Source organism: Pseudofulvimonas gallinarii (genome assembly GCF_004343305.1).
Lineage (GTDB): Bacteria > Pseudomonadota > Gammaproteobacteria > Xanthomonadales > UBA2363 > Pseudofulvimonas > Pseudofulvimonas gallinarii.
The window spans coordinates 1-57,671 of sequence record NZ_SMAF01000014.1; the positions used below are offsets into that span (position 1 = coordinate 1).

Below are 57,671 nucleotides of genomic sequence, written 5' to 3' on the forward strand. Positions count from 1 at the left end.
CGAAGGTCGAGGCACTGTTCCAGCTTGGGATGGCGGCGAGCAATCTCGTCCGTCTACGCAAGTTGATCACCGCGGGGGCCGCCTGATGGCGACCCGTGCGGGAGACGCGCGCCCGGAAGTCAGGAATTGGCCTGCTTCAAGGCTGGAAAAGCGATTGATCGGCGGCTGATTGCCACGAAAACACCAGAACCGCAGAACTCGCGGGCTTCGTCTGACCGAATTTCAACAGGCTGCTAGTGGTCAGCTCGGGCACGCCACCGGGCGGACAGCAGCCTCCACGACGAAAGGACCGTCACTGATGCGCGCCCTACGCGCGTTACCGGCGACCGGCAGCACATCTTCATCCATCAGCGCCGACCCGGCGCTGATGGATGCCGGTTAACCGCAGTGAGCGCCATCCGTGGCGACGGCAGAAGCCCTGACCGCCACGCCATGGCGGGTCTCCGCGTGTCCATCCGCCTGCAGCCAGGCCGCCGTGAATCCATCACGGTTGCCATGCCTGGCAGGCCGGCCCGTCCGCACGATGCGACGAGACCGGATCTGGCGCGGGGCCGTCTGCTGCCGACCTGACGCCAGCCGATGCCGGGTTGAGGCATGCAGGCAGCCACAAACCTTCCTGTCGGCGTGGCGACGGCAGTGGCCAGGACCGGGCGCAGTGCGTCCGATGGACACGAACGTGGACGTGGCGCTGCCGACAGCGGCTGGACCCCAGGACAGGTCCGGGCCCACTCGCCAGCAGCGCCGCCCGACATCTCGCAGCCGCCGTGGTGTCAGCTGCCCTTGAGCACGGCCAGCGGCTGGATGCGCATGGCCTTGCGCGCCGGAAGGATCGTCGCCACCAGTGCGCAGGCCAGCAGGATCGAAGCGGTGCCGAGGGCCAGCAGCGGACCGATATCCGCGCGGCCCTGAATGGCGCCGGCCAGGACGCCATCCAGCATCCAGGCCAGCAACGTGCCGACGACGGCCGCGGGCACGGCGATGACCAGGCTGCCGCGCAGCACCTGCGCCAGCAGCCGGCGCGGCGACGCGCCCAATGCGGCGCGCACGGCCATCCCGTGCTGCTGCCGTGCGACGACCAGTTCGGCGACGCAGGCAATGCCCATCGACGCCAGCAGCAGGCCCAGCAGCGCGAAGCCTGCGAACAGGCGCGAGGCCAGGGTGACACCGGCGATGCTGCGCTCCGCGCGCGTCGTCATCGTCGTCACCTCGCCCACGGCGATCCAGGGATCGACGGCGGCAACCGCGGCCTGCACGCGGCTCCCGTCCATGGCCGGCTCCACGCCCGCAGCGGCCGCCCGCCAGCGGACGACGAGCACGACCTGGCCGCCACCGCCGGCCATGCTCGCCGCGTCCTGCACGTAAGGCACGAACAGCGTCGGGCGGATCGTCGACAACGGGCTTTCATGCAGGATGTCGTCGACGACGCCGATGATCCGGCGACGGACCGCTTCGCCGCCGGCGGCCGCGGCGACGATGCTTTGACCGACCGCGCTGCCTTCGGCTGCCAGGCGTTCGGCCAGCGCACGGGTGATGACGGCGACCGGCTCGGCGCGGTCCTGGTCGATGGCCGCATCGATCATCCGGCCCTCGCGGATGCGCAGGCCCAGGGCGTCGCCGAAGCGGCCGTGCACGGCGTGGAAATCGATCGGCACGTCATCATCCAGTTCCGCGCCCGAGGCGTCGCTGATGATCCCGCTGCGCGAGTAGCGCTGCATCGGCGCGGCACTGGTGAAGGCGACGGAATGGGCACCCCGTCGCTGCAGTTCGTCGGCGATCCGCTCCAGCGTCGCCACGCGGGCCACGCCATCGGCGATATCGGCGCGCGGCAGCGAAAGCATCGCGTGTTGCGTCGCCCGCGGATCGAAACCGAGGTCGCGCGACAGCAGCGAGTTCGCACCGCCGCCGATCGCCAGGGCACCGACCAGGATCGCGGCCGCCATGGCGATCTGCAGCCCCGACAGCCAGCGCGTCGCGTTGATTTCGCCACGACGGGTGCCTGCGCGGTTGCCGCCCCCGATCACCGTCCGCGTATCCATGCGCAGCAGCCCTGGAAGCCGGAGGAGGGTCAGTACCGCCGCCGTCGCCAGCGCGACCAATGGCAGCACGGCCAGCGCCGGCGTTGAGTACCGGAAGGCGCCTTCCAGCTCGCGCGGCACCCATTCCAGGGCGACCAGCCCGACGAAACGTTCGAACAGCAGCTGGCCCAGCGGAACCGCCAGCGCCACCGCCACGGACGCGACGACGAGTGATTCCAGGAAGGCGACCATTGCCGCGCGAACTGCCGATTCCCCAAGAGCGCGTCGCGTCGCCAGCATCGCCGAATCGGCGATCTGGCGCGCCACCAGCAGCGCGGCCACATTGAGCACGCCGAGCAGCAACAGCAGGCCGGCACCGGCCACGACGAGGATCACCGCGGGCCGTTGCGGTCCCGTCACCGCATCGATGACGCGCAGCGCGGTGATCTGCCAGCCGCGCGGATAGCGATCCGGCGCGGCATTGTCGACCAGCCGCTGCGCCAGCGCCTGAAGCCGCGGCCCGAGCTGGTCGACGCGCGTGCCGGGCGGCAGCGCGACGTTGAGCACCAGACGTGTCTCCGGCGAGTCGTCGCGCTCCAGGTCGGACACATGCGCGGACCAGAAGTCGCCGCCCATGAAATGGAACCTCGGCGGCATCACGCCAACGATTTCGTAGGCGCTGCCGTCCAGCTGCAGTGTCCGGCCCAGCACCTGCGGATCGCCTCCGAAACGGTCCAGCCAGAGCTCGTGCGAAAGCACGACCCGGTTGTCCGCACCCGATTCGCCAGCCCCGACGAAGCGGCCGAGCAGGGGCTGCGCCGCCGTCACCCGCAAGGCATCGGGCGTCGTGCGAACGAGTATCCTGGGACGAGCGGAGCCGGTGCCGTCACCGTAGGCGACCGGCACACGCTGGCTGGCGACAACGGCATCGAACAGGCCGGCGTCACGGATCAGTCGGAACTCGTCGGCAGCGAAACCGTAACGCTCCTGTGTCGAGCCGGCCACGCCGTGGCGCAGCACGCCGAAGCGGTTGCTGTCATAGGTCCAGGGCGAGACGAGGAGGTTGTATCCGAGTGAAGCGAGCGCGCAGAGAACGGCAATGAGGATCGCGAGCGTCGCCACCATCACGAGGGAAGCGCGGCAATTGCGGACGAGGCCGCGGATGGCGAGGCGTGCGCTGCTGACTAGACGGGACATGGGTGGACTCCGGTGATGGCGTCCACTTTTGCGGCGCGCGGCACCGGCTTCCCGTGCAGATGGTCATGGCCGGCACACGCTTCACCGGCGCCTTATGTCGCTTTGGCCCGGATATCGGAAGCGGACAGTCGCCGTGTCCGGAAGCGATCAGCCCACGCGCGCGTGAGCGGCTCAGGTGTAGGCGTAGCGCACCAGGTGGAAGAACAGCGGCGCGGCGAAGCACACGGAGTCCATGCGGTCGAGCATGCCGCCGTGGCCTTCGATCATCGCGCCCCAGTCCTTGGCGCCGAGGCTGCGCTTCACCGCCGACAGCGCGAGTCCACCGAGGAAGCCGGCCAGCACGATCACCAGCGACAACCCGGCAGCGTGCAGCGGCGTGAACGGCGTCGCCCACCACAGCGCGGCGCCGATGCCGACCGCGGCCGCGCCGCCCAGCACCAGGCCCTCGACGGTCTTGGACGGACTCACTGACGGCGCCAGCTTGTGGCGTCCGAACAGCTTGCCAGCGACGTACTGCAGCACGTCGCTGATCTGCACCACCAGCAGCAGGTACAGGAGCAGCAGCAGGTTGCGGCCCTCGAAGCCGGGGATGTCGAGCATCAGCAGCGCCGGTGCGTGGCTGATGCAGTAAACCGTCAGCATCAGGCCCCACTGCACCTTGGTCGCGCGCTCCAGGAACTGGTCGGTATCACCCGCGAGCGCCGCCACCGCCGGCAGCAGCACGAAGGCATAGACCGGGATCAGGATGGCGAACAGCCCATACCAGTCGCTGTGGATCAGCCAGAACTGCAGCGGGATGGCAACGTAGAAGCACAGCACCAGCACCCAGTGGTCGCCGCGGCGCGTCGGCGTCAGGCTGAGGAATTCGCGCAGGGCCAGGAACGAGGTCACCGCGAAAACGACGATGGTCGCCGTCGGCCCCAGCAGGAAGCACACGGTCAGCACCGCCACCATCCACCACCAGGCGGCGATGCGCGCATTGAGGTTGTCGATCACGGCGTTGCCGGGGCGACGCGACGCCAGCGTCGCGCCGATCACGCTGGCGACTACCAGCAATGCGAGGATGCCGCCCATCAGCCACCAGAACGCCGGTGGTGTCTGGGCGATGACGCCATCGACGTACGTACGCAGGGTGTTCATGCCATCAACGCCAGAACGGCCGCGCGGGCGCGGGCCAGGAAAGTGGTCTTGTCCTCGTCGGCGCGCAGGGCCACTGGCGTGCCGAAGCGTGCCGAGCAGACCAGCGGCACCGGCCACCAGCTGCCCTTGGGCAGGCAGCGACGTGCGTTGTCGAGGTAGACGGGCACCAGTTCCACCTGCGGAAAACGACGCGCCAGGTGGAAGAGCCCGGCCTTGAATTCGTGCGGCTCGGCATCGTCGTGGCGCGTGCCTTCCGGGAACAGGATCAGCGAATCACCGCGATCGAGCGCGTCGTACAGCGGCTGCAGCGGGTCGCCCTCGCGCTGCTCGCGCTGGCGATCGATCAGCACGACATTGAGGCCACGATGCGCGATCAGTCCTTTCAGTCCGCCGCCAGCCCAGTAGTCGCGCGCCGCCACCGGTCGCGTCTGCCGTCGCAGCGCCGGCGGCAGCGCCGCCCACAGCGTCACCGTGTCGAGGTGGCTGGCATGGTTGGCGAAGTAGATGCGTTGCCGCATCGTCGGTGCATTGCCCAGCCAGCGCGGATAGGCGCCGAACAGCAGCTTCACCAGGCCGACCAGCAGGCGCGCGATCATGCGGCGCCCTGCTGTCGCGCCCGCAACTGGCCGGCGATCGCGCGCGTGCGCAGCACGCAGGTCAGCGCGCTGCCGATGGCGATCATCCAGGCGGCGACCAGCAGCGACATCGTCGTGCCGCGCCAATACCACTCGACCATCGCCGCCAGGCAGGCGAGGGTCATCAGCGCCATGCGCTGCGGTTTCGCCATCGGGCCGCGGAAGTCCTGCGCCAGGCCGAGACTGCCACCGGTGACCCGGACATAGGCGGTCAGCGCCGCCAGCAGCGCAGCCAGCCAGCCCAGCCAGGGCTCGCCGGCGGCATGTCCCAGCGCGACCAGGAACAGCGAATCGGCGATGCGGTCCGGGAACTCGTTGTACAGCGCACCGGCCGGCGTCGACTTGCCGCCTTCGATGGCGACCATGCCATCAAGCAGATTGCAGAGCAGGCGCAACTGGATGCAGACCGCGCACAGGAGCAAGGCGAAGGGTGAAGGCCAGTACAGCAGCGCGCCAGCACCGGCGAGTGCGAAGACGATGCTGAGCGTGGAGATCTGGTTCGGCGTGATCGACGAACGCGCCAGGCCGCCTGCCAATGCGCGCGCCCAACCCGCACCGCGCGTCTTCAGCGGCCGGCGGTCCCCTGCGTTTCCGTTCATGCGTTCGTCCACAATGGCCGCGCGATGGTAGCAGCCCGCCCGGCGTCAACGTCGGCCGCGCCGGGATGCAGCGGGGCGGGCTCGCGAACTCGCATGCCGGGTGCGTGCAGCGAGCTGCCGCGCACCCGGCCGGGCCCTTCAGGCCAGCGCCGCTTCTCCCGGCTCGACGACTGCGTCGGCGACCGACCTTGCCACCGAAAGCAGGCGGAACGGCGTGCGTGCATGTTCCGGGCAGCTGGCGATGCCGACGCGCCACTGAGCCGCCGTCGCCAGGTGGCTGTTCGGCAGCTTGGCCAGAAGCATTTGCCGGACGGCGGGTCCACCGTCCCCTTCGACCACGAGATAATGCACGCCGGGCTGGAGTACGGCCGCGCTGGCATTGGGGAATGTCTGTTTCAACCAGGCGCCCAATGCGCGCGCTGCGGAGGCCGACAGTGCAGTAGCGGACTCCAGCAGCACGACCGACATGCGTTCGCCTTCCAGCACCTGCCGGTTGGCCAGTTCCCGTGTCAGCCAGGCGCGGTTGTACAAGCCGGTCGTCGGGTCCTCGAACGCACGACGCTCGGCTTCCAACTGCGCCAGCCGCTCCTGCTCCGCACGCAGACGGATTGCACGTGTGTCGCGGTAGGAAAACAACAGTGCCGCGACCAGGATGATCGCCGTCACCAGGGTCACCGGTCCCACGGTCCAGCCCGCCTCCAGGCCACCGGTTATCGTACACAATGCGTCCGGCGCGAAACTCGCGGCCGCCATGCCGGTGTAATGCATGCCGGCGATGGCCACGCCCATGACCAGCGCCGCGCCGATGCGCAAGAGCAGGTGGCTCAGCCGGGTGATCTCGCGCAGGGCGACTGCGATCATCAAGGTCACGACGGAGGCGCTGGCCGCGATCAGGAACGAGGCGACCAGCAGAACCGGATCGTAGGTGATGCCCGGTGACATCCCCATCGCGTACATGCCGCTGTAGTGCATCGTGCAGATGCCGGCGGCCATGAGCAGGCCTGAAGGGACGACAATCCGGGGGTCGAGACGGTTGCTGCGCGAACGCAGCCTCGACAGGGCCCACAGTGCCAGCGCCGAGACCGCCACGGCGGCGACCCAGGACAGGATCGTCAGTGGAATGTCGTAGGCAATGTCGATGGGCAGCTTGAACGCCTCCATGCCGACGAAATGCATGGACCAGATGCCGGTGCCCATCGCCACAGAGCCGGACAGCACCCAGGGCCAGATACGCCGTCCGGGACGCAGCACCTTGCCGGCGAACTCCAGCGCGGTGAACGAAGCCAGTACGGCAACCAGATAGGAAACCAGGACGATCCCGAGATCGTATTCCCCTTGCATAGTGGTGTTCTCCCCATCGACCCCTCTGGCGCCGTTCGCCGAGGTGGCTATCGATGCGGACGGATACTAGCCGGCCAACTGGACGCCGAGACGAAAATGCGGACGGATTCGCCGTCAAAACGAGATTCGTAACAACTTTTTGCAGTTCGGCGCCATCCAGTCAGTTTTTCTTGTGATCGTGTTCTCGTTGTCGAGGTGACAGCATCCGCGTCATCGGGACCACGGGCTGGAGTCGTCGTCGGTCTGCGCAGTGGCCATCAGATCAACGCTCGCCAGCGGTGCGGCGGCCGGGAGGCGCGCATGCCGCGGCGGGCACCGCAGGGTCCGGAGCTCGTCGGGGGGTCCCCCAGGCAATCGCATGCGGTCGCCCTGTCCACGCCACTCCCCCATTCGCGGGGTGCCGCTGCGCGGCGTGGACGCCTAGCCTGCGTATCCTCGCCACGCCGGAGTCCCGCGATGCTGCGCCCTGTCCTGATCGCCCTGTTGTGCCTGCTGCCGTCACTGAAGGCGACAGCGGCCCCGACGCCTTACCTCAACGCGCAACTGACCTCGGGCGGCACGGTGCCCGGCACCGTGTTCCTGCGCGGAACCCAGGCGCGCATCCAGGCGGGCATCAGCCGCTGTCTCAACACGGTGCCCGGCTGCCCGTCCAGTTTCGCGCGCAGCAGCATGTACTTCCTGCTGCCACCCGGCCTGACCTACGACCACCACACCGCCAGCAATCCGATGAATCCGGCCACCTGCAGCGTCACCGCGGCGCCGGGCGGCGGGCAGTACGTCGCCTGCACCGGCGGCGCGGTGACGGGTGGCTCGTACTCCAGCGCCCAGCTCCTGCTCTACGTCAACGTCGCTGTGGACGCGCCGCTCGGCGCGATCCGCCTGGTGATGGCCGTCGACGAGGACCTGCCGGCGAACTCGGTCACCCTGGCCGAGTGCCTGGACGACATTTTCCCGAATTACTGCGACGATTACACCAGTTCGATTGCCCCCGCTCCGGCGCCGGTGCTGCTGTTCCAGAATCCCGTGTTCTATCCGGCGGTCTTCGAACCCGACCATCCCTCCAGTATCGTCCTGTTCGCCCGCAACAACGGCAATGCGCCCTCCACGGCCACCCATCTGCAGACGAGCCTGCCGCCTGGTTTCCAGTGGCTGCCGGCGAACACGAGCACCGTCGGGCTGACCCTGACCTGCACGGCAGCGGGCACCTGGAACACCGGCCAGACGGTGACGTGCAGCGGTGCCGGCCTGCCGGCCACGACGTCCGGCACCGTGCAGCTCACCCTCGGCGTCCGGCCGCGTATCGGCATGGAGACACCCGGCCCGCTGCCGGTGGTCGCCTCGATCAACGATGGCGCCAGCCCCGATCCCGCCGTGCTGCTGGCCTGCGCCGACGATCCCACGCCCCAGCATTGCGCCTGGCTGGACGTACCGACACATGTACCCTGCGCGTTCGGCTTCGCCGACGGCATTTTCTGCGACGGCTTCGACCCGCTGCAGCCCGTTCAGATCCATCCGGCGCGCGCACTTCAGACTGACTGAGGCGATCGTCCGCCTGCTGCCGGGGAGCGCGCGCCGGCGCTGCCCGACAGCCCGGGGACACAGCCCTCGAAGCCCTCGGCCATCAGCGGGTCGGCCGCGTTCCCGACGGCTCTAATGTCACGCTGTACTGGCGGCACCGTCGCCGCCGGATCGCAATGCGCCCACGGCGCACCGCGGTGCGGCGCGAAGGTTCGCAGGACTGGATCAAACGCCACATTTCCGCTGAGACGGAACTTGTCCTGGCGCTTTCCGCTTCAGTCGCCTTCGTCGCCGATGATGAAAACCGGATCGAAATCGTCGGCGAACAAGGTGTCCAGCTCGTAGGCACCGATGTCGATGTTCGGGCCGGCGATACGGATGCCGCCGTCGTAGGAGTACTGCGGCAGCCCGAGGAAGGCCTCGTTGAAGCCGGCGTCGATCAGCGGCGAGGCGCGTTGCAGGCGCAGGATGCCGGCGCTGACGAACATCGGATCGACCGCGATATTGCCGCTGCTGGCAACCGGCACGCCACGCAGGTCGTCGAGATTGTTGTGCCGCAGCGCCGCCCGGTTGTCCGGAACATGCAGGTCATGGCCTTCGTTGTCCCAGAGGATGTTGTTGGCGACCTCCCACTGGCAATTGCCGCCAAGGCTGACGCCACCGGTGACGGTCGCCTGGCCGAAGGCTGCGGTGTTGCGCACGACGGTGTTGTTGCTGAAAGCGCCGAGCCCGCCGAAACAGGTCAACGCCGCCGCGCCGCCGCTGACACCGGCGTGGTTGTCGGTAAAGACATTGCCCAACACGCGGATCTCATCGGCGTTGAGGTACAAGCCGCCACCGATGTAGTCGTCCGGATCGCTGTTGGTGTTGTCGTGGAAGCGGCAGCGTTCTATCTCCACCTCCACGGTGGCGCTGCCACTGCCCGACACTGACAGGCCGCCGAACTCATTGCCGACGCCGCGGACAAAGGAAAGCTGGGTGATGCGGACGGTGCGATGCGCGTTCGGGGTGCCACCGATGCGCAGGGCCGTCCGCTGATACTGGCCGTCGATGGTGCTGCGGGCGCTGCGCGACCGGAACATGCAGCCGCTCGACCAGCCGCCGGACAGCTCCAGCCCGCCACCGGTGATGCTGGCAGTGAAGCCTTCCGGCAACCCGGAGGTGTAGGTGCCGGCTTGCAGGCGGATGACATCGGCCTCGCTGTTGAGGCTGCTGGCAAGCAGCGCCTGGTACAGCTCGCCGCTGGTGCCGACGCACCAGGTCGCGGCATCGGCGCTGCCGCAGGTCAGCCCGGCCATCACCAGCCCGGCAACAGCAGTCAATCGAGGCAGGATCATGAAAGGACTCCAGTCGGCAGGTGCACACCGTGCCGCCCGGACCGAATGGCCCGGCAAGCGACACCGATGTTCTGAACCACGGACGTTGCAGGCGCCAGGGGCCACGCGGGATCATGACCGCAGCTGTGCTGCGCGCTTTGCCAGGCGGTCTTCGGATTACGCCACAGGCGGCATTGAAGCGCGTCGATGTGCCGATCCGCTGGCATCGGGCATCATGGACGTGCATGAGCGAAACACTCTCCCAGATCGCCGAGCACACCCTCGAAGTCAATCGCAGCCGGTTCGTCGCCCTGGCGATGCCGGTTCGCGACGTCGATCATGCGGTTGAGGTATTGCACGCGCAGCGCATTGCCGATGCCCACCACAACGCCTGGGCGTACCGCATCGGCAACGACTACCGCTTCAACGACGACGGCGAAGTCGGCGGCACCGCCGGCAAACCGATCCTCGCCGCCATCGATGGCCAGGGACTGGATCGCGTCGCCGTGCGTGTGGCGCGCTGGTTCGGTGGCATCAAGCTGGGTACCGGCGGCCTGGCGCGCGCCTACGGCGGTTGCGCCAGCGAGTGCCTGCGCCGTGCCGCGCGACAAGCCATCGTCGAGCAGGCAGCGTTGTCGTTCGTCATCGACTTCGCGCTGGAGCAGGCGGCGCGCGCTGCGTTGGCCACACATGGTGGCCAGGTACTCGGCCACGATTACGGCGCCAACGGCCTGCACCTGCGCATCCAGCTTCCGGCCAGCCACGAAGGGGCGCTGCGCAGCGCGCTCACCGACCTCAGCCGCGGGCGCATCGTTTTCGCCGAATCTGCTTGATCAACCCGGCAACACTCGCGCCGAGATGACTTCGCTGTGAGACGCGCGGGCGCACCGATCCGCGCGGCGGCGGTTGGGGTGATCGTGTTCCAACTACCGCCGATGTCGATGTAGAACCGGACGACTTCCCCTGCGGTCTCGGGCACAAGGTACACGCCGTCGTAGAGAGATTCGGTCGGCGGAACGAGTGTCGCCGCCAGCAGCAGTTCGATCTGGAACGACCGGGGCATGGTGTACTGCTGGACCGCGCCAACGCCTGCATGGTCAACCTGCCCGACCCGGCCCGCTATGGCCTGCACAAGTTGCTGGTGGCGGCCGAGCGCGGGCCGCGGCATGTCAAATACCATAAGGACGTGTTGCAGGCGCTGGCGCTGATCGAATGGCACCTGGAGCGTGCGCCCGAGCTGCTCGCGCAAGCCTGGACGGATCTGGCCTCGCGCGGAACGGGTTGGGAAAAGCGCGCGCGCGCTTCGCTGAAAGCGGCACCGACGACCCTGCGCGATATCGTCTCGCAATTCGAGGCGATGGCGGGCTGAAACGCCCCGGGCCGCGCGTGGCAGCCCGGGGCGGTGGCGGCGAACGAAGCCGCCGCGATTACTTCAGGCGGGCGGCGGCGCGCAGCGCCTCGGCCTTGTCGGTCTGCTCCCACGAGAACGCGGTGGCGGTGACCGGCTTGCCATTGGCATCGGTGTAGGTGACCGCTTCCGGCTTGCGGCCGAAGTGGCCGTAGCTGGCGGTGCGCTGGTAGATCGGGTGCACCAGGTCGAGCATCTTGATGATGCCGTACGGACGCAGGTCGAAATGCTTGCGGATCAGCTTCTCGATCCGGTCGTCGCTGATCCGGCCGGTGCCGAAGGTGGTGACCGAGATCGAGGTCGGCTCGGCGACGCCGATGGCATAGCTCACCTGCACTTCGCAGCGATCCGCCAGGCCGGCGGCGACCACGTTCTTGGCGACATAGCGCGCGGCATAGGCGGCGCTGCGGTCGACCTTGGACGGATCCTTGCCGGAGAACGCACCACCACCATGGCGGGCCCAGCCGCCGTAGGTGTCGACGATGATCTTGCGGCCGGTCAGGCCGCAGTCGCCCACCGGGCCACCGATGACGAACTTGCCGGTCGGATTGATGTGGAACTTGGTGCCCTTGTGCAGCCACTTCGCGGGCAGCACCGGCTTGAGGATGTACTCGCGCACGGCCTCGACCAGATCCTTCTGCTTGATGCCCGGATCATGCTGCGTCGACAGTACCACCGCGTCGATGGCGACGGCCTTGCCATCCTCGTAACGCAGGGTGACCTGCGACTTGGCGTCCGGACGCAGCCACGGCAGCGGCGAGTTCTTCTTCTTGCGGACCTTCGCCTGCTGCTCGACCAGACGGTGCGACAGGTGGATCGCCGCCGGCATGTAGCTGTCGGTTTCGTTGGTCGCATAACCGAACATCAGGCCCTGGTCACCCGCGCCCTGTTCTTCCGGCTTCTTGCGGTCGACGCCCTGGTTGATGTCCGGCGACTGCTTGCCGATCAGGTTGAGCACGCCGCAGGTGGCGCCGTCGAAGCCGACGTCGGAGCTGTCATAGCCGATGTCGAGGATGACCTTGCGGGTCAGCGCTTCCAGGTCGATCCAGGCGCTGGTGGTGATCTCGCCGGCAACGATGGCGACACCGGTCTTCACCATGGTTTCGCACGCCACGCGCGCACGCTGGTCCTGCGCCAGGATGGCGTCGAGCACGGCATCGGAAATCTGGTCGGCAACCTTGTCCGGATGACCTTCGGACACCGATTCGGAGGTGAAGAGGGTGCTGCTCATGGCGGCGATATATCCCTTGTTTCGGATGAAGAGATCAAGCGAGCGCGAAATGATAGCGCCCGCCGCCCCGGATTGCATCTGCCGGCCCCGTGGCGTCGCCGGCCGTTCAGCCGGCCCGCCCCCGATGTCGGCTTTGCGACGTTCGGCACGCATTGCCCTCCAGTCGCCATGCGCGTTTGACGACGACGGGTCCGACGTGTTGTTTCAGGACCCCATCGTCCAGTTCGGGCGACAAAGTGACCCCTACACTTGACCGCCTGGCCAACGCGCAACGCGCTTTTTTCACATCCGTTCGCTGCGGCCAGGCTCCTACCGCACACGATGGAGGTTTACCGGCAATGTTGTTCCGCACGCTCCTTGCCGCCGGCTTGATGTCGGCACTTCCGGTGTCCTGGGCGGACACTCCTGCGCTGCCCAGCGCCTACCTCAAGTCCGACCTGCAGGTCGCCCAGCTGACGATTCCGAAATCCGATGTGCGCCGTCTCGTCGAGGAAGACAGCAAGGCGATCGGCCAGCCGCTGCGCATCGGTGACGTCCAGCGCGTCGACCAGGCCCTGCTGAATGGCGGCGCTGCCCGTCGCGGCGCGTGGACCGAAGTCGATGGACGCAGCGTATGGGCCCTGGACATCGCCTCCGAGGACGCCGTGTCGCTGGACCTGCACTTCTCGCGCTTCCAGCTTCCCGAAGGCGCCGAGCTGTATCTGTCCAACGCCGACCGCAGCTACGTGCTCGGTCCGATCCGCGGCAGTGACGCGCTCGCCGACGGCCAGTACTACACCGCGCTGGTCCCGGGCGAGCGCCTGCGCCTGGAAGTGGTGGCCGACAGCGCGCAGCGTGACGGCATCAACCTGCACCTTGCCGGCGTGACCTACGGGTACCGCGGCCTGTTCGGCCTGCAGGACCACCCGGACACCATCACCTCCGGTGCCTGCAACATCGACGTCGCCTGCCCGCTCGGCGATACCTGGGGCGACCAGATCGACGGCGTCGGCCAGTACATCTTCACGCGCCCGAACGGCAACTATGTCTGCACCGGCACGCTGGTCGCCAACACGGCGGGCACGCCGGTGCCCTATTTCCTGACCGCCAACCACTGCGTCAGCACCGAAGAGGTCGCGCAGACGATGCGCGTCTACTGGAACTACCAGTCGGCGACCTGCCGCACGCCGGGCTCCGGCGCCAGCGGCTCGTCGCTGCCGCGACCGGCGACGTTCTCGAACGGCGCCACGCTGCGCATGACCTACTCGAGCAACGACACCAGCCTGGTGGAACTCAATGCGCCGGTGCCGCCGTCGGAAGATCCGTTCTTCGTCGGCTGGGATCGCCGCAACCTGGCGACGCCGGGCAATCCGCAGGTCACCGGCGCGGTCACCATCCATCATCCGGCCGGTCACGAAAAGCGGATCTCCAAGGATGACGATTCGCTCTCCGTCACCTCGTACCTGAGTGACGCCGCGTCCGCCTCCGGTTCGCACTACCGCATCGGCAACTGGGAGCACGGCACCACCGAGGGCGGCTCGTCCGGTTCGGCGCTGTTCGCGCCGTCGGGCCATCTGATCGGCACCCTGCATGGCGGCTACGCGTCCTGTTCCAGCAACACGCAGGACTGGTATGGCCGCATCTACCAGAGCTGGAACGGCGGCGGCTCCAACGCCACGCGGCTGAGCAACTGGCTCGATCCGGCCGGCACCGCGCCGGAAGTGTTCGACGGCTACCGTGGCACGCCGCTGGACGACGCCGACATCGCCGTCACGCTGTCCGCGACGCCGGATCCGGTCGATATCGGCGAACAGCTGTCGATCGTGTCGAATGTCAGCAACAGCGGTCCGGGTGCCGCCAGCAACGTATCGGTCTCGGTGTCGCTGCCGGACGGCCTGGCCTTCGCCAGCGCAACCGGCACCGGCTGGAGCTGCTCGCCGTCCGGCGACTTCGTCAACTGCGCCTACGCGAATCCGCTCAACAACGGCGCCGCGTCGGCGGTCACGGTGCTGGCGAACGTGGTGGCCACGGAAACCGGCCCGGTGACAGTGTCGGTCGAGGCCTCGGCCGCCAATCCGGATCCGAACGGCAGCAACAACTCCGATTCGGTGGAGGTCGAGATCACCGGCGAACCGCCGCGTCCGGATGCCATCTTCTGCAGCGGTTTCGAAGACGGTGAAGACGGCAGCTGCGGCGCCGCGGTCGACCCGGACATCGTCGACAGCGGCGTGGTGAACCACACGGTCACTTCAGCGGTGGGCATCACCGGCTTCTCGATCAACTGGTTCACCGGCGCCACCTGCAATTGCGATACCGAAACCGGTTACGACATCAACCCCTACAGCCAGGCGGGCAACCTGCTCTCTTTCTGGTTCTATCCCAATGACGACACCCTGGATCGCGCCGGCATGGTCGTAGGCGGCAAGTACGCGGCCCTGCCTTCCGGCACGGTCATCGGGCCGGCGGCCACGTTCGACGCGGTGGACGGAAACTCGATGTCGGTCTACATGGCCGACTGGCGTGCCGGCACCCATGGCTATCTGGGCTTCCGCTTCCGCAACCCGGTCACCAACCAGATCAACTATGGCTACGCCGAGCTCGACACCACGTCCGGTGGCGGCTTCCCGATGACCATCGTCCGGTACTGGTACAACTCGGCGGGCAATCCGATCACGATTCCCTAGATCACTGTCCGCAACCACGACAAGGCCTCCTTCGGGAGGCCTTGTCATTTCCGGCGCACACATTCGTGCACGGTCGCGCGTCGGGGCGACGCAGCGGTGGCGCGCAGCGAACCGCCTTGGGCGTCGACGCGAGGCGTGCCCGCGCGCCGGCATCGCTGGCACCCCGCCATCCGTCGGGGTATATCCGCACCCGGAAGATCGCCCGGCGTTGCGCAAGGCGGCCGGCATCGGCGCCCGTTGCCCGCGCGGCATTGCGCGGGGTTACCATTACGCCATCGCCTTGGAGAGTGCAGGCCATGTCCCAGCCCGATTCACCCGTCACCCGCGAACAGGCCGAAGACGCCGTCCGCACGCTGCTGCGCTGGGCCGGCGATGATCCGACGCGCGAAGGCCTGCTGGACACGCCCAAGCGTGTGGTGAAGGCGTATTCGGACTGGTTCAGCGGTTACAGCGAGGATGCCGAGGGTTTCCTGCGTCGCACCTTCGAGGAAGTCGAGGGCTACGACGAGATGATCATCCTGCGCGACATCGCCTTCGAGTCACACTGCGAACACCACATGGCGCCGATCATCGGCCGCGCCCACGTCGGCTACCTGCCGACCAACAAGGTGGTCGGCATCTCGAAGCTCGCGCGCGTCGTCGAGGCCTTCGCGCGCCGCTTCCAGGTACAGGAAAAGCTCACCGCGCAGATCGCCCACTGCATCGACGACGTCCTCAAGCCGCGTGGCGTCGGCGTCGTGATCGAGGCGGCGCACGAGTGCATGACCACACGCGGCGTCCACAAGCGCGGCGTCTCGATGGTCACCAGCCAGATGCTCGGCAGCTTCCGCGACGATCCCAGCACCCGCAACGAGTTCCTGGCCTTCATCGACCTGCGCGGTCGTCGCTGAGGTCGCATTCACTGCCCGAGGCTGTTGCAGTCCGAGCGTTCTCCGCCCAGTTGCTCCACCGACGGCGGCGGTCGCAGCGCGTGCTGGTAGTCGGCGAAGTACTCGCGACGGATCTGCTCCGCCCGTGCCTGCGCCCGCGCCTTGTCGGTCTCCGGCAGTTCCGGAAGCCACATGCCCCGCGCCGGGTAGCCGATGCTGCGCGCCAGCATCAGCATGGCCGTCGCCTCCACGGGATCGTCCGGAATCAGCCGGTCAAGCATGTTTTCCGCTGACGTCAAGGCACGGAACAGCACTTCGATCGCTTCGGCTTCTCCCAGTGCAAGCGCGCGATACAGCATCACGGGCGCTTCGATTTTCCATCGCACGAGGCGCTCCGGATGGCGGACAAGGTCTGGCGCCGCAAGCGGATCGAGTGCGGCATCGATCGATCCCGCGCTTTCCGCGTACTGGAGCATCGCGCGCCTGTCCCCGAGACGCGCTGTCCCGAGGAGGATATCGTGGTAGCGCTCATAGGACTCGGCACCGATGCCTTCGCAGGCCTTGACGTCCTTGTCCATGAACTCCAGCCACGTGCGTGCGGCGGAAACCTCCATTTCCCGCAGGTCCCGCAGCATGGTGTCGCCATCATCGGGAGGCAGGCCCGCGTCGTCGGCGGCGGCGAGTTCAGCCTGCTTTTCCAGCCAACGGCAGTCCGCGAGGGCCGCCGCCAGTCGACATCCCGCCCTTGCATCGCCGGCCTGCAGGGCGGCAAGGAGTTCATCCTCGATATCGGCGAGGCGGGTGAGGCCATCCCGGCCGCCCGGGACACCGGCGCGAACCGAGGAGGGCCAGTCCGCCTGGGGGCCGGTTTCTCCGGTGGCGGCCGCGTCCGACGCGGCCCGCGCGGGCGGGCTTGCCAGTATCCCCACCGCCACTGATGCTGCCAGCGGGAGAATGATCCGTAACCAGTCCGGTCTGTTCATGGTCAAAGTTCCTGTTGACGTCCTCGGTGATCGTTCCGCGACTTCGCGGCTCAGAGTGAATCGCAGTATTCGATGCCCGGCTCACTGATGTTCCAGTACCGGCGCCGCCCGAGTTCATCCGTGGATACCGTCGCGAAATGCAACCTGTACATCGTGTCGGCCAGTTCGATTGCCCGCGCGCGCTGCGACGCATCCAGCCCCCGTATATCCGCCGTGCCCTCCTGTATCGCGAAATCCAGGCGCTGCAGGACCAGCGCCGCGGCGGCCGGCTCGACCGGATCGTCATCCATCAGGGCGCCGAGCAACGGTTCGCTGCTGGTCCGCGCGTCCGCCAACGTCCTCAGCGCCACCGGATCACCCATGTGCAGGGCGCGGTAGAGAAAAGGTTCGGCCAGCTGGCGCCACACCAGGAGATGCTCGGCGTCGCGCACGAAGTCATCGTCGGGGCTGCCGGCTGTCGAGGCATACGTCACCATTGCCCGCGAATCGCCGAGTCGTGCCGCCTGCAGCAGCACGTCGTGGTACCTGCGCGGATCCGGCACACCGAAGTCTTTGCAGATCGAGCGCGTCGGACCGAGTCGCTCCTCGACGATCTGGCCTGCGATCAACAAATCCGCCTGGTCCTCCTCGCCGCCTTCTTCAAGCACCCACTCTCCATGCGCCTGCAGGAGCGTGTCGACCGTGTCGAGCGTCTCGCAGCGTCTATATTCGTGATAGAGGCGGCAGCCGGCGCGGACGTCGCCGCCAGCGAGGCGCGCCAACAGCGTTTCCTCGATCTCTCGCAACGGGGTTCCGGCCGGTGGCAGCGGCCCGTATTCCGCGCCGGCCGGCTCGAAAGGCCCCGTCCACGCGCGGGACGGTCCCGACAGCAGGGCATCCGCGTCCGCCAGCCCGACGCCGTCCGCCCCGGGTATTTGTCGGACACCGATCCACAGCGCCGTTGCCGCGGCCGTCACCATGGCCGCTGAGAGCAGCAACACGCCCGTCCAGACTTTCATGCACCCGTTTCCCTTCTGCTGGGGTGCCGCCGATGGGCGACGCTTCCCGTCCTCCGTCCACCTGTCGACGCGCGGCCGCCGGCTCGCACCGGATGGCGATCCGCGTCGAAGGCAACCAGGCCCGACGACCCGGCGACCGCCCGCCGTCAGGTCCTGGACATGGAAATCGCAAAAAGTGGCCGGAACCTGCCAGCGGTCCCGCATGCGGCACTGGCGGCCCGGCGTCCAGCCCCGGGGGAGTCCCGGCGACACGGGCGCGCCGTCGATCACGGAGGCAGGCGATGCCGCTGGCAGAAGCGGTTCGGGCAGCCGGCAGCGTGCTCCCTGGCGCCTGCCGTCCCTGCCATCGATGCGGATCACATCCTGGCCAGGGCCGCCTCCGTCAACATCCATTGTGCCTGGTTGTGAACACTGCACGGTACGCGCCGGCAGTGATGCGTCGGTATTTGCTAGCCTTGCCGGATGAGTGAGACGGCCATCGAAGTATTGCAGCGCGTGTTCGGTTATCGCGCTTTCCGCGGACAGCAGCAGGCGATCATCGAACATGTGGCCGGCGGCGGCGACGCGCTGGTGCTGATGCCCACGGGCGGCGGCAAGTCGCTGTGCTACCAGGTGCCGGCGCTGCTGCGCGAGGGCACCGCCATCGTGGTGTCGCCGCTGATCGCGCTGATGCAGGACCAGGTCGATGCGCTGGCCCAGCTGGGCGTGCGCGCGGCGTTCCTCAACTCCAGCCTGGATGCCGGAACCGCGTCGAGGATCGAGCAGCAGTTGCTGGCCGGCGAACTGGACCTGCTGTACGTGGCGCCGGAACGGCTGCTCGGCGAGCGTTGCCTTTCGCTGCTCGACCGCTCGCGGATCGCGCTGTTCGCCATCGACGAGGCGCACTGCGTCTCGCAATGGGGCCACGACTTCCGCCCGGAGTACCGCCAGCTCGACATCCTGCACCGGCGCTGGCCAGACGTGCCGCGCATCGCGCTGACCGCGACCGCGGATGCGCCGACGCGCCGCGAGATCGTCGAGCGGCTGGCCCTCGAAGGGGCGCGCCAGTTCGCCAGCTCCTTCGACCGTCCGAACATCCGCTATCGCGTCACCGTCAAGGACAATCCGCGCCAGCAGCTGCTGTCGTTCCTGCGCGAGCACGAAGGCGCGTCCGGCATCGTCTATGCGATGTCGCGGCGGAAGGTCGAGGAAACCGCGGACTGGCTGTGCGGGCAGGGCCTGGCCGCATTGCCCTACCACGCCGGCATGGATGCGGCGCGCCGCGCCGAACACCAGCGCCGCTTCCTGCGCGAGGATGGCGTTGTAATGGTCGCGACCATCGCCTTCGGCATGGGCATCGACAAGCCGGACGTGCGCTTTGTCGCGCACCTGGACCTGCCGAAATCGATGGAAGGCTACTACCAGGAGACCGGGCGCGCCGGACGCGACGGCGAAGCCAGCGAGGCCTGGCTGTGCTACGGCCTCGCCGATGTGGTGACCCTGCGCGAGATGATCGCCAGCAGCGAGGCCGGCGAGGAACGCAAGCGCGTCGAAAGGCGCAAGCTCGATGCCCTGCTCGGTTACTGCGAGAGCCTGCGCTGCCGTCGGCAGACGCTGCTGTCGTACTTCGGCGAGGACTACCTGCATGACTGCGGCAACTGCGACAACTGCCTGGAGCCGGCGCGGCATCGGGATGCCACCGTCGACGCGCAGAAGGCCATGTCCTGCGTGTTCCGCACCGGGCAGCGCTTCGGCGTGGTGCACCTGATCGACGTGCTGCTCGGCCGCGACACCGACAAGGTCCGCCAGCACGGACACCAGCAACTGCCGACCTTCGGTGTCGGCAAGGACCTGGACGAACGTCGCTGGCGCAGCGTGTTCCGCCAGCTGGTCGCCACCGGGCTGCTCGATGTCGATATCGACGGCTACGGCGCCCTGCGGCTCACCGAGGCGGCGCGACCGGTGCTGCGTGGCGAAGCGGTGGTGCATCTGCGTGTGGACCCGGAGGCCCGTGCCCGCGGCGGCCGGACGCGCGGTCGCGGCGCGCCGGCTGCGCCGGCGGATGCAGCCACCGACGGCCTGTTCCAGCGCCTGCGCGCCTGGCGCGCGGCGCGTGCGCGCGAACAGGGCGTGCCGCCGTACGTGATCTTCCACGACGCCACCCTGCGCGCGATTGCCGAGGCGCGACCGTGCGATCTGGATGCGCTGGCCGGCATCGCCGGCATCGGCCGCAGCAAGCTGGAGCGCTATGGCGAAGCCTTGCTGGCCGCCGTCGCCGGCAACGAAGACGGTTAACATCGCCCGCAGGGCCCCGGTCCCGGCCTCCGGTGTCCGGCGCGTCCGACACGTCCCCGTCCACCGCGACAGGCATGCGCGTGAAGGGCAGCGGGCGCATGATCCTGGCTTCGCCCATCGGACCTGCGCCACATCGGCGCGCTACAGTCGGGCAGCAGGCAGGGGACGTCAGGAACGCGGATGCCAGGGCAGCGGACAGCAGGCAGGACCCGCCTGCGTCATGACTTCGGCAACGCCGTTGCCGAAGCGGCTGGTCGTCACCTGCTGGTCCACGCCCGCGGCCGGGCCTGAGTCCATTTTCTCTAACGGCTTCCAGCCGGGCGCGTGGTGACTGCCCGGACGCGGTCGCCGCGCGTGCCTCAGGGTGGCCGCAGGCGAACGGTCAACGTGATGCCCACGGCCGCCAGTTCGCGTTCGGCCTGCGCAACCGGTTCGAGGGCGCGGCCGACCGGCCAGTCCACGGGTACATGCAACTCGGCGTAGGCGAAGCGGTATCGACCGGCGCTGCGCGTGCGCAGGCCAGCAAAGCGCGCACCTTCCGGGCAGCACCGCGCCAGCACATCGCTGATGCGGACGATGTCGGCGTCGGGCAGCGCGCCATCCATCAGGCCGTCGAACGAGCGCCGCACGAGGTGCCAGCCTTCGCGCAGGATGTTCAGGCCGACCAGGATCGCCACCACCGGATCCAGCCAGTGCCGCCCACTGGCCCAGGCGGCGGCGACGCCGGCAATGACGCCGACGCTGGTCCAGACATCGGTCATGAGGTGGCGACCGTCCGCTTCGGTCGCCATCGAATGATGGCTGCGGCCGCTGCGCAGCAGGATGCGCGCGACGATGAAATTCGCCAGCGTGGCGGCGACCGTCAGCGTCAGGCCGGAGGCCAGTCCTTCAAGCGCCTGCGGCGCGAGCAGGCGGCGGATCGCCGAGACAAAGATCCCTGCCGCCGCCAGTGCGATCAGCAGGCCCTCGAATCCCGATGAAAAATACTCGGCCTTGCCGTGGCCGAAGGGATGGCCGCGGTCGGCAGGTTGCTGCGAGTAGATCACCATCATCAGCGCGAAGCCGGCGCCGGCCAGGTTGACCAGCGACTCCAGCGCGTCCGACAGCAGGCCGACGGAACCGGTCTGGTACCAGGCCCCGAACTTGAGGGTGATTGTCAGCAGCGCGGCGGCGACCGACAGCGCCAGCGCCTGGCGTTCTCGCAGGGCCGGAAACATCAGCGCTCCCGGCAGTGCGTGGCGTTCGCCGGCGGTAAGGCGCCAGCCATGGCGATCACCGCCCGGCCGGCGGTGCGCCTGCCTGCAGCCACGCGGCGAGGTCGCGGATGTCGCGCGTGGACAGGTCCGCGCCGCCGGGCGACGGTTCGGGATGTGTGCGCGTACCGGCTGCCATCGCGCGCAGCTGGCGCTCCAGGTAACCCCGCTGCTGCCCGGCCAGACGCGGCGCTTCCGCAGCGCCCGCCATGCCTTCGCCATGGCATTTTTCGCAACCGTCGGCGAGCGGCAGCGCCGCGCCACGGCGGATGCGCGCCGCCGGCGGTTCGCCTGCGACGGCCGGCCAGTCACGAACCGACAGCACCCGGGCCAGCGCGTCGAGTTGCGCGTCATCGAGTCCGGCCACCACCGGCGACATCGGGAAACTGTCGCGATGGCGCTCGCGGAAGCGCGCCAGCTGGGCGGCCAGGTAGGCCGCATGCTGCCCTTCGATCACCGGCGCCTGGTAGCGGCCGCCGCCGCCACCGCGATGGCAGTCCAGGCACAGGGCATCGATATCCATGTCGGCCGCTGCCAGCGGCGCTGCCATGGCGGCGAAGCAGGCGAACAGGACAGTCCGGCGGCGCATGATCGTGATCCCCTGGATGCGCGAACGAGCGGACAGCGTACAGTGGCCCCGCGGCGGCTGCCATGGCAGGGTCGCCAGGCCCGGCCTTGCATCGCCACCCTGTCCGGCGCCTGCAAACCCTGGCGCCGCATCCGGCATCCCAGCATCCGTCAGCCCGACGAAGGAGTACGCCATGTCCATGACGCCATCCCGACGCCAGTCCGCGCGCATAGCGCGTCGCTGCCTTGCCGCCTGCCTGGTCGCGGCCTTGGCCTGCGGCGCCGTCGCCGCCGACGACCTGCGCAAGGTCAACGGCAATATCACCATCGGCGTCGGCGAGACGCGGGACAAGGTGTCCACCGTCAACGGCAGCGTCGCCCTGCGCGAGCGGGCCGTCGCCACCGACGTCAGCGCCACCAATGGCGCCGTCACGATGGCCACCGGCGCACGCGCCGACTCCGTCGAAACCGTCAACGGCTCGGTCCGGCTGGGTCAGGATGTGGTCGTGGGCGGCGATGTCCGGACCACCAACGGTGCCATCACCGCGCTGCCTGGCGCGACCATCAACGGCGGGCTCGGCAACGTCAACGGCACCATCACCCTGGACGGTGCCCGCGTGGCCGGCCTGCTGAGCAGCAGCAACGGCTCGGTGCTGATCGGCGGCAACAGCGTGGTCGATGGCGGACTGCTGATGCGCAAGCCGTCGGGCCGCGTCAGTGAGGATCGTGCGCCGCGCGTGGTGATCGGCCCGGGGGCGCAGGTCAACGGCACGCTGACCTTCGAGCGCCCCGTGCATCTTTACGTGCACGACAGCGCGCGCATCGGCACGGTCACCGGCGCGACGCCGCAGCGTTTCAGCGGCAGTGAACCGCCGTCGCGCTGAAGCCGCATGACTCCGGCGCCGGGGGCATGCCCGGCGCTGCGCCGAGTCGAGGCAAGGGAAGGACGGGGCGAAGCCCGGCAGGCTGTCCGGCGGTTACAACATAACCGGTTCGCCCGCGAACCGGGTGCCTCCGGGCCAGTTGCCTACAATCGGGCGACACCTCCTTCCAGACAGAGGGTTACACCATGCGACATCCATTGATCGCCGCCGCGATCGCCGCCGCACTGCTGGCCGGCTGCCAGCGCGAGGCTGCGCCGCCGCAGACGGCCGCACCCGCTCCCGCCACCCCTGCCGCGACGGGCGATGAAGCCAGCGGCTCCTCGCACACGTTCTCGCAGAAGATCACCGCCGAGGATTTCGCCGAGCACGTGCGCACGCTGTCGTCCGATGCCTTCGAGGGCCGCGGCCCAGGCACGAACGGCGAACGCAGGACGACGGCCTATCTCGCCGAACAGCTCAAGCGCATCGGCGCCAAGCCGGGCAACGGCGACAGCTACTTCCAGCCGGTGCCGATGGTCGAAATCACCGGCAGCCCGGAAACCACGCTGACCTTCTCGTTCGCCGACAGCAGCACGCAGACGCTGGCCTACGGCGACGACATGGTGGTCGGCAGCCGCCGCACCATTCCCGAAGCCAGCATCGCCAACAGCGAAGTGGTGTTCGTCGGCTATGGCATCAACGCGCCGGAACTGGGCTGGAACGACTATGACGGGCTCGACGTCGCCGGCAAGACGGTCGTCGTCCTGGTCAACGATCCGGACTACGACGCCGCCGAAGGCGCCGACATGCTGTTCCGTGGCCGTGCCATGACGTATTACGGCCGCTGGACCTACAAGTACGAGGAAGCCGCCCGCCAGGGCGCCGCCGCCGCGCTGCTGGTGCACGACACCGTGCCGGCCGCCTATGGCTGGGACGTGGTGCGCAACAGCTGGTCCGGTCCGCAGTACGACCTGCCCTCCAGCGAAGACGGCTCGCCGAAGCTGATGATCGAAGGCTGGGTCACCAATGATGCGGCGCAGGCACTGATGTCCAAGGCCGGCCAGGACCTCGCCGCGCTGAGCGCGAAAGCAAAGCAGAAGGGCTTCACGGCGGTGCCGCTGGAAGGCGTCACGGCCAGCAGCAGCATCCGCAACCAGATCCGCGAGGCGACCTCGAACAACGTCGTCGGCATCATCGAAGGCAGCGAGCGGCCGGACGAATACGTCCTCTACATGGGCCACTGGGACCACCTCGGTCGCAGCTTCTCGGCACCGGGCGGCGATGGCATCTACAACGGCGCCATCGACAACGCCACCGGCGTGGCCGGCGTGCTGGAAATCGGCGAGGCCTTCGCGGCCTCGCCGCCGAAGCGCTCGGTCATCCTGCTGCTGGTGACGCTGGAGGAATCCGGCCTGCTCGGCTCTCGCTACTACACCGAGCATCCGCTGTTCCCGCTGCACAAGACCGCCGCCGTCATCAACCTGGATGCGATGAGCGTGATCGGCCCCGCCCGCGACATGACCGTGGTCGGATTCGGCAACTCCAGCCTCGACGACCTGCTGGTCGAAGCGCTGAAGCCGTCGCAGCGCGAGGCACGCGCCGAACCGACGCCGGAGAACGGCTTCTATTTCCGTTCCGACCACTTCAACTTCGCCAAGAAGGGCGTGCCGGCGCTTTACGCCAAGGGCGGCCCGGACCATGTCGAGAAGGGCGTCGAATACGGTCACGCCCAGGCCGCCGACTACGGCCAGCACCGCTACCACAAGCCGGCCGACGAGTTCGATCCGTCCTGGGACCTGCGCGGCGTGGTCGAGGACCTCGACGTGCTGTTCAACGTCGGCAACGTGATCGCGTCGGGCGAGGACTGGCCGCAGTGGCGTCCGACCAGCGAGTTCCGCGCCGCCGGTGACGGACTGGCCGCACAGCGCCAGTAGGCCGGCGCAAAAAAATCCGGCGGCGTGCGCTGAGCACCCCGCCGGACTTGCAGGCAAGGCGGCCTCGCGGCCGCCTTTTCGTTTTCCGTTACCGGTTCGCGGCCCTGGCGAATACCTCCTCGACCGAGCCGGTGGTGATCGGGTGGTAACCGGTGCGTGCCTTGTCGAACACCGACTTCGCCCATTCGCGATCGGCGTCGCGTGCGGCCAGCGAGCGGTACAGCGGCACGACGAACTTGCGGCGGCCGACTTCCATCAGGAAGCGCTCCAGCTGCGGGCGGATCACCGCGTAGCCGTTGCGGATGCCGATCTGGAACCAGGCAAAGGCGATTTCGCTGTTGCCGGTGCGCGTCAGCGTGAAGGCCTCGTCCAGCGCCGCCAGCCGTTCGCCGTCCACCTCCTGCGGCAGGCCGTCGAGGAAGTACAGCCACTCGTGCGTGTTCCAGTCCTTGCCCGGCAGGCCGGCGGCGCCGATGTCGCCGGAGAGGAAGCCGGCACGCGCGGCGTCGATGGCGGCGAAGGCCCTGGCCTCGTAGACCGGCGCGAACTCGGGAATGCCCGGCTGGTTCAACCAGGCCTGCAGTTCGGCGGCCGGCACGGCATCGCCGGCATCGGCGAGCAGGTTCGCCTGCAGGTAGTCCAGGAAGGTGTCGGTGCCGATGCTCTTGAAGGCGTAGTGGTCGAAGTAGCTGCGCAGGAAGGCGTCGAGGCGCTCGCGGCCGACACGCCGCTCCAGGTACTTCAGGAACCACGAACCCTTGGTGTAGGCGGTGGTGGTGTAGACCGCGTCCGGGTCGAGCCGGCTGATGTCGGGGCGCAGGCGCTGCAGGTCCTCGGACACCGGCAGCGAACGGAAATCGTCCGCCAGGCCGCGGGTATCGAGCACGAATTCCATGTTCGCGCGCTCGGCGCCGAACAATGCCTCGATGATGCGGTTCTCGACGTAGCTGGTGAAGCCTTCGTTGAGCCAGAACTCGTTCCAGTTGTCGTTGGTCACCAGGTTGCCGGACCAGGAGTGCGCCAGCTCGTGCGCGATCAGCGCGACCAGGCTGCGGTCGCCGGCGATGACGGTCGGCGTGATGAACGACAGGCGCGGATTCTCCATGCCGCCATAGGGAAATGACGGCGGCAGGATCAGCAGGTCGTAGCGGCCCCAGCGATAGTCGCCGTACAGCGACTCGGCGACGCCGATCATGCGCTCGGTGTCGGCGAACTCGTGCACCGATGCCGCCAGGCGCTCCGGTTCGGCATAGACGCCGGCACGTTCGCCGATCGCCTCGAAGGCGAGGCGGCCGACGGCGATCGCCATCAGGTAGGACGGGATCGGCTGGCTCATACGGAAGCGGTAGCGGCCGTCTTCACTGGGCTGCTGCGGATTCTCGGCACTCATCAGCGCCAGCAGGCCCGGCGGCACTGCGAGCTTCGCGGCGTAGGTGAAACGGACCGCCGGCGTGTCCTGCAGTGGCACCCACGAACGCGCATGGATCGCCTGCGACTGCGAGAACATGAAGGGCTGCGCCTTGCCCAGCGTCTGCACCGCATCCAGCCACTGCAGGCCGGAGGCGGTCGGCGCGGTGCGGTAATGCACGCGCACGATCTTCGGCTGCTGGCGTTCGATGGCGATGCTCAGCTGCTGGCCGAGGATCGCGTCGGCATCGGCCAGGCCGAAACCGGCTTCGCGCCAGCGCCGGCCGTTGCGACTGACCTCGACCTTTTCGATGGTGAGTTCACGCGTATCCAGGCGCAGCTCGCGTGCCGAGCGGTCCTGCCACTCCAGGTGCAGGTCGGCATGGCCATGCAGCACCTTGGCGTCGAAATCGGCGCTCAGGTCGAGGTCGATATGGCTCACGCGCACGACATCGGGCTGGGCGTAGGAATGCGCGTCGGCATTCGCGGCCCGCGCCGGCAGCGCGGCCATGACGGTGCCGGCGACGCCCAGCACGCCGGCGATCAGGGTGTGACGGAAACTCGGGTTCATGCGATCTCCACGGACAACAGGCTTGTTGCACAGCCTGTGAGCATAGCCGATGCTCCCGTGCGCTCCCGTTTGCGTCCCCGCCCCTGCGCCCGTGGTGCCGCCCGGCCGCGATGAAGCGAGAGTCGCGCGGATGAAGCTGCCCGGCCTCTCGCCGGGTCGCTTCTGGCCGGGCCTTCTGTGCCCTCAGGACATCCTGTCCCTGGGGCAAGCGCCGCTGGCATTGCGCATCGTGGCGCCGTGCGGCGCGCGCCGCCCTGGATGCCGAGATTGCGCCCGAGCACCTGCACTGGCATACAGGCGATGGCGGCGACCTGCTTTCAGCACCGGATATATCGACACAGCCAGTGAAGGATGCCGACGCGGCAGGGCGCCGTGTACCGAAGGCGTTCCTTGAGCTTGCCGGCGCCGTGCTCTGCCATCGCCATCCGCAACGGCATGCCCTGCTCTACCGAATGCTGTGGCGGCTGACGCACGGCGAGCCGGCACTGCTGGCGATCCAGACCGACCCGGACACGCGCCGCGCCGCCGACCTCGCCAGGGCGGTCAGCCGGGACTGCCACAAGATGAAGGCCTTCGTGCGCTTCCGGATCGTCCCGGCTGCCGATGAACGCTACATCGCCTGGTTCGAGCCCGAACACCACATCGTCGATCGCGTCGCGCCGTTCTTCGCCCGCCGCTTCAACGGCATGGACTGGACGCTGGTGACACCGGAGCGCAGCGTCCGCTGGAATGGCGACATTCTGCAGTTCGGCCCCGGCGGCAATCGCCAGGACGCGCCGGCCGACGATGACGCCGAGCCGCTGTGGCAGGTCTATTTCGCCCACATCTTCAATCCGGCGCGCCTGAATCCGCGCCTGATGCAGAAGGAGATGCCGCGGCGTTACTGGAAGAACCTGCCGGAGGCGCAGCAGATTCCGACGCTGATGCGCGACGCCGATGCGCGCGTGCGCGCCATGCTGGAGCGCGAAGCGCAGGCACCGCGACGGCGGCTGCCGCGTCGGGCGGACTGAAGCGACCTGCGGACGCGCATTCGTGCCCGGAGCTTGATCGCAGGCGCGCCGGTTGTGGCGCGATGAATACGCCGAACAGGTGCGTCCGCCGGTCCAAGGTGAGCGGAGGGCACCAGGGGCGAAGCCGTCCAGCGCCGGCAGCGAACAGACGTGGGGATTTCGAAGTGATGGGCGGTGCGGATGACTTTACCCGCACCGCGGAAGATCAACCCGCCGCCAGCGTGCCGTTGTCCATCACGAAGCGGTACTTCACGTCGCCGCGGATCATGCGCTCGTAGGCCTCGTTCACCTGGTCGGCACGGATCAGCTCGATGTCGGCGACGATGCCGTGTTCGGCGCAGAAATCGAGCATTTCCTGCGTTTCCGGAATGCCACCGATCAGCGAACCGGCAAGACCGCGGCGCTTCATGATGAAGTTGAACACGTTTGGCGACGGATGCGGCGTCGCCGGCGCGCCGACCAGGGTCATGGTGCCATCGCGACGCAGCAGGCCGAGGAAGGCGTCGAGGTCATGCGGCGCCGCCACGGTGTTGAGGATGAAGTCCAGCTTGCCGCGCTGCGCCGCCATCGCATCCGGATCGCGGGAGACCACGACTTCATGCGCACCCAGTGCCATCGCTGCGGCGCGCTTCGACTCGGATGTCGTGAATGCCACCACCTCAGCGCCCAGCGCATGCGCCAGCTTGATGCCCATGTGCCCGAGGCCGCCGATGCCGACGATGCCGACGCGCATGCCCGCTTTCACGCCCCAGTGGCGCAGCGGCGACCAGGTGGTGATGCCCGCGCACAGCAGCGGCGCCACCGCGGGCAGCTGCGCTTCCGCATGCCTCACTCGCAGCACGTAGCGCTGGTCCACGACGATGTGCTGCGAATAGCCGCCCAGCGTGTGGCCCGGCGCATCCGGCGTCGCCCCGTTGTAGGTGCCGACCATGCGGTCGCAGTAATTCTCCAGCCCGTCATTGCACTCCGCACAATGGCGGCAGCTGTCGACGATGCAACCGACGCCGACCAGGTCGCCCGCCTTGAATGACGTCACCGCCGAGCCGACCTCGGCGACCCGGCCGACGATCTCGTGACCCGGCACGCAGGGATATTTCGTGCCCGCCCATTCCGAGCGGACCTGGTGGATGTCGGAATGGCACAGGCCGCAGTAGGCGATGTCGATGCGCACATCGGCGGCGCCCACGGCGCGGCGCTGGATGGCCATCGGTTCCAGTTTCCGGTCGGCGGCGTGCGCACCGTAGGCGAGAGTCGACATGGATCGGTCCTCTTGAGGTCGTGTGTGAGCGGTCGGAACAGGAAGGGTCCCCGCTCCCGACTCGTGTTCCACGCAGTATCACCCAGGCGGGGCCGAGCGAGTGTCGCCTGGCCAGCCCAAGCGGTGTTGTGACGCGCCAGATAGGCTTCGAACGGCAGCGACATCCACCGGAAGGCAGTGGCTGCAAGGTACTTCTCGCCCTGCAAGACACGAGACACCACATATCGTGTTGACGAAGCACAATGCGCCCATTATGTTGTGGTCGTCGGTTTCTGGAGGCGCAACCTCCGGGATTAAAAGGGAAGTCGGTGGCGCCTTCGAGGCCATTCCGGCACTGCCCCGCAGCGGTAATCGGGAACGAACCCGCCATCAGCACTGGGGCCAAAACCCTGGGAAGCGGCGGACCAGGAGAAGCTCAGGCTTCGCGCCCGTAAGTCCGAAGACCTGCCGACAGCCGCGCGCATGCACGCCGCGCGGTGCCGGCCGCGGATCTCCGGGGGGAGATGGCTGGCGAAACAGAGGCCGCGCTTTGTGTCTCCGTGTCGCCACACCCTCCTGTCATCCCTGCCAACCACGCCTTCGAGGGACAGGCGCGGGACCGTGCGTTGCATGGAGAAGTTCCGATGACCCCAGTCAGCCCCGTTGTCAGCGAGGCGGAAACCGGCGCGCGTGCCGAATCCGCGTTCGCGCTGACCCCGCCGCCCACCGTCACCAGCATGCGTGTAACGAAACGCAATGGCGCGAGTGAGCCTGTCGACCTCAACAAGATCGTCCGAGCAGTGACGCGCGCCGCGGAAGGCCTGCATGCGGTCGACCCGATGCGGGTGGCCACTCGCACCATTTCCGGCCTCTACAACGGCGCAACCACGCGCGAACTGGATGAACTGTCGATCCGCACCGCCGCACTGCTGACGGGCGAAGAGCCGGAATACAGCCGTCTGGCGGCACGCCTGCTCGCCAGCGTGATAGCGAAAGAAGTGTCCGGACAGGAAATCCACGCCTTCTCGCAGTCCATTGCACGCGGCCACGAAGTCGGCCTGATCAATAACCGCCTGCTCGCCTTCGTCCAGGCCAACGCACGCAAGCTCAACGATGCGATCGACCCGGTCCTCGATCGCGAATTCGACTACTTCGGATTGCGCACGCTCTACGACCGCTATCTGCTTCGTCACCCGCATACCCGCACGGTCATCGAAACGCCGCAGCAGTTTTTCCTGCGCATCGCCTGTGCCTTGAGCGAAGGCGTGCCGCAGGCACTCGAACTGTATCTGCGGCTGGCGCGTCTCGAATACCTGCCCAGTTCGCCAACGCTGTTCAACAGTGGCACCACCCATGAACAGCTGTCCTCGTGCTTTCTTCTCGACTCGCCGCAGGACACCCTCGAGTCCATTTATTCACGGTACGGCGACATCGCACAGCTCTCCAAGTTCAGCGGCGGCATTGGCGTCAGCTACACGCGCGTGCGATCCCGCGGCTCCCTGATCCGCTCCACGAATGGCCACAGCAACGGAATCGTGCCGTGGCTCAAGACCCTTGATTCTTCCGTTGCCGCCGTCAATCAGGGCGGCAAACGCAAGGGCGCAGCCTGCGTCTACCTTGAAACCTGGCACGGCGATATCGAGGAATTTCTCGAGCTGCGCGAGAACACTGGCGACGAGGCACGTCGCACACACAACCTCAATCTCGCCAACTGGGTGCCCGACCTGTTCATGCGTCGAGTCGAGGCCGATGCCGAATGGTCGCTGTTCGACCCACGCGTCGTACCGGAGTTGACCGACCTCTATGGCGAGGCCTTCGAACAGGCCTACGCGCAGGCTGAGAGGAACGGCAAGGCGCTGCGCACGGTCCGTGCCCGCGATCTGTACGCGCGGATGATGCGGACACTGGCCCAGACCGGCAATGGATGGATGACCTTCAAGGACAAATGCAACCGGGCCAGCAACCAGACCGGCAAGCGCGGCAACGTGATCCATCTGTCGAACCTGTGCACGGAAATCCTCGAAGTCACGTCGAATGACGAAACCGCCGTCTGCAACCTGGGTTCGATCAACCTCTCGCGTCATTTCGACGTCTACGGAGAATTTGACTTCACAAAGCTCGGCGATACCGTCCGACTGGCCGTGCGGCAACTTGATCGGGTGATTGACCTCAACTTCTATCCAATTGAATCCGCGCGTCGCGGCAACCTCCGCTGGCGTCCGGTGGGTCTGGGCGTCATGGGTCTGCAGGACGTGTTCTTCAAGCTGCGGCTCGCGTTTGACAGCGACGAAGCCCGGGCGCTGTCTGCACGCATTGCCGAAGAGATCTACTTCCACGCACTCGACGCCTCGAACGAACTGGCCATGTTGCTTGGAAAGCACCCCAGCTTCGCCGAAACCCGTGCTGCCGACGGCGAGCTGCAATTCGACGCCTGGGGTGTCATGCCGACAGACCCGGCGCGCTGGGATGCGTTGCGTGCCCGCATCCGCGAGCACGGGCTGCGCAATTCCCTGCTGCTGGCCATCGCACCAACGGCGACGATCGCGTCCATAGCCGGCTGCTACGAATGCATCGAGCCGCAGACCAGCAACCTGTTCAAACGCGAAACGCTTTCCGGCGACTTCCTCCAGGTCAATCGTTACCTGGTCGACGAACTGAAAGGGCTGGGCCTGTGGACAGCGGATATTCGCGACACCATCAAGCAGGCCGAGGGGTCGATCCAGTCCATCGGCGCCATTCCGGTGCCGCTGCGCGAGATCTACCGGACGGTTTGGGAGGTGCCGATGCGTTCGCTGATCGATATGGCGGCCGACCGCGGCGCGTTTATTGACCAGTCGTCCTCGCTCAATCTCTTCATGGAGAGCCCGAGCATCGGCGCGCTGTCGTCGATGTACATGTATGCATGGAAGCGTGGGCTGAAGACGACCTACTACCTTCGCTCCCGCCCGGCCACGCGGATCGCCAAGGCGACCGTCGCCAGCGCCGGCGCGGCCGCCCCGCCAGCCGCCTATACGCCGACCGAAGCCCTCGCCTGCTCGCTGGAGAATCCGGAAAGCTGCGAGGCCTGCCAATGAGCACTTCAGATCGTCGACTGTTGCTCGACCCGGGCTTCGAGCTGACGCTGCGGCCCATGCGCTATCCGCAGTTCTACGAGATGTATCGCAATGCCGTCCGGAATACCTGGTCGGTCGAGGAGGTCGACTTCGCGCTGGACGTCAACGATCTCCGGCACAAGTTCGGGCCGGCGGAGCGCCATCTTGTCGAACGATTGATCGCCTTTTTCGCCACCGGGGACTCGATCGTCTCCAACAACCTGGTGTTGAACCTCTATCAGCACATCAACGCCCCCGAAGCACGCATGTACCTGTCACGGCAGCTGTACGAAGAAGCGCTGCACGTACAGTTCTACCTCACCCTGCTGGACACCTACCTGCCTGACCCGGCTGAACGGGCAAAGGCGTTCGCGGCCGTGGACACTATTCCGTCGATCCAGAAGAAGGCGGAATTCTGTTTCAAGTGGATCGATTCGATCCAGTCACTTCAGCGCATAGAAACCCGCGAGCAGCGCCGTCGGTTCCTGCTCAACCTGGTGTGCTTTGCCGCCTGCATCGAAGGTCTGTTCTTCTTCGCCGCGTTCGCCTACGTGTACTACCTGCGCTCACGGGGCCTGCTCCATGGACTTGCCAGCGGGACCAACTGGGTGTTCCGCGATGAAAGCGGCCACATGGCATTCGCCTTTGAAGTGATCCGCACCGCTCGCGAGGAGGAGCCGGATCTCGTCGATGATGCCTTTCGGCTTCAGGTCGTCAGCATGCTGACGGAGGCCGTCGAGTGCGAATACGGTTTCGCCGAGGACACGCTTTCCGGCGGCGTCGCCGGCATGTCGCTCAGGGATATGCGCGAATACCTGCAATACTGCGCCGACCAGCGCCTGGCGCAGCTCGGGTTTGCGAAGCATTTCGAATCACGCAACCCGTTCCCGTTCATGGATCTGCAGGACGTGCAGGAGGTCACCAACTTCTTCGAGCGCCGCGTCTCCGCCTACCAGGTCGGCGTAGAAGGCGACGTGAGCTTCGATCATGCCTTCTGAGCCGGACCGGCCGAGAGAAGCCCGCCTGCTGGAAATCGTTTTCCCGGACCATACCAATCACCTCGGAACGCTGTTCGGCGGCCAGGCCTTGGCCTGGATGGACAAGGTCGCCTTCATCGTTGCGTCGCGCTATGCGCGACGCACTGTCGTGACGGCACGCTCCGAACGGGTCGACTTCCGGATTCCCATCCGTCAGGGACAGATGGTCGAGGCGATTGCACGGATTGCCGGCACCGGTCGAAGCTCGATGCAGGTTGATGTCGAACTTGTCGGCGAAGACCTGTTGACCGGTGAACGAAGCCTGTGCACCTGCGGCCAGTTCACGATGATCGCGCTGGACGCGGCCGGAAAGCCGGTCCCGGTGCCGACCTTGTGAAACCCAGCGCCACCACGAATCAGGACGCCGGTCGCCACAGCACCGGCTCGTAGTCGTCGCGGAAGAGGGGCGCTTCGCCGTCGGATTCCCAGGCGCCAGCATCGCAGCGGGCGCTGCCATCGGCGTCGCCATCTTTGGGCCGCGAGACGCCACGCGCGTCCACGGTCATGCAGGCGGCCAGGTCGGGCACGGAAGGGGGCACCGGATTGCCCGCATCCAGGGCTGCGCCGCCAGCGCGCAAGGTCAGGCTTTCGACGGTACCCCCGTCGGCACGGAGCGCTTCGATGCGCAGCGCGTTGAGGGGCGTAGTGTTTTCCGGTCCGCAGCCCTGCATGTGGCCGGCGACGATGTTGTGGCCGGCGACGAGCGTGATGGCGCCGAGCGTGGCGCATTGCAGATCGGTGTTGCCGAGCAGCGGGATCATGAGATTGTTGCTGATGGTGATCGGCGTGGCGCCCGTCGCAGCCGTGCCGGTCAGACTCAGCTGCTGTGCCCCGCCTGGAATCATCGGGTTGTTGTCGGCGAAGCTGTTGTTGCGGATCGCGATCATGGGATGTTGGCCCACTACGGCGGCACCACCGATGTTGCCCACGAAAGTGCTGTTGCGGACATGCAACTCCCCACTGACCGATTGCGCGTACACCGTTCCCTGCCCGTCCGCAACGTTTGCATGGAACAGGCTGTTCTCGATCACGAGCCTGCCGGCAGCCTCGGTATGGATCGCGCCGCCACGGGAATCAATGGTGCCGGAGGCGTGGTTGTCGACAAAACGGCTGCGGTCGATCAAGGTGTTGTACGGCCCGCTGATGTGGATCGCTCCTCCCCTGGCGATCCGCCCATCGGCGGCGGTTGCGCGATTGCCTGTGAAGCGGCTGTTATCGATCGTCAACTGCCGGACGCTGAAGGCCTCGACATGAAGGGCGCCGCCTCGCGTGTCATTGGCCGCCTGCGCTCCCGCAGGCAGAGTCCGCGAGTCTTCGAATCTGACGTTGCCGAGCGTCACATTCCGGTCGTAGACGAACATGGCGGCACCATGAGAGCGGCCCGAGTGAGCCGTCGTGGCGCAACGTCGGAACTCGACATCATTCAGAACGATGCCGGCATTGGCGGCAACGGGTGCCATGGCGGCGAGGCAGCCACCCGCCTCGGGGCCAAGGCCGTCCTGGAAGATCAGATTCCTCACGGCCAGCGACCTGTTGTTCGACCCGATCCTCAACAGCGGGGCGCTTCCGCCACCGCTGATCACGAGACCCGGCACGGCGGCGCCGTTGATGATCACGGAGTCGCGCTGGATAAAAGGCAGATCGGACGTGATGGTTATTACCGTCGTCGGCGCAAGGCTGAAGTTGATGGTATGGGTTCCGCTCGTTGCGTTGACCAGCGAGATGGCCTCGCGAAAGCTGCCGGGGCCGCTGTCTGCGTTGGTCGTCACGGTGAACGTGGCGGCTGGCAAAGGGGTGGTTGCACAGACCAGTGTGCCCAGGAAAGCGAGGCGATAACGAAGCTGCATGGGGGTGATCTCAAGATTGGTCGGGGATGCCGGCGCGGACGCTGCGCCCGGCTGGGCGGGCGTTGTCGGCGTAATGGGCTGGCCGGCGTGTACGGACTTGCGGCGCATGCGCCGTCAAGAGGGCAGGCCTGAGTCAGAAGGCCGCTGCTGCAGGTTCCGGGCGCCACAGCACCGGCTGGAAGTCGTCCCGGAACAGGGGCGCCTCGCGCTGCGACTCCCAGGCGCCGACATCGCAAATGGCCTCACCGTCGCCGTCGCCGTCGCGTGGTCGCGGAAAGTAGCGGGCGTCATTGGTCTGGCAGCGGGTCGGGTCGTTGGCCAGCGGCGGCAAGGGATTGCCTGCGTCGAGGATTGGGCTCCCCTGAAGTACCGACACCGTTTCCACCAGGCCGCCATTGTCGCGAAGGGCCTCGATGCGCAGGTCGGCGGCATCCGGATCAAGGGTAGGGCCACAGTCGTTCGCGGCGCCGTAGATCTGGTTGTGATGGTGTTCGACATCCACGCCCTCGTGGATCTGGCAAAGCGGTCGCGCCGGGTCTGGCCAGCGGCTGTCGGCGGGTCCGAACAGGTTGTGGCCGAGAATCAACGCATTCGGCGTCGTGCCGTGGCCCGCTACGCGAAGATGTGGAAGGGGGTGTCCCGGACTGATCCATGACAGGAAGGTGTTGTTGATCAGCGATGCATCGGCCACGGCGTACAGAAAGATGGATGTGCCGAATTCCGTCCGGTTGGCGACCAGCGTGTTGTTGTGGATCCGTACAAAGGAGCCTGGACTCCACCCCATCTCCAGATTGATCATCGTGCCGATCGAATCGTTGTCGAAGAACAGGTTGTTCTTTAGGGACGTCGACATGGTCGACTTGATGATGCCGCCCATGTCTGTACTGAAATCGAGCGTTCGCCCCTGGTTGGCGATGATTCGACTGCCCTCCACTACGATCAAACCGCTGCCGGAGGCATCGATCACTGCGCCCTTGGCGCGGCAGCAGCCGCTTCCGCTTGCGGATGAACCGGTCACGCGATTGGCGATGAACTGACTGTCCTGAATGAGTACGGTGTGCTGGCTTTCGATGACAACGGCTATCGCGCCACCGGTCGCGACCGTGGCCAGACCGGGATCCACAGAATAGGTCTCGTTGTCGAGGAACTGACTGTTGATTACGGACATGTCCCGCCCTTCCAGGTAAATCGCCCCGCCCGAGACGGTCTCGTTGCTGGCGTTGCGAACCGCCTGGCAGCCGCGCATGACCACCGTGTCCAGGGTCACCTTTCCAGCGGTGGTCTTCGTGGGCGCCTGTACGAACAGGCATCCGCCGCGCCGGCTGCCACGGCCCCGCCGGACCTCGATGTTCGCCAGGGTGAACTCGCTGTTCGGCCCGGCGACATGGAACAACCGCACGACGTCGGCGCCATCAAGGACCAGACCAGGCACGTTGGCGCCGTCGATGCTCAGGACGCTGCTGATGACCGGAACCGGCTGGTGCTGCATCGCTATGACACTGTCCGCGGGCAGATCGAAAGCGATGCTGTGTGGACCGGGAATCTGGTTGGAATCGTCGATCGCCTGGTAAAGCGTGCCCGGGCCGACGCTGGCGGTGGACGTCACGGTGAAGGTGTCGGCTCGGGCCTGGCCTGATGCGACAGCGATCAGAACAGCGGCGAAAAGGGTCGGTCTGGACATGTCGTATTCCGGGAAGAGGGCTGTCGTGGCCGCGGCGTATGGCGCGCGCTGCCCGTGTGTCTGTCTAAACACCGTTCCTGGTCGATCCCGGACATCGAGCCGTGATGTTCCGGTCGATGTCCGCTTTCCGGTGTTGGCGGCGTTAAACAGCCAGCCACAGCACGGAAATCGCAGACATGAATCCATGTCTTCCCAGCCGCCTCTTCACCGTGTTCGCGCCGGTTCTGGTTGCCTGCGGCCAAAGCCCTGACGCGGCCGAGACATCGATAGGTCCCGGACTGGCCGCTGCACCCACGCCACCCACGGCGCGCGCCAGAGAAAGGACGCCGCGCAGCCGGATTGAATTGACCGTCGACGGCCAACCGGTGCGCGCGACCGTCGCCACCAGCCTGCGCCATACGTATCTGCATGATCCGGCGGATCCCCGCTTTGACCTGGAACTGACCAGTTCATGGCTGGACGGGTCGACAATGGGGCAGCTCCGGCTCGACATCCTCCAGGTGGCGGCAGCGCGGCATCGCTTCCCCCTTGGCGACGCGGCCAAGGAGTCGGCCACGTTGATCCTGTCCGGCCTTCCCGGTCTGGACGGCGCGCGCTGGCGTTCGGTTTCGGGCAGCCTGGAACTGGACTTCGACATCGAGGATCCGCGCACGCATCCGGTCAGTCGTGCCTCCGGCACCTTCGACGGTCTTTTCCAGGAACTGCTGCCAGACGGGAACACGCCTGTGCAAGGTGGCCGGGCCCTGCCCGTCAGCGGCAGCTTCCAGTTCCAGCGTTAGGCGACAGCGGTTCGCGGTTTGCGGCGACCGCTAGGCGGATCGCGTGGATCGCGGCGAGGCAGGCGAAGTGTCGGTGTACGCGCCGGCGAGAGCCCTGCGCATTCCACCATGTCGACCGTGCCCTTCGCGTTCGGCCATCGGCGCGGCGCGCCTGTCCGGTTTTTCCAGGCGCAGGCGTTATTCCGGGTATCGCCGACCTGAGAGAATGCTTATGCGACACGCCTGCCGCGCCCTCCTTCCCGCAGCGGCCCTGATCTTTGCGCTGGGCGCCTGCACTGACGGCGACCACGCGCCGCAGGCAGGCGGAACGGCCGCCACCCAGGCTGCCGACGCAGAGGGCCCGATCCGCCACGACCGTCGCCACGACGACGCCAACTTCATCGAATTGCAGATCGATGGCGAGACCTATCGCGCCGATACCGCAAGCAGCTTCGGGCAACGCTTCCAGGGCGACCCATCCGACCCCAGGTATGACGTCACGATGTCGGGCGGCTGGATCGGCCGAAGCGAGATGAGCATCGTCGAACTGCGGCTGCTGAACATCGACGGCGAAAGCCGGACACTGACGCTGGACGGAGCGGACAGCCGGGGACCGGCAGTGGTTCTGCAGGGGATACCCGGGCGAAGGAACACGCGCTGGCGGTCGGTCTCCGGAACGGTGCACCTGCACTTCGAAGACGGTGCACTGGCCGGAGCCGGCATGGCGCGGATCGGCGGCCGTTTCGATGCCACGTTGCGAAAACTGCGCGCGAGCGGCGACGACGTCACCGACGACGGCGAGACCCTCAGGGTGCGCGGTCGCTTCGAGTTCAAAGCGGGGGCGATCTGATGGCGCGCCCGGGTTTTCATGGACTCGCGGGCTTGCAGCGCAGGCGTGGAGCGGTGGCCCCGGTGATCGCGCTGTGTGCGGCTCTCGTCGCGCCGTGGTCAACGCGTGCCCATGCGGATCCGGGCGGTGGACGCGTCACCGTCCTGGTCTACGATGCCTCCGGCTCGATGTGGGGCCAGCTGGCGGACGGAACGACGAAGGTCGAAGTCGCGCGCCGTGTGCTGGGTGAATTTCTCGCCCGGCGTGACGCTGCGGTGCCGCTGGGCGTTGTCGCCTACGGGCACAACCGGCGAGGCGACTGCCGGGATATCGAAGAGCTGGTGCCTGTGGGTGTCCACGAGGCCGCCGACGTGGCCGGACAATTGAACCGGATCAGGCCCGTGGGCATGACACCGTTGACGGAGGCCTTGCAGCGCGCCGCGGATCTCATACCGGCTTCTGCCGAATCCGCTGACATCGTGCTGGTCACGGACGGCCTTGAAACCTGCGACGCCGATCCCTGCGCGCTCGCCGCCCGTCTCACACGTCAGGGCATTCGCCTGCGCGCACACGTCGTCGGCTTCGGACTGAGTGACGCGCAGGCGGCGGCGCTGGCCTGCGTCAGCACGACAACCGGCGGCTTGCTGCTGACGCCGCGCAGTGGCGACGAACTTGCGCAGGCGCTCGATGTGATTGCCGACCTTGAGCCGGCCGTTGAAATCGACACGGAGGCGCCGACCGCTCCGGCCTACTTCGATATCGGCCCCCACGGCGAGGCCGGACATACGTATCGAATCGGCTACCGTGGCCGCGTTCCGCCGGACTACTTCGCCGGTTTTACCGCGCGCGACGCGGGGAAGCCGGACGTCAGCGCGTCCTTCCGCGTCGTCGGCGGCGCAGGCCAATCTGGGAACAATCCGGTGTCGCGCGCCGCGCCCGGTGAACCGGGCGACTACGACCTGATCATGGTTGCGCATGATGGAACGATCATTGCCCGTCAGGCCATAACAGTCGTGCCGGCCCGCAATGGATTCGACGCTGTCGGCACGGTCGCACCGGCCGAACGTTTCGTGATCCGTTGGCGCGGACCGGACCAGCTGGGTGAACGTGTGGTCATTGCGCGGCCGGACGACCCGATTGGACAGCTTGAATACGACTGGGGAAATGCCTTGCATCGTGGCGGTGAGATGCGCCTGGCCGCACCGGCGCAGCCGGGCATCTATGAGCTTCGCTACCTGTCTGCCAGGCTTGACAAGGTCCTGTTCGCACGACGGTTCGGCGTTGGTGTGGCGTTCCAGGACAGCGACCGCTCCGGCACCGCCGAGCTGGCAAGACAGGCCGCGGCGGCGGTCCAGGCGACACCGGGCCAGGACGACTTGCCGCCCGTGCGTGCCCGCTTCCGTATTCCGGACGGCTTTCCGGAGTCGCCGCTGTGGTGGTCGGCGCTTCCGCTGGATGCGGCGGTGTCGCCTGAAGCCTGGGCGCCCAGTGAGGCGACGGTCGTGGGCGAAGGCGAGTTCGAGCCTGGGCGCTACGAGGTCAGGGCGCTGGCGCCGGGCGAAGTCGTGTTCAGCCGCATCGTCGAGATACTGCCAGGCGAGACTAACGAATTCGTGATACCGCTCGCTGGAGAGCAGGACGCGGAGACAGATGCGGATGGGTTAGTGCAGGTCGCGGTGGTGGCCTGCAGCGATCAGCCGCGTGGCTGTCCGCACACGGACGCGCAAACGGGATTGCGCCTCGTGGTGCCGGACGGCTGGTCGCTGACGCAGCCGTTCTTCCACGAGACGGCGGCGGGCACGACTGCGTCCATTGCCTCCGCGACGCTGTTCCGCTCCGGCGCGGAGGGCATCCAGGTGATCGAACTCAATCCGCGCCACTGGCCTGCCGTGCGCGGCGATTGCCTCGACCGTGGAGCGCATCGGATCTGCCATGGCGAAGCGTCCGACGCGACGCTGGACCAGGCGCTTGCCGTGCTGCTGGACTCGTTGGGATCTGGCGAGCCATAGACATCCTCGCAGGAAAAATCAGTTGCGCGATACGCGGCGGCCGAGCCGCGCCTTGGCGCTGGCCGCCACTGATCCAACGGCCACGCGATTCGTCCCGCGGAGGCGGGAATCCAGCGATCCTGATGCGCAGCACTGGATCCCCGCCTTCGCGGGGATGACGAGCCGGAGTCGCGCGGATGAACCGCCGCCTTCGCGGGGATGACGAGCCGGGGTTGCGCGGATGACGAGCCGCCTTGGGGGATGGCGAGCCGCGTTCGCGGAGTGACGATCTGGCGTGGCAGGGGTGACGAGCCGACTTCGTTGCAATGACAAAGCAGCTTCGCGGGGATGACGAGCCGGGGTCGCGCGGATGACCCGCCGCCTTGGGGGATGGCGAGGCGGCTTCGCGCGGATGACGATGCGGCTTCTCATAGATGTCGAGGCGGCTTCGCGCGGATGACGAGCGGGCTTCGCGGGGATGACGGCCACTTCCGTGGTCGGTATGGTTGCGCGGTGTTGTGAAGCATCGGAGCCCCTCACTGCGCCGGAAAGATTTACCGGCACGTCGCCTGCGGGGCCTCACCGACTTACCTTCCGCCGCCCGTCATTCTGGCGATGGCGGATGTGACAGGAATGCCCGTGCCAAGGGATCCTTTCAGGTATCACGGATGCACGACGACCGCGCATCCGCGACTGGTGCCAAGGTGTACGCGACGCGGGCGTGGCACACTGGGACCATGTCGACCCATCCATCCGAAGACAAGATCGTGCCGGCCCGGGCGTTCGACACCGTCACCGGCGCCGCCGTCGACCCTCTGCTGTTCGCACAACTGGTCGAAGCCTTCTACCAGGACCTGCGTGGCCTGGCCCGACGCGAGCGTTACCGGCTCGGCGCCGGCCACACCTTGTGCACCACCGCGGTGGTCAGCGAAACCTGGCTCAAGCTACGCAGCGCGCGCGGCTGGAACGACAGCACGCATTTCCTGCGCATGGCGGCCATGGCGATTCGCCAGGTGCTGGTCAATGACGCGCGGGCCCGGCTGTCGATGAAGCGCGCGCCCGGCGGCACCGCGCTCCCGATCGAGGCCCTTCCCGAAAGTGCGGAGCCGGCGATCGACGGCCAGGACCCGGACCTGCTCGCGCTGGATGAGGTGCTGAAGGAACTGGACCGCCTCAGTCCCCGGCAGGCACAGGTCGTGGAATGCCGGTACTTCGCGGGATTGAGCGAAGCGGAGACCGCGCAGGCACTGGGTGTCAATGAACGGACGGTCCGCCGAGACTGGCTGAAAGCACGTGCCTGGCTGTATCAGCGGTTGGCTGCACCGGCGGCAGTGGATGAGCATTCCTGACTGGCGTGCGGCGGGCCCTCGGCCTGACAGGGCCGTTCTCAGCGCCTCACGTCTGTGCCTGTGCGGCGTTCCAACAGCGCCTGGATCGTATCCGCCTGGTTGAGGAAGCTGGCAGCGGGTGCACCCAGGGCTTCCAGCCGCTGCCGTGCCTGCTGAAGCTGTTGTGTCGCGGCCGCGATGTCTCCGGTCGTGGCCGCATGCTGGCTGCGCGTCAGCGTGACGCGCGCCGACAGGATATGTTCCTCGCCGAAATGGGTGTCGACGTCCTTCTGCAATTGCAGCAGCCGCGACGCCAGGTCCGATGCCGGGTCGCCGGCCAGATCGATCTCTGCGGCCAACAACCGTGTCGACAGCGCCAGCATGCTGCTTTCGCCGGCATAGGTGGCGGCCATCCCGGCGGCTTCACTGGCAAGGTCCGAAGCCGCCGCCAGCCGTCCTGTCTGCAGCAGGACCCGGGCATAGTTGTTCAACAGGGCGGCGGTCGCCGCGGACGGCCCGAAGGCCTCGCGTCGCAAGGCCACCGCGCGCGCGAACCACTGTTCCGCCGAGTCCAGGTCGCCTGCGCGGTAGTAGCCGGCCGCGAGGTTGTTGAGCGTATTCAACGCGTCGTTGCCGCTGCCCATTCCGAGCCGCTCGAACAGGCCCAGCGCCTTGCGCGAGCGGTCGATGCCGGCCTCCAGGTCACCGGCATCCAGATAGGCGGCGCCGAGATTCGTGTGCATGGCCGCGGCACGGAAATTCTCGGGTCCGTGGCGACGCAGCGATTCGACGACAGCCTGCTCCAGCACCTCGATCGCGCGCTGGATGTCCCCGCTTCGCCGTAGCAGTTGTGATTCCAGCATGCGACTGGTCAGCAGTTCGTCGACGTAGCGCCGCGGGTCTGTCCGCCAGAATGCCTGAGCTTGTTCCAGCAGTGACTGCGCCTCCTCGGTCCGACCCATGCGGAACACCGTTTCGGCCAGCGCGAAGCGGACACTGGCCGCCGCCACCGGGTCATCGACAGACCGTTCGAGTCCCAGCCAGCCGCGCAACAGCGGCTCGGCACCGACATAGTCGTCGATGTACAGATGCAGCTCGCCCAGCTCCAGCATCACCTGCGCTGCGGTGGACGGATCGCTGGCGAACTCGTCGCCGATGCGTGCCGCTGCCTGGTCGAGGACCTGCTTGGCGGTGAGCGGCGCACTGCCTGCCTGCTGCTGGCTGGCGTTGCGGAACATGTGCCCGATGTAGTCACGTACCGCCTTGCCACGAGCGGCCTCGACGCGGGCGATATCGCGTTCGAACTCCGCCTGCCGGTGCGCGAATGCGACCATCACCAGTGCGACGGCCAGGCCGAGTATCACCGCAGTGGTGGCGACCACTGGCAGCCAATGCCGGCGCAACGCACGTCGCAGGCGATAGCTGAGCGCCCCTGATCTCGCGGCGACGGCCTGATGCTGCAGATGCCGGGCGATGTCTTCGTCCAGCGCCAGTACCGATGCGTAGCGGGCGTCCGGCTCCGGTCGCAGCGCCTTGCCGATGATGGCATCCAGATCGCCACGCAGCTGGCGAGTGGAGACCACGGGATCCACCGTTGCGGCGCTGGGCGCGACCGGCGGCCCGGCGAGCATGCGCTGGACGAGAACAAGCTGGCTTCCACCGAGCAACGCCTGCCATGGTCCGCGTCCGGCCAGCATCTCGTACAGCACCAGTCCCAGCGCGTGCACATCGGTCAGGGTCGATTCCGTACCGCCGGCCAGCTGTTCCGGCGCGGCGTAGTGCGGCGTGAAGCGGGCGCGCGTCTGTTGCGTCAGATCCTGCGCATTGTCGTCGAGCAACCGCGCGATCCCGAAGTCCAGCAATCGCACGCGACCATCGCGGTTGACCAGGATGTTCTGCGGCTTCAGGTCGCGGTGAACCACACCATGGCGATGCGCAAAGGCCACCGCCGCGCAGACCTGCCGGAACAGTGCCAGTCGCTGCGCCAGCGGTAGCACGCGTTCCCGGCAATGGCCGACGATGTCGGTGCCCTCTACGTACTCCATCACCATGTAGGGCCGCTGTTCCGGCCCGATGCCGGCATCGATCAGCCGGGCAATGCCTTCGTGCTCCAGACGCGCCAGTGTCCGCTGTTCGGCCAGGAACCGCTCGACATCCGCGGGACTGAAATACGCTGGTAGGGACTTGATCGCCACCGTCTGCTCGAAGCGACCATCGCAACGCCTCGCCAGCCACACCTCGCCCATCCCGCCACGGCCGATCAGACGCTCCGGTCGCCACGCACCCAGCTGCGGCGGTAGCGACGCAGACGCCGGAAGTGGACCGGTCAGGAGAAACCCTTCGGACGCGTCGATGGCGGAAAGAAGGCGGGACGCCTGTTCGAGCAGGACCCCATCCTCTCCGCAGGCATCGCGCAGCCAGGACGCGCGGGCTTCGGGCGGCAGCTCGAGTGCGGCGTCAACCAGCGCATCGACGCGTTCAAACGCTTGGGGATCGCTCATACCGGGAGCATATCGCGCTGCCCGCCCGTGTTCCGCATTCAGGGGGCGCCCCACTGGCACGCGCGATCACTGCCGATACGCGCCGGCAGGGCCCGGACCATCGATGCCGACCTGGGTCTAGTCGGCCTTGCAGTGGACGCGGGCCCATTGCAGAACGTTTTCGTTGACGCGGGTTCGTCGTGGCGGTCGATACCGCGATGGCATCCTCCTCACTCCTGGCGGGCCCGACGTGCACTGCTCAATATGCGGCCCAGCGCAACCCTGCGCTGGGCTGGTGAGCCCGACCCGGCGCTGACCGGTGCCGCGGAGTCGGCGCTGCGAACCTGGCTGGTGGCATCCGGCCAGGACGCCGAACTCCTGTATATCGGCGCACTGGTGGCCGGAAAAAGAGGCCAGACACTGGCGGCCGCCGGCGCCGATCCCGACCCAGCCAGAGCGTCGGCCACTTGCCGGCGGAGGATCGGGTGTCAATGCGAAGGGAGATGTCCACGCTTCGGGACGAGCTGCTCGCCCGGACCGGCAGCGCCTGGCACGGCCGCCTTTCGCCGCTCGCCGTCGACGACTGACGACGGCCCCGCGACCACGGCGTGTCGCGCTGCTGGTGGGGCGCCAACGCCAACCACCCGGCCCGCGTTCGCAACCGGCGCCATCGAAGCGGTGGCCTGTTCAGTCCGGCATGGAACTGCGAAGTTCGGGATCACCGGCCTGCGCCGCGGGCTGCCGGCTGCACAGCCGCGCACCGCGGTGTCCGTGGTTACTCGACCGTCACCGACTTGGCGAGGTTGCGCGGCTGGTCGACGTCGGTGCCGCGCAGCACGGCGACGTGGTAGGCGAGCAGCTGCAACGGCACGGTGAACACGGCGGGCGCGATGAAGTCGCCGCCGGCGCCGATGTTGATGATCTGGCCGCGGGTGTCGTCCAGGGACAGGCCGGTGTCGGCATCGGCGAAGACGAACAGTTCACCGCCGCGGGCGCGGACCTCTTCCAGGTTGCTCTTCAGTTTTTCCAGCAGCTGGTTGTTGGGCGCAACGGCGATCACCGGCATGTGGTCGTCGACCAGCGCCAGCGGACCGTGCTTGAGCTCGCCGGCCGGATAGGCTTCGGCGTGGATGTAGGAGATTTCCTTGAGCTTGAGCGCGCCTTCCAGCGCGACCGGATGGTGCGTGCCGCGGCCGAGGAACAGTGCGTGCTGCTTGTGCACGAAGCGTTCGGCCAGCGCGGCGATGGCGGGCTCCATGGCCAGCGTTTCGCCGATCACGCGCGGCAGCGTCGCCAGCTCGGATACATGGCGGCGATAGGTCGCGTCGTCGAGTCCGTTGATGCGGCCCAGTTCCAGTGACAGCAGTGCCAGCGCGGCCAGCTGCGTGGTGAAGGCCTTGGTGGAGGCGACGCCGATTTCCGGACCGGCACGCGTCATCAGCACCAGGTCGGCTTCGCGCACCAGCGACGATTCCGGCGCATTGCAGACCGCGAACACGCCGAGGTGGCCGCGGCTGCGCGAGGCGCGCATCGCCGCCAGCGTGTCGGCGGTCTCACCGGACTGCGAGATCGCCACGAACAGCGTGCCCGGTGGCACGACGGTCTGGCGGTAGCGGTATTCGCTGGCGACTTCGACGGCGCAGGGAATGCCGGCGAGCTCCTCCAGCCAGTAGCGCGCGACGAGTCCGGCGTGGTAGCTGGTGCCGCAGGCGACGATCTGTACGAAGCGCACCTGGCGCAGCAGCGTTTCGGTATCGACGCCGAAGATGTTCGGCAGGATGTGGTCGGCGGCGATGCGCGCTTCCAGCGTGTCGGCGATCGCGCGCGGCTGCTCGTGGATCTCCTTGAGCATGTAGTGGCGGTATTCGCCCTTCTCGACGGCATCGGCGCTCAGCTCGCTGGCCTTCACCGGTCGCTGCACTTCGTTGCCGTCGCGGTCGATGACGGTGACGCTGTCACGGTCGATATCGACCAGGTCGCCTTCCTCGAGGAAGATGTAGTGACGCGTGGTGCGGATCAGCGCCTGCACGTCGGAAGCGAGGAAGTTCTCGCCTTCACCGACGCCGACGACCAGCGGGCTGCCCTGGCGCGCGCCGATGGCCCGGCCCGGTTCGCCGGCGCTGACCACGGCGATGGCATACGCGCCATGCAGGCGCGCGACCGCGCGCTGCGTTGCGGTGCGCAGGTCGTCGCCATCCTGCAGATGTGCGTGGACGAGGTGTGCGACGACTTCGGAGTCGGTCTCGGTGTCGAAGTGGTAGCCGCGCGCGACCAGTTCGTCGCGCAGCTCGGCGTGGTTCTCGATGATGCCGTTGTGGACGACGCCAACGAGGTCGCCGGAGACATGCGGATGCGCGTTGCGGGTGTTCGGTGCGCCGTGCGTGGCCCAGCGCGTATGCGCGATGCCGGTGCTGCCGTCCAGGGGATCGGCGGCGAGCAAGTTTTCCAGTTCGCGGACCTTGCCCTGGGTGCGGGCGCGCCTGAAGCTGTCGCCGGTTTCAACCAGCACGCCGGCGGAATCGTAGCCGCGGTATTCCAGCGCCTTCAGTCCCTCGACGAGGACCGGGACGACATTGCGCCGGGCACAGGCTGCGACGATTCCACACATGGCGACTCCGGTTCACGGGCGGGACAGTCCGCGATTATAGGCAGGCGCCGCGGCCGGCGATCAGCGTGGCTTTTTCGGTCGTTCATATCCCGGCACGGTCGTCTGCCGGGCGCGCGCCACGGACAGCGCGCCGGCCGGCGCGTTGCGGGTGATGACCGACCCGGCGCCGATGGTGGCGTCCTCGCCAATGATGACCGGCGCCACCAGGGCGCTGTTGGAACCGATGAAGGCGCCGGCGCCGATGACGGTGCGATGCTTGTTGGCGCCGTCATAGTTGCAGGTGATGGTGCCGGCGCCGACGTTGACGGCGGCCCCGACCTTGGCGTCGCCCAGGTAGGTGAGATGGTTGGCCTTGGCGCCGGCGTCCATGCGCGTCGCCTTGGTTTCGACGAAGTTGCCGATGTGCACGCCGGCGGCCAGTTCGGTGCCGGGCCTCAGGCGCGCGAAGGGCCCGATGTGGACGGCGCCTTCGGCGACCACGCCTTCCAGGTCGCAGTGCGCGCGCACTTCGGTCCCGGCGGCGAGGCGGACGTCGCGCAGGCGGCAGAACGGTCCGATGCGGACGCCGTCGCCGAGTTCGACTTCGCCTTCGAGTATCACGTTGACGTCGATCTCGACGTCGCGGCCGACGCGGACGTTGCCGCGGACGTCGATGCGCGCAGGATCGGCCAGCCGTGCACCAGCCAGGCACAGCGCGCGCGCCTGGCGAAGCTGGTAGCGGCGTTCCAGTTGCGCCAGCTGCCAGGGATCGTTGGCGCCTTCGGCTTCCAGGGGTTCCAGGCAGCGCACGCACTCGGCCGGACGGCCTTCGACGGCGGCCAGCGCGAAGATGTCGGTGAGGTAGTACTCGCCCTGGGCGTTGCTGTTGCCGATGCGCGCAAGCCAGTCGCGTAGGTCGACGGCAGCGGCGCAGATGACGCCGGTGTTGACCAGGTCGATGGCGCGCTGGACATCGTCGACGTCGCGCTCCTCGACGATCGCGGCGACGCGCCCTTGCGCGTCGAGGATCACCCGGCCATAGCCGCGAGGGTCGGGCACGACATCGGCGAGCACGGCCAGTGATCCGCGCCCGGCGGCAACCAGCGCCGACAGCGTCGCCGGCGTGATCAGCGGACCGTCGCCGAGAAGCACCAGGACGCGGGCATCGTCGGGAATGTGCCGCAACGCCAGCGAGGCCGCATGGCCGGTGCCGAGCTGCTCGGCCTGGTGCACCCAGTCCAGCGTTGCGTCGCCGGCAAAGGCCGCACGGACCGCATCGCCAGCGTGGCCGTAGACGACGTGGATCGCCGCCGGCCGCTGCGTCCGCGCCGCCTGCAGGATGTGGTCGAGCATGGGCCGCCCGGCGATGCGATGCAGCACCTTGGGCAGGTCCGAGACCATGCGCTTGCCGGCGCCGGCGGCGAGGATCACGACATGCAGGGCATCACTCATGCGACGCGTTCCGTTTGGGTCGATGTGCGGTCAATCGTAGTGCAGCAGCGCCGTTCAGGCGCCATGGTCCGGGCTGTCGAGGCGGTCGATCATCGTGTCCGGCGCCGGCTGGCAGCCGAAGCGCTCGATGAGGATGTCGTCGGCGGCGTCGGCGCGGGCGATGAATTCGCCGACGCGGGCGATCAGCGCCGGATGCTCGGACGGCGTGAAGACATCGGCCATGTGCACGACATGGTTGAAGCGGATGATGCTGCCGTTGAGGTCGAAGAAGAACGGCGCGTGCTCGTGCGACAGCAGGTGCGCGAACAGTTCGCGCAGGCCACTGCGACCCGGCTGCGCAAGGCGGCAGGAGAAGTTCACGTGGTCGGCGCAGCAGCAGAAGATGCGCACCAGCGCACTGCCCCGGTAGAAGGACCAGCTCAGTTCGCCGTGGCGCGCGAGCACCGGATTGATGTCGGCGGCGCGCAGCGCGGCTTCGACGAATTCCGATACCGGCTGCAGGTCGGGGCTGCGGAAGAAGTCGCCGCAGTCGTCGTGCTCGTCCAGGCGCGTGCCGCAGTTCGGGCAATGCCGCGTCGGCTGCGCGATCAGCTCCTCGCAGGCCGGGCAGTGCAGGCCGAAGGCTTCGGTCTGCGTGCGGAAGCCGGCAATGAAGGCGCGCACGTCGGCGACCGGAATGCCGAAGCCGACGGATTCGGCGGCATCGAGCTTGCTGCAGGTGACGGCGACCACGCGCTGGGCGTCGTCGAGCATCGGGCCGCCGGAGTTGCCCGGATTGATGGCGGCGTCGGTCTGGATGAACACCTGGTCGTCAAGCAGCTGGCGTGGATGCGAGACCACGCCTTCGGTCAGGGACAGCGGCAGGCCGACGGGGAAGCCGAGGATGTGCACCGGCTGCTTGGCGCGCTGCACGTCCTCGTCGGCCAGTTCGAGCACACGCTCGGTCATCGGGCGTTCGAGCTCGACGATGGCCAGGTCGCGACGCGGGTGCACGCGTCGCACGGTGCCGAGTACGCGCGAGCGGTCGCGCATTTCGACGGCGACCTCGCGGTAGGGCGCGACCACATGGCTGTTGGTCAGCAGGTGGCGTTCATCGATGAGGAAACCGGTGCCGGTGCCGTTACCGGTATAGACCTGGAACACGCCAAGCTGGTCGATGGCGTCGAAGACCTGCGCTGTCATTGCCACGCTCCTTCGAATGCGGAGCCGCCGTCGATGGCATCGGCGCTGTCCTCGCCCTGGCCGTGGGCACGCACGATGGCGGCGGCACGCGCGCGCATCAGGTCGGCGGCTTCCCGCAGCGGCCGCCCGGACGCCTGGTCCAGCGCCTCGCGCAGCGCTTCCTCGACGCTCGGCGGCCAGACGAACCAGGCCAGCAGGTAGAGGAAATCGACCGCCTGGTACAGCGCCGATTCGAAGCTGCGGCCGGCGGCGTGGTAGTCGGCGATGGCCTGCTCGCGCTGGCTGCCGCTGAGGACCTTGGCAAGCAGGCCGGCATTGCCTTCGCTGATCGGATTGATCGCGTAGCCGACATGGCCGAGGCTGGCGACCAGGTCGCCGTCGGGCAGCGCCCGCGCTTCCTTGACCGACTTGGAGAGGATCGCCAGCCGCCGTGCCGGCTGTTCATCGCGATCGCTGTAGATGGTGTTGGCGTCGTTGAGGCGCTCGGGCAGTCCGCCATTGAGCGGCAGCGCGTAGATGACCTGGCTGTAGGCGAAGTCGGCGACACGGTTGAGCAGCGCACTGGAACGGTAGCGGCGCACCTCGTCGACCATCGCCTCGACGGCGGCCCAGTGCGTGCGCCAGATCTCCAGCGCCATCCGCACGTCGGCCTCGTCCAGCGCCTGCACGGCCTCGCGGTCGAGCGCCTGCATGCCGAAATCCTCGGCCAGCCAGCTGTCGGCATTGCAGGCCGCTTCGGCCAGGCGCTGCACGACCTCGATCAGTTTGTGCGGATGCAGGAGCGTGAGGCGCTCCTCGAATTCCAGCGACACCACTTCGCCGCGCAGGCGCGGCTGGAACAGCTGGCCGGTACCGGAGAGCCTGGACAGGAAGTGCCGCAGCGCGGCGGTGGCGCTGCCTTCCATCGACAGCGCACCGAGCACGGCGCGCACGACGAGGCGCTCGTCCTCGATGTGCAGGCGCACCCGCGCTGTGCCCTGGACCAGGCACAGCGGCGTGTTCGTCAGGTCGGGCGCGGGTTGGCCGGGCAGCAGCAGGTAGCCGATGGCCTCGTCGATGGCGGCGCGATGTTCACCGGCCTCGTAGAGCTCGATGGCCTTTTCCCGCCGCAGGTGGTCGCGCGGCGCGAACGGGATCGGGCGGCGCAGGGTCGGCGGCAGGTAGAGCGAAGTGATGGCCACGGTGGGTCAGCGATCCTGGTTTGGCTGCGCTCGGCCGGCGCTGGACGGGGCCTGTTCGCAGCGGCACGTGCCGGCGCTGGGGCGTGCCGGTCCGCGGCGCCGGCGCAGAGGATGAATCCGGAGGCCAAGGCGACGATGCCGGCATGAAGCCGGCATCGTCGCGCGCCTGTGGTTGCCCGGGGTGTTGCTCAGTGTTTCAGGTTCTTGCGCAGGCGCTCCAGCGCCTGCAGCTGCGCCACCGCCTCGGCCAGCCTGGCCTGGGCTTCGGCGACGTCCATGGCCTGGCCGCGGTTGGCCAGCGCGCGCTCGGCTTCTTCCTTGGCCTTGCGGGCGACGGCTTCGTCGAGATCCTTCGTGCGGATCGCGGTGTCGGCGAGCACGGAGATCACCTGCGGCTGCACCTCGAGGATGCCGCCGGAGACGTAGAACTCCTGGCTTTCGCCGTTCTCGAGGACGACGCGCACGTAGCCCGGCTTGAGGCGGGTGATCAGCGGCGCGTGGCGCGGCGCGATACCCAGCTCGCCCATCTCGCCCGTGGCGACGACCAGGCTGACGTTGCCGTGGAAGATTTCGTCCTCGGCGCTGACGATGTCACAACGGATGGTGCTCATTCGGGTTCCTCGGTGCGGTGGAGCGGAGCGGGCCCCGCTCCACGCGGTCGCGGGGTCTTAGGCCGCGGCGCCCATCTTCTTGGCCTTCTCGACCGCTTCCTCGATGCCGCCGACCATGTAGAACGCCTGTTCCGGCAGGTGGTCGTACTCGCCGTCGCAGATCGCCTTGAAGCCGCGGATGGTGTCCTTCAGGGACACGTACTTGCCCGGCGAACCGGTGAAGACTTCGGCGACGTGGAACGGCTGGCTGAAGAAGCGCTCGATCTTGCGCGCGCGCGACACGGCCTGCTTGTCCTCTTCGCTCAGTTCATCCATGCCGAGGATGGCGATGATGTCCTTGAGCTCCTTGTACTTCTGCAGCGTGGCCTGCACGCGGCGCGCCGTCTCGTAGTGTTCGTTGCCGATCACGTTCGGGTCGAGCTGGCGGCTGGTCGAGTCCAGCGGGTCCACGGCCGGGTAGATACCCAGCGAGGCGATCTGGCGCGACAGCACGACGGTGGCGTCAAGGTGCGCGAAGGTGGTGGCCGGCGACGGGTCGGTCAGGTCGTCCGCGGGCACGTACACGGCCTGGATCGAGGTGATCGAACCGGTCTTGGTCGAGGTGATGCGCTCCTGCAGGACACCCATTTCCTCGGCCAGCGTCGGCTGGTAGCCCACGGCGGACGGCATGCGGCCCAGCAGCGCCGACACTTCGGTACCGGCCAGCGTGTAGCGGTAGATGTTGTCGACGAAGAACAGCACGTCGCGGCCCTTGCCCGACGCGTCCTTCTCGTCGCGGAAGTACTCGGCCATGGTCAGGCCGGTCAGGGCGACGCGCAGACGGTTGCCCGGCGGCTCGTTCATCTGGCCGTAGACCATGGCGACCTTCGATTCCGGGAAGTTGTCCGGCTTGACGACGCCGGCTTCGATCATCTCGTGATAGAAGTCGTTGCCTTCGCGGGTACGCTCGCCGACGCCTGCGAACACCGACAGACCCGAGTGCTGGGTCGCGATGTTGTTGATCAGTTCGAGCATGTTGACGGTCTTGCCGACGCCGGCGCCGCCGAACAGGCCGACCTTGCCGCCCTTGGCGAACGGGCACATCAGGTCGATGACCTTGATGCCGGTTTCCAGCAGGTCGCTGCCGCCGGCCTGCTCGTCGAACGTCGGGGCGGCGCGGTGGATTTCCCAGAACTCGTTTGCCTGGATCGGGCCGACTTCGTCGATCGGCTCGCCGAGCACGTTCATGATCCGGCCGAGGGTGCCTGCACCGACCGGCACCGACACGGCGCGACCGGTGTTCTCGGCGACCAGTCCACGCTTCAGGCCGTCAGTGGAACCCAGCGCGATGGCGCGCACGATACCGTCGCCCAGCTGCTGCTGGACTTCGAGGGTGATCTGGGTGCCCTGGATCTTGAGCGCGTCGTACACCTTCGGCACGTTCTCGCGCGGGAATTCGACGTCGACGACGGCGCCGATGATTTGTACGACCTTGCCTTGGGACATGGTTGGAACTCCGTTGGTACTTTCTGGTTCGGGACTCGGGGACCCGGTGCAGCGAGGATTCGCCTTGCCGTGTTCCCTTGCTCCGGGCCTCGTTGTCCGCTTCGCGGGACCTTCCAAGCGCTGTCAGCGGCTCGTCCTGGTCCGGCGTCGCGGGTCCGAGTCCCGCTGTTGCTGTTACACCGCGGCGGCGCCGCCGACGATTTCCGAAATCTCCTGGGTGATCGCCGCCTGCCGCGCCTTGTTGTAGCTGAGGTTGAGCGTGTCGATGAGCTTGGTGGCGTTGTCGGAGGCCGACTTCATCGCCACCATGCGCGCGGCATGCTCGGACGCGAGGTTCTCCAGCACCGCCTGGTACACCAGCGACTCCACGTAACGGGTCAGCACCTGGTTGAGCACGGTCTCGGCGTCCGGCTCGTAGATGTAGTCCCAGTCATGGCGCGTTTCCAGCGCTTCCTCGACCGGCAGCGGCAGCAGCTGGTCGATGCGCGGCTTCTGCGCCATCGTGTTGATGAAGTCGTTGTAGCAGAGGAACACGCGGTCCAGGCGGGCTTCGCTGTAGCCGTCAAGCATGATCGACATGACGCCGACCAGCTGCTCCAGCTGCGGGCGCTCGCCCAGGTGCGTGACCGAACCCAGCAGGTTCACCTTCAGGCGGCGGAAGAACGCCGTCGCCTTCTGGCCGATGCAGACGACGTCCACTTCGACGCCCTGGTCCTGCCACGACTTCATGTCTGCGAGCAGGCGACGGAACAGCGTCGAGTTCAGGCCGCCGGCGAGGCCGCGGTCACTGGAAACGACGATGTAGCCGACGCGGCGCGTTTCCTCGCGCTGGGTCAGGAACGGGTGCACGAAATCGGTGTTGGCCTGGCCGATGTGGCTGATCAACTGCCGGATCAGGCGTGCGTACGGACGCGAGGCGCGCATGCGGTCCTGCGCCTTGCGGATCTTCGATGCCGAGACCATTTCCAGCGCGCGCGTCACCTTGCGGGTGTTCTGCACGCTCTTGATCTTGGTTTTGATTTCTCTGCCGCCAGCCATTGCTCTTCTCTCGGGACCCTTGTCGTGGGCGCGGCGTCGGGATGTCGATCCCTGCGGCCGCGGCCCGCGTCGTCCATGCAGTCCGGTGATCCGGCGAGCCGGATCCCGGGCCAATCCTTACCAGCTACCGGTTGCCTTGAAGTCCTCGATGACCTTCTTGAAGACGGCCTCGATGTCCTTGTCCCAGGCGCCGGTGTCGACGATCTTCTTCTCCAGCTCGCCCTGCGTGTGCGTCAGGTGCGCGTGCAGGCCGGATTCGAAGCTGGCGATCTTGTTCAGCGCCACGTCGTCCAGGTAACCCTCGTTGACGGCGTAGATGGACAGCGCCATCTGCGCGATCGACATCGGCGCGTACTGCTTCTGCTTCATCAGCTCGGTGACGCGCTGGCCGCGCTCGAGCTGCTTGCGGGTCGTCTCGTCGAGGTCGGAGGCGAACTGCGCGAACGCAGCCAGCTCGCGGTACTGGGCCAGGGCGATACGGATGCCGCCGGACAGCTTCTTCATGATCGTGGTCTGCGCGGCGCCACCGACGCGCGACACCGAGATACCGGCGTTCACGGCCGGGCGGATGCCGGCGTTGAACAGGTCGGTTTCCAGGAAGATCTGGCCGTCGGTGATCGAGATCACGTTGGTCGGGACGAACGCGGAGACGTCGCCGGCCTGGGTTTCGATGATCGGCAGCGCGGTCAGCGAGCCGGTCTTGCCCTTGATTTCGCCGTTGGTGAACTTCTCGACGTATTCCTCGTTGACGCGGGCCGCGCGCTCGAGCAGGCGGCTGTGCAGGTAGAACACGTCACCCGGATACGCCTCGCGGCCCGGCGGGCGGCGCAGCAGCAGGGAGATCTGGCGGTAGGCGACGGCCTGCTTGGACAGGTCGTCATAGACGATCAGCGCGTCTTCGCCGCGGTCGCGGAAGTACTCGCCCATGGTGCAGCCGGAGTAGGCGCTGATGTACTGCATCGCGGCCGACTCGGAAGCGGTGGCGGCGACGATGATGGTGTGGCCCATCGCGCCGTTCTCTTCCAGCTTGCGCACGACGTTGGCGATCGAGGAGGCCTTCTGGCCGATCGCCACGTAGATGCACTTAACGCCGGTGCCCTTCTGGTTGATGATGGCGTCGATGGCCATCGCGGTCTTGCCGGTCTGGCGGTCGCCGATGATCAGCTCGCGCTGGCCGCGGCCGACGGGGATCATCGAGTCGACCGACTTGTAACCGGTCTGCACCGGCTGCGACACGCTCTTGCGCCAGATCACGCCCGGCGCGACCTTCTCCACCGGTGCCGTGACCTTGGCGTTGATCGGGCCCTTGCCGTCGATCGGCTCGCCCAGCGCGTTGACGACGCGGCCGAGCAGTTCCGGACCGGTCGGCACTTCGAGGATGCGGCCGGTGGTCTTGACCTTGTCGCCTTCGCGCAGGTGCTCGTAGTCACCCAGGATCACCGCGCCGACGGAGTCGCGCTCCAGGTTCAGCGCCAGACCAAAGGTGTCGTTCGGGAACTCGATCATTTCGCCCTGCATCACGTCGGCCAGGCCGTGGATGCGGGCGATGCCGTCGGACACCGAGACGATGGTGCCTTCGTTGCGGGCCTCGGCACCGAGCTTGAACTGCGCGATGCGGTTCTTGATCAGCTCGGAGATTTCGGACGGGTTGAGTGTGCTTTGCATGGCTTGAGCCTCTGGTCCGGCGCCATTCCCGCGCGCCGCGTTCAATCGGAAATTCGTGGAATCAATGCGTCAACGCGCCGTGCAGCTTGGCCAGTCGCCCGCGCACGCTGCCGTCGATGACGACGTCGCCGGCGTCGATCACGGCGCCACCGATGACCGACGGGTCGATCTCGTTGCGCAGTTCGACCTCGCGGCCGAGGCGGCGGCGCAGGGCGGCCTTGAGGGTTTCCATCTGCGACGGCTCCAGGGCGACCGCCGAGAGCACGCTGGCCTTGACCACGCGTTCGGCGTCGGCACGCAGCAGCTCGTACTGCGCCGCGACCTGTGAGAGCAGCGGCAGGCGGCGGTTCTCGGCGAGCGTGGCCAGGAAGCGTCCATAGACGCCGTCCGGCGTGTCACCTTCCGGCAGCAGCAGCTGCACCTGCTCGGCCTGGCTCAGGCCCGGATGGGCCAGGTACGCGGCGACCCGCTCGTCCTCGGCGATGGTCGCCGAGAACAGCAGGCGCTGCGACCAGTCGGCCAGGACGCCATCGGCCCGCGCCAGCTCGAAGGCGGCACGGGCGTAGGGACGGGCCAGGGTCTGGGCGTTCGCGCTCATGTCGTCAGATCTCGCTGGCCAGCTCTTCGATCAGCGCGCGATGCGCCGCGGCGTCGATCTCGCGACGGACGATCTTCTCGGCGCCCAGGACGGCCAGGCCGCCCAGCTGGGTGCGCAGGTTCTCGCGCGCCGACTGCAGCATGCTGCCGATCTCGGCTTCCGCCGCCGCCTTCTGGCGCACGGCCTCGGCGAGGGCGTCAGCCTTGGCCTTGTCGAGGATCTGGTTCGCCTGCGCGTGGGCGCGGTCGAGGATCTCGGCGGCCTTCGAGCGGGCGGCCTTGATCTCTTCCTCGACACGCTGGTCGGCGGCGGCGAGGTCGGCCTTCGCACGGTCGGCGGCGGCCAGGCCCTCGGCGATCTTCTGCTGGCGCTCCTCGATGGCCTTGAGCAGCGGCGGCCAGACGACGGTGGCGATCAGCCAGATCAGGCCGGCAAAGGCCAACGCCTGGGCGATAAGGGTCAGATTGAGGTTCATGGGTGCGCTCTGCCTGTGATCAGGAGCCGGACGACGCGATCGCCGCGCGGCTCCATGTTTGCCTGGCGCCGCGCGGCCCGGCGAGCGGGTTGCGCGGCGCGTCCGTCACGGCCGGATCAGCCGACGGCGAGGCCGCCCACCAGGAACGGGCTGGCGAAGGCGAACAGCAGGCCGACGGCGACCGAGATGATGAACGCGGCGTCGATCAGGCCGGCGGTGATGAACATGCGGACCTGCAGGACCGGGATCAGCTCCGGCTGGCGGGCAGCGGACTCGAGGAACTTGCCGGCCATGATGGCCAGACCCAGGCCGGCGCCCAGCGCGGCCAGGCCGATCATGATGCCAATGGCCAGAACGGTGGAGGCCTGGACGGAAGCGAGGGCGGTCAAAGTTTCCATGGTTTTCTCCGAAACGGATTGCTTGGTAAAGGTGGTGAAAGGAGGTGGAACAGGGAACGCGGGGTCGTGCCGCCCGGACTCAGTGCGAGTCCTCGGACAGGCTCAGGTAAACGATCGACAGCATCATGAAAATGAACGCCTGCAGCGGGATCACCAGCAGGTGGAAGATCATCCAGCCCAGGCCGAAGGTGGCGCCGCCGAGCAGGCCAAGCAGGCCGGCGCCGCCGAGCACCCAGATCAGCAGGAAGACGATCTCGCCGCCGAACATGTTGCCGAACAGTCGCATCGCCAGCGAAATCGGCTTGCTCAGCCATTCGACGATGTTGAGGATGAGGTTGAAAGGCATCATCCACTTGCCGAACGGCGCGGTCAGGAATTCCTTGGTGAATCCGCCCAGTCCCTTGGAACGCAGGGCGAAGAACAGCATGAGGAAGAACACGCTGATCGACAGGCCGAGGGTGGCATTGACGTCGGCGGTCGGCACCGGCTTCCAGTATTCGACGCCAACCCAGGACAGCGGCACGGCGATGAAATCCGCAGGGATGAACTTCAGCATGTTCATCAGCAGGATCCAGAAGAACAGCGTGATCGCGATCGGCGTCACCAGCTTGCTGGCGCCGTGGTAGGTGTCACGCGCCTGCTTGTCGACGAATTCGAGCATGATCTCGACGAAGGCCTGCCACTTGCCCGGCACCCCGGCGGTCGCCTTGCGCGTGCCCAGCCAGAACAGCATGACGACCAGCAGGCCCATCACCAGCGAGGTGACCAGGGTGTCCACGTGCAGCGTCATGAAGCTGCCCTCGCCGACCTGCGCCGTGAGGTTCTGCAGGTGGTGCTGGATGTACGAGGTCGGGGTCAGTTCGCCGTGAGCTGCCATGTCAGTGAGCCTTGCTTGCCTGCGGCCGGCCAGTCATGGCCAGCATCTGCGCT

The 57,671-nt window shown here is 67.5% G+C and carries 45 protein-coding genes, 1 pseudogene and 1 riboswitch (1 of these 47 running past the window's edge); of the genes and pseudogenes, 17 read left to right on the top strand and 29 right to left on the bottom strand.

All coding sequences use genetic code 11. The features are described 5' to 3' along the window. Window positions 1-770 precede the first annotated feature (770 nt). From EDC25_RS09800 to EDC25_RS09820, 5 genes are all read right to left on the bottom strand, one after another. Window positions 771-3,212, bottom strand: coding sequence for an ABC transporter permease (locus tag EDC25_RS09800; protein WP_132577448.1), 2,442 nt, complete (start codon window positions 3,210-3,212; stop codon window positions 771-773). 171 nt (window positions 3,213-3,383) lie between these two features. Then, window positions 3,384-4,352 carry a phosphatidate cytidylyltransferase gene (locus EDC25_RS09805; protein ID WP_123521090.1) on the bottom strand — a complete coding sequence of 323 codons (969 nt, stop codon included), beginning with the start codon at window positions 4,350-4,352 and terminating at the stop codon, window positions 3,384-3,386. Next, window positions 4,349-4,948 carry a lysophospholipid acyltransferase family protein gene (locus EDC25_RS09810; RefSeq protein ID WP_123521089.1) on the bottom strand — a complete coding sequence of 200 codons (600 nt, stop codon included), beginning with the start codon at window positions 4,946-4,948 and terminating at the stop codon, window positions 4,349-4,351. The genes EDC25_RS09805 and EDC25_RS09810 overlap by 4 nt, the downstream gene beginning before the upstream one ends. Further along, the gene (locus tag EDC25_RS09815) at window positions 4,945-5,586 is read right to left on the bottom strand and encodes a CDP-alcohol phosphatidyltransferase family protein (protein WP_123521088.1); all 642 of its coding nucleotides are present in this window, start codon (window positions 5,584-5,586) and stop codon (window positions 4,945-4,947) included. Before EDC25_RS09815 ends, EDC25_RS09810 begins: the two co-directional genes overlap by 4 nt. A gap of 138 nt (window positions 5,587-5,724) precedes the next feature. After that, window positions 5,725-6,927, bottom strand: coding sequence for an MHYT domain-containing protein (locus EDC25_RS09820; RefSeq protein ID WP_123521087.1), 1,203 nt, complete (start codon window positions 6,925-6,927; stop codon window positions 5,725-5,727). A 456-nt stretch (window positions 6,928-7,383) separates the two neighbouring features. On the opposite strand from EDC25_RS09820, the gene EDC25_RS09825 reads away from it, so the two are divergent. Beyond that, a complete protein-coding gene (locus EDC25_RS09825; protein ID WP_123521086.1) occupies window positions 7,384-8,466 on the top strand; it encodes a hypothetical protein in 1,083 nt (360 codons plus the stop codon). A 254-nt stretch (window positions 8,467-8,720) separates the two neighbouring features. Here EDC25_RS09825 and EDC25_RS09830 read toward each other — a convergent pair whose 3' ends face one another. Next, on the bottom strand, window positions 8,721-9,782 hold the full coding sequence (locus EDC25_RS09830) for a right-handed parallel beta-helix repeat-containing protein (protein ID WP_132577449.1): 1,062 nt from the start codon (window positions 9,780-9,782) through the stop codon (window positions 8,721-8,723). 224 nt (window positions 9,783-10,006) lie between these two features. Between EDC25_RS09830 and EDC25_RS09835 the strand changes: the two genes are divergently transcribed. Together EDC25_RS09835 and EDC25_RS09840 are read left to right on the top strand one after the other, a co-directional pair. Beyond that, window positions 10,007-10,594, top strand: coding sequence for an IMPACT family protein (locus tag EDC25_RS09835; protein ID WP_132577450.1), 588 nt, complete (start codon window positions 10,007-10,009; stop codon window positions 10,592-10,594). A gap of 212 nt (window positions 10,595-10,806) precedes the next feature. Then, entirely contained in the window at window positions 10,807-11,130 is a 324-nt protein-coding gene (locus tag EDC25_RS09840) for a GSU2403 family nucleotidyltransferase fold protein (RefSeq protein ID WP_132577451.1), read from the top strand. A gap of 58 nt (window positions 11,131-11,188) precedes the next feature. On the opposite strand, the gene metK is transcribed toward EDC25_RS09840, so the two are convergent. Then, window positions 11,189-12,400: a methionine adenosyltransferase gene (metK, locus tag EDC25_RS09845; RefSeq protein WP_132577452.1), complete on the bottom strand. Its 1,212-nt coding sequence runs from the start codon at window positions 12,398-12,400 to the stop codon at window positions 11,189-11,191. Window positions 12,401-12,738: 338 nt separating this feature from the next. On the opposite strand from metK, the gene EDC25_RS09850 reads away from it, so the two are divergent. Both EDC25_RS09850 and folE read left to right on the top strand, forming a co-directional pair. Then, window positions 12,739-15,063: a DUF11 domain-containing protein gene (locus EDC25_RS09850; RefSeq protein ID WP_132577453.1), complete on the top strand. Its 2,325-nt coding sequence runs from the start codon at window positions 12,739-12,741 to the stop codon at window positions 15,061-15,063. Between the two features lie 296 nt (window positions 15,064-15,359). After that, window positions 15,360-15,953 carry a GTP cyclohydrolase I FolE gene (folE, locus tag EDC25_RS09855; RefSeq protein WP_132577454.1) on the top strand — a complete coding sequence of 198 codons (594 nt, stop codon included), beginning with the start codon at window positions 15,360-15,362 and terminating at the stop codon, window positions 15,951-15,953. A gap of 8 nt (window positions 15,954-15,961) precedes the next feature. Here the strand turns inward: folE and EDC25_RS09860 are convergent, their stop codons facing one another. Together EDC25_RS09860 and EDC25_RS09865 are read right to left on the bottom strand one after the other, a co-directional pair. Beyond that, a complete protein-coding gene (locus EDC25_RS09860) occupies window positions 15,962-16,915 on the bottom strand; it encodes a hypothetical protein (protein ID WP_132577455.1) in 954 nt (317 codons plus the stop codon). A gap of 50 nt (window positions 16,916-16,965) precedes the next feature. Next, a complete protein-coding gene (locus EDC25_RS09865; RefSeq protein ID WP_132577456.1) occupies window positions 16,966-18,183 on the bottom strand; it encodes a hypothetical protein in 1,218 nt (405 codons plus the stop codon). Between the two features lie 192 nt (window positions 18,184-18,375). Between EDC25_RS09865 and recQ the strand changes: the two genes are divergently transcribed. After that, on the top strand, window positions 18,376-20,187 hold the full coding sequence (gene recQ / locus EDC25_RS09870) for a DNA helicase RecQ (RefSeq protein WP_132577457.1): 1,812 nt from the start codon (window positions 18,376-18,378) through the stop codon (window positions 20,185-20,187). Between the two features lie 359 nt (window positions 20,188-20,546). Here recQ and EDC25_RS09875 read toward each other — a convergent pair whose 3' ends face one another. Both EDC25_RS09875 and EDC25_RS09880 read right to left on the bottom strand, forming a co-directional pair. Continuing rightward, entirely contained in the window at window positions 20,547-21,404 is an 858-nt protein-coding gene (locus EDC25_RS09875) for a cation diffusion facilitator family transporter (protein ID WP_123521167.1), read from the bottom strand. Window positions 21,405-21,459: 55 nt separating this feature from the next. Further along, window positions 21,460-22,029 carry a c-type cytochrome gene (locus EDC25_RS09880; RefSeq protein ID WP_164483929.1) on the bottom strand — a complete coding sequence of 190 codons (570 nt, stop codon included), beginning with the start codon at window positions 22,027-22,029 and terminating at the stop codon, window positions 21,460-21,462. Window positions 22,030-22,201: 172 nt separating this feature from the next. On the opposite strand from EDC25_RS09880, the gene EDC25_RS09885 reads away from it, so the two are divergent. Both EDC25_RS09885 and EDC25_RS09890 read left to right on the top strand, forming a co-directional pair. Then, the gene (locus EDC25_RS09885) at window positions 22,202-22,891 is read left to right on the top strand and encodes a DUF4097 family beta strand repeat-containing protein (RefSeq protein ID WP_164483930.1); all 690 of its coding nucleotides are present in this window, start codon (window positions 22,202-22,204) and stop codon (window positions 22,889-22,891) included. A gap of 185 nt (window positions 22,892-23,076) precedes the next feature. Then, on the top strand, window positions 23,077-24,804 hold the full coding sequence (locus EDC25_RS09890; RefSeq protein WP_123521170.1) for a M28 family metallopeptidase: 1,728 nt from the start codon (window positions 23,077-23,079) through the stop codon (window positions 24,802-24,804). Between the two features lie 88 nt (window positions 24,805-24,892). Here the strand turns inward: EDC25_RS09890 and EDC25_RS09895 are convergent, their stop codons facing one another. Beyond that, a complete protein-coding gene (locus tag EDC25_RS09895; RefSeq protein ID WP_240639590.1) occupies window positions 24,893-26,782 on the bottom strand; it encodes a M1 family metallopeptidase in 1,890 nt (629 codons plus the stop codon). A gap of 233 nt (window positions 26,783-27,015) precedes the next feature. On the opposite strand from EDC25_RS09895, the pseudogene EDC25_RS09900 reads away from it, so the two are divergent. After that, window positions 27,016-27,792: pseudogene (locus tag EDC25_RS09900) on the top strand (TIGR03915 family putative DNA repair protein); the annotation flags it as partial. A 205-nt stretch (window positions 27,793-27,997) separates the two neighbouring features. Here the strand turns inward: EDC25_RS09900 and EDC25_RS09905 are convergent. Then, window positions 27,998-29,050 (bottom strand): NAD(P)-dependent alcohol dehydrogenase, encoded by a 1,053-nt coding sequence (locus EDC25_RS09905; RefSeq protein WP_132577459.1) that lies wholly within the window; start codon window positions 29,048-29,050, stop codon window positions 27,998-28,000. Window positions 29,051-29,299: 249 nt separating this feature from the next. Next, a riboswitch (cobalamin riboswitch) is annotated at window positions 29,300-29,516 on the top strand. Window positions 29,517-29,673: 157 nt separating this feature from the next. Between EDC25_RS09905 and EDC25_RS09910 the strand changes: the two genes are divergently transcribed. From EDC25_RS09910 to EDC25_RS09920, 3 genes are read left to right on the top strand one after another with little or no spacing between them, the layout of a single operon-like run. Continuing rightward, window positions 29,674-32,103, top strand: a complete 2,430-nt coding sequence (locus EDC25_RS09910; RefSeq protein WP_132577478.1) for a ribonucleoside-diphosphate reductase subunit alpha — start codon at window positions 29,674-29,676, stop codon at window positions 32,101-32,103. Next, window positions 32,100-33,119, top strand: coding sequence for a ribonucleotide-diphosphate reductase subunit beta (locus tag EDC25_RS09915; protein WP_132577460.1), 1,020 nt, complete (start codon window positions 32,100-32,102; stop codon window positions 33,117-33,119). The genes EDC25_RS09910 and EDC25_RS09915 overlap by 4 nt, the downstream gene beginning before the upstream one ends. After that, on the top strand, window positions 33,109-33,495 hold the full coding sequence (locus tag EDC25_RS09920; RefSeq protein ID WP_132577461.1) for an acyl-CoA thioesterase: 387 nt from the start codon (window positions 33,109-33,111) through the stop codon (window positions 33,493-33,495). Before EDC25_RS09915 ends, EDC25_RS09920 begins: the two co-directional genes overlap by 11 nt. A gap of 19 nt (window positions 33,496-33,514) precedes the next feature. Here EDC25_RS09920 and EDC25_RS09925 read toward each other — a convergent pair whose 3' ends face one another. Both EDC25_RS09925 and EDC25_RS09930 read right to left on the bottom strand, forming a co-directional pair. After that, on the bottom strand, window positions 33,515-35,005 hold the full coding sequence (locus EDC25_RS09925) for a right-handed parallel beta-helix repeat-containing protein (RefSeq protein ID WP_165910895.1): 1,491 nt from the start codon (window positions 35,003-35,005) through the stop codon (window positions 33,515-33,517). A gap of 133 nt (window positions 35,006-35,138) precedes the next feature. Further along, window positions 35,139-36,398 carry a right-handed parallel beta-helix repeat-containing protein gene (locus EDC25_RS09930; protein ID WP_136256129.1) on the bottom strand — a complete coding sequence of 420 codons (1,260 nt, stop codon included), beginning with the start codon at window positions 36,396-36,398 and terminating at the stop codon, window positions 35,139-35,141. On the opposite strand from EDC25_RS09930, the gene EDC25_RS14730 reads away from it, so the two are divergent. From EDC25_RS14730 to EDC25_RS09950, 5 genes are all read left to right on the top strand, one after another. Next, the gene (locus EDC25_RS14730) at window positions 36,390-36,641 is read left to right on the top strand and encodes a hypothetical protein (RefSeq protein WP_123521175.1); all 252 of its coding nucleotides are present in this window, start codon (window positions 36,390-36,392) and stop codon (window positions 36,639-36,641) included. The genes EDC25_RS09930 and EDC25_RS14730 overlap by 9 nt on opposite strands. A gap of 221 nt (window positions 36,642-36,862) precedes the next feature. Further along, window positions 36,863-37,465: a hypothetical protein gene (locus EDC25_RS09935; RefSeq protein WP_132577464.1), complete on the top strand. Its 603-nt coding sequence runs from the start codon at window positions 36,863-36,865 to the stop codon at window positions 37,463-37,465. A gap of 43 nt (window positions 37,466-37,508) precedes the next feature. After that, window positions 37,509-38,294 (top strand): hypothetical protein, encoded by a 786-nt coding sequence (locus EDC25_RS09940; RefSeq protein ID WP_132577465.1) that lies wholly within the window; start codon window positions 37,509-37,511, stop codon window positions 38,292-38,294. Window positions 38,295-38,347: 53 nt separating this feature from the next. Then, window positions 38,348-40,282 carry a vWA domain-containing protein gene (locus EDC25_RS09945; RefSeq protein ID WP_165910896.1) on the top strand — a complete coding sequence of 645 codons (1,935 nt, stop codon included), beginning with the start codon at window positions 38,348-38,350 and terminating at the stop codon, window positions 40,280-40,282. Window positions 40,283-40,929: 647 nt separating this feature from the next. Next, complete coding sequence (locus tag EDC25_RS09950; RefSeq protein WP_123521179.1) at window positions 40,930-41,610, top strand: ECF-type sigma factor; 681 nt, start codon at window positions 40,930-40,932, stop codon at window positions 41,608-41,610. Between the two features lie 38 nt (window positions 41,611-41,648). Here the strand turns inward: EDC25_RS09950 and EDC25_RS09955 are convergent, their stop codons facing one another. From EDC25_RS09955 to EDC25_RS10020, 14 genes are all read right to left on the bottom strand, one after another. Next, window positions 41,649-44,090, bottom strand: coding sequence for a serine/threonine-protein kinase (locus EDC25_RS09955; protein WP_132577468.1), 2,442 nt, complete (start codon window positions 44,088-44,090; stop codon window positions 41,649-41,651). Window positions 44,091-44,844: 754 nt separating this feature from the next. Beyond that, window positions 44,845-46,677: a glutamine--fructose-6-phosphate transaminase (isomerizing) gene (glmS, locus tag EDC25_RS09960; RefSeq protein WP_132577469.1), complete on the bottom strand. Its 1,833-nt coding sequence runs from the start codon at window positions 46,675-46,677 to the stop codon at window positions 44,845-44,847. Between the two features lie 60 nt (window positions 46,678-46,737). Next, entirely contained in the window at window positions 46,738-48,108 is a 1,371-nt protein-coding gene (gene glmU, locus EDC25_RS09965; RefSeq protein WP_132577470.1) for a bifunctional UDP-N-acetylglucosamine diphosphorylase/glucosamine-1-phosphate N-acetyltransferase GlmU, read from the bottom strand. 54 nt (window positions 48,109-48,162) lie between these two features. Beyond that, window positions 48,163-49,290 (bottom strand): trypsin-like peptidase domain-containing protein, encoded by a 1,128-nt coding sequence (locus tag EDC25_RS09970; protein WP_123521182.1) that lies wholly within the window; start codon window positions 49,288-49,290, stop codon window positions 48,163-48,165. Beyond that, entirely contained in the window at window positions 49,287-50,471 is a 1,185-nt protein-coding gene (locus EDC25_RS09975) for a hypothetical protein (protein ID WP_123521183.1), read from the bottom strand. Before EDC25_RS09975 ends, EDC25_RS09970 begins: the two co-directional genes overlap by 4 nt. A gap of 188 nt (window positions 50,472-50,659) precedes the next feature. After that, a complete protein-coding gene (locus EDC25_RS09980) occupies window positions 50,660-51,082 on the bottom strand; it encodes a F0F1 ATP synthase subunit epsilon (RefSeq protein WP_123521184.1) in 423 nt (140 codons plus the stop codon). A 57-nt stretch (window positions 51,083-51,139) separates the two neighbouring features. Then, on the bottom strand, window positions 51,140-52,567 hold the full coding sequence (gene atpD / locus EDC25_RS09985; protein WP_123521185.1) for a F0F1 ATP synthase subunit beta: 1,428 nt from the start codon (window positions 52,565-52,567) through the stop codon (window positions 51,140-51,142). Between the two features lie 174 nt (window positions 52,568-52,741). Then, window positions 52,742-53,605 carry a F0F1 ATP synthase subunit gamma gene (gene atpG, locus EDC25_RS09990; protein ID WP_123521186.1) on the bottom strand — a complete coding sequence of 288 codons (864 nt, stop codon included), beginning with the start codon at window positions 53,603-53,605 and terminating at the stop codon, window positions 52,742-52,744. 117 nt (window positions 53,606-53,722) lie between these two features. Then, window positions 53,723-55,270: a F0F1 ATP synthase subunit alpha gene (atpA, locus tag EDC25_RS09995; RefSeq protein ID WP_132577471.1), complete on the bottom strand. Its 1,548-nt coding sequence runs from the start codon at window positions 55,268-55,270 to the stop codon at window positions 53,723-53,725. Window positions 55,271-55,331: 61 nt separating this feature from the next. Continuing rightward, window positions 55,332-55,868, bottom strand: a complete 537-nt coding sequence (locus EDC25_RS10000; protein ID WP_123521187.1) for a F0F1 ATP synthase subunit delta — start codon at window positions 55,866-55,868, stop codon at window positions 55,332-55,334. A 4-nt stretch (window positions 55,869-55,872) separates the two neighbouring features. Then, a complete protein-coding gene (locus EDC25_RS10005; protein ID WP_123521188.1) occupies window positions 55,873-56,343 on the bottom strand; it encodes a F0F1 ATP synthase subunit B in 471 nt (156 codons plus the stop codon). Between the two features lie 116 nt (window positions 56,344-56,459). Next, a complete protein-coding gene (gene atpE / locus EDC25_RS10010) occupies window positions 56,460-56,741 on the bottom strand; it encodes a F0F1 ATP synthase subunit C (protein WP_123521189.1) in 282 nt (93 codons plus the stop codon). A 79-nt stretch (window positions 56,742-56,820) separates the two neighbouring features. Next, window positions 56,821-57,618 (bottom strand): F0F1 ATP synthase subunit A, encoded by a 798-nt coding sequence (atpB, locus tag EDC25_RS10015; RefSeq protein WP_123521190.1) that lies wholly within the window; start codon window positions 57,616-57,618, stop codon window positions 56,821-56,823. 1 nt (window position 57,619) lies between these two features. Further along, window positions 57,620-57,671, bottom strand: the 3' portion of a protein-coding gene (locus tag EDC25_RS10020) for an ATP synthase subunit I (protein WP_132577472.1). It continues 359 nt past the right edge of the window; 52 of the gene's 411 nt are visible here — the last part of the coding sequence; its start codon lies off the right edge, out of view — the gene reads right to left on this strand; it ends in the stop codon at window positions 57,620-57,622.

Bases quoted from the DNA above. Each gene is read 5' to 3' on its own strand.
- EDC25_RS09885 (WP_164483930.1), top strand. From the start codon at position 22,202: ATGTCCATGACGCCATCCCGACGCCAGTCCGCGCGCATAGCGCGTCGC.
- glmU (WP_132577470.1), bottom strand. From the start codon at position 48,108: ATGAGTGATGCCCTGCATGTCGTGATCCTCGCCGCCGGCGCCGGCAAG.
- EDC25_RS09805 (WP_123521090.1), bottom strand. From the start codon at position 4,352: ATGAACACCCTGCGTACGTACGTCGATGGCGTCATCGCCCAGACACCA.
- EDC25_RS09905 (WP_132577459.1), bottom strand. From the start codon at position 29,050: ATGTCGACTCTCGCCTACGGTGCGCACGCCGCCGACCGGAAACTGGAA.
- EDC25_RS09880 (WP_164483929.1), bottom strand. From the start codon at position 22,029: ATGCGCCGCCGGACTGTCCTGTTCGCCTGCTTCGCCGCCATGGCAGCG.
- atpB (WP_123521190.1), bottom strand. From the start codon at position 57,618: ATGGCAGCTCACGGCGAACTGACCCCGACCTCGTACATCCAGCACCAC.
- EDC25_RS09955 (WP_132577468.1), bottom strand. From the start codon at position 44,090: ATGAGCGATCCCCAAGCGTTTGAACGCGTCGATGCGCTGGTTGACGCC.
- EDC25_RS10000 (WP_123521187.1), bottom strand. From the start codon at position 55,868: ATGAGCGCGAACGCCCAGACCCTGGCCCGTCCCTACGCCCGTGCCGCC.
- folE (WP_132577454.1), top strand. From the start codon at position 15,360: ATGTCCCAGCCCGATTCACCCGTCACCCGCGAACAGGCCGAAGACGCC.
- EDC25_RS09915 (WP_132577460.1), top strand. From the start codon at position 32,100: ATGAGCACTTCAGATCGTCGACTGTTGCTCGACCCGGGCTTCGAGCTG.
- EDC25_RS09810 (WP_123521089.1), bottom strand. From the start codon at position 4,948: ATGATCGCGCGCCTGCTGGTCGGCCTGGTGAAGCTGCTGTTCGGCGCC.
- EDC25_RS10005 (WP_123521188.1), bottom strand. From the start codon at position 56,343: ATGAACCTCAATCTGACCCTTATCGCCCAGGCGTTGGCCTTTGCCGGC.
- EDC25_RS09800 (WP_132577448.1), bottom strand. From the start codon at position 3,212: ATGTCCCGTCTAGTCAGCAGCGCACGCCTCGCCATCCGCGGCCTCGTC.
- EDC25_RS09875 (WP_123521167.1), bottom strand. From the start codon at position 21,404: ATGTTTCCGGCCCTGCGAGAACGCCAGGCGCTGGCGCTGTCGGTCGCC.
- atpE (WP_123521189.1), bottom strand. From the start codon at position 56,741: ATGGAAACTTTGACCGCCCTCGCTTCCGTCCAGGCCTCCACCGTTCTG.
- EDC25_RS09950 (WP_123521179.1), top strand. From the start codon at position 40,930: ATGCACGACGACCGCGCATCCGCGACTGGTGCCAAGGTGTACGCGACG.
- atpG (WP_123521186.1), bottom strand. From the start codon at position 53,605: ATGGCTGGCGGCAGAGAAATCAAAACCAAGATCAAGAGCGTGCAGAAC.
- metK (WP_132577452.1), bottom strand. From the start codon at position 12,400: ATGAGCAGCACCCTCTTCACCTCCGAATCGGTGTCCGAAGGTCATCCG.
- EDC25_RS09850 (WP_132577453.1), top strand. From the start codon at position 12,739: ATGTTGTTCCGCACGCTCCTTGCCGCCGGCTTGATGTCGGCACTTCCG.
- atpD (WP_123521185.1), bottom strand. From the start codon at position 52,567: ATGTCCCAAGGCAAGGTCGTACAAATCATCGGCGCCGTCGTCGACGTC.
- EDC25_RS09935 (WP_132577464.1), top strand. From the start codon at position 36,863: ATGAATCCATGTCTTCCCAGCCGCCTCTTCACCGTGTTCGCGCCGGTT.
- EDC25_RS09815 (WP_123521088.1), bottom strand. From the start codon at position 5,586: ATGAACGGAAACGCAGGGGACCGCCGGCCGCTGAAGACGCGCGGTGCG.
- EDC25_RS09835 (WP_132577450.1), top strand. From the start codon at position 10,007: ATGAGCGAAACACTCTCCCAGATCGCCGAGCACACCCTCGAAGTCAAT.
- EDC25_RS09890 (WP_123521170.1), top strand. From the start codon at position 23,077: ATGCGACATCCATTGATCGCCGCCGCGATCGCCGCCGCACTGCTGGCC.
- EDC25_RS09970 (WP_123521182.1), bottom strand. From the start codon at position 49,290: ATGACAGCGCAGGTCTTCGACGCCATCGACCAGCTTGGCGTGTTCCAG.
- EDC25_RS14730 (WP_123521175.1), top strand. From the start codon at position 36,390: ATGGAACAACCGCACGACGTCGGCGCCATCAAGGACCAGACCAGGCAC.
- EDC25_RS09820 (WP_123521087.1), bottom strand. From the start codon at position 6,927: ATGCAAGGGGAATACGATCTCGGGATCGTCCTGGTTTCCTATCTGGTT.
- EDC25_RS09980 (WP_123521184.1), bottom strand. From the start codon at position 51,082: ATGAGCACCATCCGTTGTGACATCGTCAGCGCCGAGGACGAAATCTTC.
- glmS (WP_132577469.1), bottom strand. From the start codon at position 46,677: ATGTGTGGAATCGTCGCAGCCTGTGCCCGGCGCAATGTCGTCCCGGTC.
- EDC25_RS09920 (WP_132577461.1), top strand. From the start codon at position 33,109: ATGCCTTCTGAGCCGGACCGGCCGAGAGAAGCCCGCCTGCTGGAAATC.
- recQ (WP_132577457.1), top strand. From the start codon at position 18,376: ATGAGTGAGACGGCCATCGAAGTATTGCAGCGCGTGTTCGGTTATCGC.
- EDC25_RS09825 (WP_123521086.1), top strand. From the start codon at position 7,384: ATGCTGCGCCCTGTCCTGATCGCCCTGTTGTGCCTGCTGCCGTCACTG.
- atpA (WP_132577471.1), bottom strand. From the start codon at position 55,270: ATGCAAAGCACACTCAACCCGTCCGAAATCTCCGAGCTGATCAAGAAC.
- EDC25_RS09895 (WP_240639590.1), bottom strand. From the start codon at position 26,782: ATGAACCCGAGTTTCCGTCACACCCTGATCGCCGGCGTGCTGGGCGTC.
- EDC25_RS09860 (WP_132577455.1), bottom strand. From the start codon at position 16,915: ATGAACAGACCGGACTGGTTACGGATCATTCTCCCGCTGGCAGCATCA.
- EDC25_RS09910 (WP_132577478.1), top strand. From the start codon at position 29,674: ATGACCCCAGTCAGCCCCGTTGTCAGCGAGGCGGAAACCGGCGCGCGT.
- EDC25_RS09925 (WP_165910895.1), bottom strand. From the start codon at position 35,005: ATGCAGCTTCGTTATCGCCTCGCTTTCCTGGGCACACTGGTCTGTGCA.
- EDC25_RS09830 (WP_132577449.1), bottom strand. From the start codon at position 9,782: ATGATCCTGCCTCGATTGACTGCTGTTGCCGGGCTGGTGATGGCCGGG.